This window comes from Saccharicrinis sp. GN24d3 (genome assembly GCF_052400645.1).
In the GTDB taxonomy this organism is placed as follows: Bacteria; Bacteroidota; Bacteroidia; order Bacteroidales; family Marinilabiliaceae; genus Saccharicrinis.
On sequence record NZ_JBQTGI010000024.1, the window covers coordinates 1 to 57,671 of the forward strand.

At 38.9% G+C, this 57,671-nt stretch carries 46 protein-coding genes (1 of these 46 running past the window's edge); 23 read left to right on the plus strand and 23 right to left on the minus strand.

What is annotated here, in order from left to right:
* Positions 1 to 68: 68 nt before the first annotated feature.
* Together ACT29I_RS21390 and ACT29I_RS21395 are read right to left on the minus strand one after the other, a co-directional pair.
* A complete protein-coding gene (locus ACT29I_RS21390; RefSeq protein WP_444794363.1) occupies positions 69 to 323 on the minus strand; it encodes a hypothetical protein in 255 nt (84 codons plus the stop codon).
* A gap of 79 nt (positions 324 to 402) precedes the next feature.
* The gene (locus ACT29I_RS21395) at positions 403 to 891 is read right to left on the minus strand and encodes a hypothetical protein (RefSeq protein ID WP_430935093.1); all 489 of its coding nucleotides are present in this window, start codon (positions 889 to 891) and stop codon (positions 403 to 405) included.
* 398 nt (positions 892 to 1,289) lie between these two features.
* On the opposite strand from ACT29I_RS21395, the gene ACT29I_RS21400 reads away from it, so the two are divergent.
* The 9 genes from ACT29I_RS21400 (at position 1,290) to egtD (ending at position 13,594) form a co-directional block, all read left to right on the plus strand.
* Positions 1,290 to 1,946: a M50 family metallopeptidase gene (locus tag ACT29I_RS21400; protein WP_430935094.1), complete on the plus strand. Its 657-nt coding sequence runs from the start codon at positions 1,290 to 1,292 to the stop codon at positions 1,944 to 1,946.
* A 110-nt stretch (positions 1,947 to 2,056) separates the two neighbouring features.
* Positions 2,057 to 2,713, plus strand: a complete 657-nt coding sequence (locus ACT29I_RS21405) for a hypothetical protein (protein WP_444794364.1) — start codon at positions 2,057 to 2,059, stop codon at positions 2,711 to 2,713.
* A gap of 4 nt (positions 2,714 to 2,717) precedes the next feature.
* A complete protein-coding gene (locus ACT29I_RS21410; RefSeq protein WP_430935096.1) occupies positions 2,718 to 4,844 on the plus strand; it encodes a flotillin family protein in 2,127 nt (708 codons plus the stop codon).
* Between the two features lie 101 nt (positions 4,845 to 4,945).
* Positions 4,946 to 9,859 carry a DNA repair ATPase gene (locus tag ACT29I_RS21415; protein WP_444794365.1) on the plus strand — a complete coding sequence of 1,638 codons (4,914 nt, stop codon included), beginning with the start codon at positions 4,946 to 4,948 and terminating at the stop codon, positions 9,857 to 9,859.
* A gap of 56 nt (positions 9,860 to 9,915) precedes the next feature.
* Positions 9,916 to 10,062, plus strand: a complete 147-nt coding sequence (locus tag ACT29I_RS21420; RefSeq protein ID WP_444794366.1) for a hypothetical protein — start codon at positions 9,916 to 9,918, stop codon at positions 10,060 to 10,062.
* The gene (locus ACT29I_RS21425) at positions 10,059 to 10,247 is read left to right on the plus strand and encodes a four helix bundle protein (protein ID WP_444794391.1); all 189 of its coding nucleotides are present in this window, start codon (positions 10,059 to 10,061) and stop codon (positions 10,245 to 10,247) included. The genes ACT29I_RS21420 and ACT29I_RS21425 overlap by 4 nt, the downstream gene beginning before the upstream one ends.
* 104 nt (positions 10,248 to 10,351) lie before the next feature.
* The gene (locus tag ACT29I_RS21430) at positions 10,352 to 10,765 is read left to right on the plus strand and encodes a hypothetical protein (protein WP_444794367.1); all 414 of its coding nucleotides are present in this window, start codon (positions 10,352 to 10,354) and stop codon (positions 10,763 to 10,765) included.
* A 494-nt stretch (positions 10,766 to 11,259) separates the two neighbouring features.
* Entirely contained in the window at positions 11,260 to 12,561 is a 1,302-nt protein-coding gene (locus ACT29I_RS21435; protein WP_444794368.1) for a rhodanese-like domain-containing protein, read from the plus strand.
* Positions 12,562 to 12,595: 34 nt separating this feature from the next.
* The gene (gene egtD, locus ACT29I_RS21440) at positions 12,596 to 13,594 is read left to right on the plus strand and encodes an L-histidine N(alpha)-methyltransferase (protein WP_430935101.1); all 999 of its coding nucleotides are present in this window, start codon (positions 12,596 to 12,598) and stop codon (positions 13,592 to 13,594) included.
* A 142-nt stretch (positions 13,595 to 13,736) separates the two neighbouring features.
* On the opposite strand, the gene ACT29I_RS21445 is transcribed toward egtD, so the two are convergent.
* The 5 genes from ACT29I_RS21445 to ACT29I_RS21465 form a co-directional block, all read right to left on the minus strand.
* Positions 13,737 to 16,022, minus strand: coding sequence for an NADP-dependent malic enzyme (locus ACT29I_RS21445; protein WP_430935102.1), 2,286 nt, complete (start codon positions 16,020 to 16,022; stop codon positions 13,737 to 13,739).
* A gap of 189 nt (positions 16,023 to 16,211) precedes the next feature.
* Complete coding sequence (locus tag ACT29I_RS21450; RefSeq protein WP_444794369.1) at positions 16,212 to 17,090, minus strand: hypothetical protein; 879 nt, start codon at positions 17,088 to 17,090, stop codon at positions 16,212 to 16,214.
* Positions 17,091 to 17,200: 110 nt separating this feature from the next.
* Positions 17,201 to 18,658, minus strand: a complete 1,458-nt coding sequence (gene hydG, locus ACT29I_RS21455; RefSeq protein ID WP_430935104.1) for a [FeFe] hydrogenase H-cluster radical SAM maturase HydG — start codon at positions 18,656 to 18,658, stop codon at positions 17,201 to 17,203.
* 127 nt (positions 18,659 to 18,785) lie between these two features.
* The gene (locus ACT29I_RS21460) at positions 18,786 to 20,330 is read right to left on the minus strand and encodes a M56 family metallopeptidase (RefSeq protein ID WP_444794370.1); all 1,545 of its coding nucleotides are present in this window, start codon (positions 20,328 to 20,330) and stop codon (positions 18,786 to 18,788) included.
* 70 nt (positions 20,331 to 20,400) lie between these two features.
* Entirely contained in the window at positions 20,401 to 20,817 is a 417-nt protein-coding gene (locus tag ACT29I_RS21465) for a BlaI/MecI/CopY family transcriptional regulator (RefSeq protein ID WP_430935106.1), read from the minus strand.
* A 116-nt stretch (positions 20,818 to 20,933) separates the two neighbouring features.
* Between ACT29I_RS21465 and ACT29I_RS21470 the strand changes: the two genes are divergently transcribed.
* Entirely contained in the window at positions 20,934 to 22,193 is a 1,260-nt protein-coding gene (locus ACT29I_RS21470) for a CDC27 family protein (RefSeq protein WP_444794371.1), read from the plus strand.
* An 80-nt stretch (positions 22,194 to 22,273) separates the two neighbouring features.
* Here ACT29I_RS21470 and ACT29I_RS21475 read toward each other — a convergent pair whose 3' ends face one another.
* Positions 22,274 to 22,630, minus strand: a complete 357-nt coding sequence (locus ACT29I_RS21475) for a DUF6249 domain-containing protein (protein ID WP_444794372.1) — start codon at positions 22,628 to 22,630, stop codon at positions 22,274 to 22,276.
* A 265-nt stretch (positions 22,631 to 22,895) separates the two neighbouring features.
* On the opposite strand from ACT29I_RS21475, the gene ACT29I_RS21480 reads away from it, so the two are divergent.
* Positions 22,896 to 23,381 (plus strand): RNA polymerase sigma factor, encoded by a 486-nt coding sequence (locus ACT29I_RS21480; protein WP_444794392.1) that lies wholly within the window; start codon positions 22,896 to 22,898, stop codon positions 23,379 to 23,381.
* Positions 23,382 to 23,383: 2 nt separating this feature from the next.
* Positions 23,384 to 23,722, plus strand: a complete 339-nt coding sequence (locus ACT29I_RS21485; protein WP_430935110.1) for a hypothetical protein — start codon at positions 23,384 to 23,386, stop codon at positions 23,720 to 23,722.
* Between the two features lie 54 nt (positions 23,723 to 23,776).
* Here the strand turns inward: ACT29I_RS21485 and ACT29I_RS21490 are convergent, their stop codons facing one another.
* Positions 23,777 to 24,493, minus strand: coding sequence for a YebC/PmpR family DNA-binding transcriptional regulator (locus ACT29I_RS21490; protein WP_430935111.1), 717 nt, complete (start codon positions 24,491 to 24,493; stop codon positions 23,777 to 23,779).
* 150 nt (positions 24,494 to 24,643) lie between these two features.
* On the opposite strand from ACT29I_RS21490, the gene ACT29I_RS21495 reads away from it, so the two are divergent.
* Together ACT29I_RS21495 and ACT29I_RS21500 are read left to right on the plus strand one after the other, a co-directional pair.
* On the plus strand, positions 24,644 to 25,879 hold the full coding sequence (locus ACT29I_RS21495) for an MFS transporter (protein ID WP_430935112.1): 1,236 nt from the start codon (positions 24,644 to 24,646) through the stop codon (positions 25,877 to 25,879).
* 245 nt (positions 25,880 to 26,124) lie between these two features.
* Positions 26,125 to 28,806, plus strand: coding sequence for an AMP-binding protein (locus tag ACT29I_RS21500; RefSeq protein WP_444794373.1), 2,682 nt, complete (start codon positions 26,125 to 26,127; stop codon positions 28,804 to 28,806).
* A 112-nt stretch (positions 28,807 to 28,918) separates the two neighbouring features.
* Here ACT29I_RS21500 and ACT29I_RS21505 read toward each other — a convergent pair whose 3' ends face one another.
* Both ACT29I_RS21505 and ung read right to left on the minus strand, forming a co-directional pair.
* The gene (locus tag ACT29I_RS21505) at positions 28,919 to 29,407 is read right to left on the minus strand and encodes an arsinothricin resistance N-acetyltransferase ArsN1 family B (protein WP_444794374.1); all 489 of its coding nucleotides are present in this window, start codon (positions 29,405 to 29,407) and stop codon (positions 28,919 to 28,921) included.
* 258 nt (positions 29,408 to 29,665) lie between these two features.
* Entirely contained in the window at positions 29,666 to 30,328 is a 663-nt protein-coding gene (gene ung / locus ACT29I_RS21510) for a uracil-DNA glycosylase (RefSeq protein WP_430935114.1), read from the minus strand.
* A gap of 172 nt (positions 30,329 to 30,500) precedes the next feature.
* Here ung and ACT29I_RS21515 point away from each other — a divergent pair, with 172 nt between their 5' ends.
* From ACT29I_RS21515 to ACT29I_RS21525, 3 genes are all read left to right on the plus strand, one after another.
* Positions 30,501 to 32,036, plus strand: coding sequence for a DUF6377 domain-containing protein (locus ACT29I_RS21515; RefSeq protein WP_444794375.1), 1,536 nt, complete (start codon positions 30,501 to 30,503; stop codon positions 32,034 to 32,036).
* A gap of 709 nt (positions 32,037 to 32,745) precedes the next feature.
* On the plus strand, positions 32,746 to 35,922 hold the full coding sequence (locus ACT29I_RS21520; RefSeq protein ID WP_444794376.1) for a SusC/RagA family TonB-linked outer membrane protein: 3,177 nt from the start codon (positions 32,746 to 32,748) through the stop codon (positions 35,920 to 35,922).
* A 17-nt stretch (positions 35,923 to 35,939) separates the two neighbouring features.
* Positions 35,940 to 37,469: a SusD/RagB family nutrient-binding outer membrane lipoprotein gene (locus tag ACT29I_RS21525; RefSeq protein WP_444794377.1), complete on the plus strand. Its 1,530-nt coding sequence runs from the start codon at positions 35,940 to 35,942 to the stop codon at positions 37,467 to 37,469.
* A 91-nt stretch (positions 37,470 to 37,560) separates the two neighbouring features.
* Here ACT29I_RS21525 and cobU read toward each other — a convergent pair whose 3' ends face one another.
* From cobU to ACT29I_RS21580, 11 genes are all read right to left on the minus strand, one after another.
* The gene (gene cobU / locus ACT29I_RS21530) at positions 37,561 to 38,070 is read right to left on the minus strand and encodes a bifunctional adenosylcobinamide kinase/adenosylcobinamide-phosphate guanylyltransferase (RefSeq protein WP_430935118.1); all 510 of its coding nucleotides are present in this window, start codon (positions 38,068 to 38,070) and stop codon (positions 37,561 to 37,563) included.
* Between the two features lie 96 nt (positions 38,071 to 38,166).
* Positions 38,167 to 38,736, minus strand: coding sequence for an alpha-ribazole phosphatase (gene cobC, locus ACT29I_RS21535; protein WP_444794378.1), 570 nt, complete (start codon positions 38,734 to 38,736; stop codon positions 38,167 to 38,169).
* 13 nt (positions 38,737 to 38,749) lie between these two features.
* Positions 38,750 to 39,517, minus strand: coding sequence for an adenosylcobinamide-GDP ribazoletransferase (locus ACT29I_RS21540; protein WP_430935120.1), 768 nt, complete (start codon positions 39,515 to 39,517; stop codon positions 38,750 to 38,752).
* 266 nt (positions 39,518 to 39,783) lie between these two features.
* The gene (gene cobT / locus ACT29I_RS21545) at positions 39,784 to 40,815 is read right to left on the minus strand and encodes a nicotinate-nucleotide--dimethylbenzimidazole phosphoribosyltransferase (RefSeq protein WP_430935121.1); all 1,032 of its coding nucleotides are present in this window, start codon (positions 40,813 to 40,815) and stop codon (positions 39,784 to 39,786) included.
* Between the two features lie 96 nt (positions 40,816 to 40,911).
* The gene (locus ACT29I_RS21550; RefSeq protein ID WP_444794379.1) at positions 40,912 to 41,718 is read right to left on the minus strand and encodes a hypothetical protein; all 807 of its coding nucleotides are present in this window, start codon (positions 41,716 to 41,718) and stop codon (positions 40,912 to 40,914) included.
* A gap of 220 nt (positions 41,719 to 41,938) precedes the next feature.
* Positions 41,939 to 43,288, minus strand: coding sequence for an SO_0444 family Cu/Zn efflux transporter (locus ACT29I_RS21555; protein WP_430935123.1), 1,350 nt, complete (start codon positions 43,286 to 43,288; stop codon positions 41,939 to 41,941).
* A gap of 112 nt (positions 43,289 to 43,400) precedes the next feature.
* Complete coding sequence (locus ACT29I_RS21560) at positions 43,401 to 44,039, minus strand: LolA family protein (protein ID WP_444794380.1); 639 nt, start codon at positions 44,037 to 44,039, stop codon at positions 43,401 to 43,403.
* A gap of 212 nt (positions 44,040 to 44,251) precedes the next feature.
* Positions 44,252 to 46,714 carry an FtsK/SpoIIIE family DNA translocase gene (locus ACT29I_RS21565; protein ID WP_430935125.1) on the minus strand — a complete coding sequence of 821 codons (2,463 nt, stop codon included), beginning with the start codon at positions 46,712 to 46,714 and terminating at the stop codon, positions 44,252 to 44,254.
* Positions 46,715 to 46,888: 174 nt separating this feature from the next.
* Positions 46,889 to 47,578 carry a hypothetical protein gene (locus tag ACT29I_RS21570; protein ID WP_430935126.1) on the minus strand — a complete coding sequence of 230 codons (690 nt, stop codon included), beginning with the start codon at positions 47,576 to 47,578 and terminating at the stop codon, positions 46,889 to 46,891.
* Positions 47,579 to 47,674: 96 nt separating this feature from the next.
* Positions 47,675 to 48,595 (minus strand): citrulline utilization hydrolase CtlX, encoded by a 921-nt coding sequence (gene ctlX, locus ACT29I_RS21575; protein WP_430935127.1) that lies wholly within the window; start codon positions 48,593 to 48,595, stop codon positions 47,675 to 47,677.
* A gap of 159 nt (positions 48,596 to 48,754) precedes the next feature.
* The gene (locus tag ACT29I_RS21580) at positions 48,755 to 50,932 is read right to left on the minus strand and encodes a M3 family metallopeptidase (protein WP_444794381.1); all 2,178 of its coding nucleotides are present in this window, start codon (positions 50,930 to 50,932) and stop codon (positions 48,755 to 48,757) included.
* A 342-nt stretch (positions 50,933 to 51,274) separates the two neighbouring features.
* Here ACT29I_RS21580 and mce point away from each other — a divergent pair, with 342 nt between their 5' ends.
* The 5 genes from mce (at position 51,275) to ACT29I_RS21605 (ending at position 55,435) form a co-directional block, all read left to right on the plus strand.
* The gene (gene mce / locus ACT29I_RS21585) at positions 51,275 to 51,685 is read left to right on the plus strand and encodes a methylmalonyl-CoA epimerase (protein ID WP_430935131.1); all 411 of its coding nucleotides are present in this window, start codon (positions 51,275 to 51,277) and stop codon (positions 51,683 to 51,685) included.
* A gap of 68 nt (positions 51,686 to 51,753) precedes the next feature.
* The gene (locus ACT29I_RS21590; RefSeq protein WP_430935133.1) at positions 51,754 to 53,313 is read left to right on the plus strand and encodes an acyl-CoA carboxylase subunit beta; all 1,560 of its coding nucleotides are present in this window, start codon (positions 51,754 to 51,756) and stop codon (positions 53,311 to 53,313) included.
* A gap of 85 nt (positions 53,314 to 53,398) precedes the next feature.
* Positions 53,399 to 53,755, plus strand: a complete 357-nt coding sequence (locus ACT29I_RS21595) for an OadG family protein (RefSeq protein WP_430935135.1) — start codon at positions 53,399 to 53,401, stop codon at positions 53,753 to 53,755.
* A gap of 5 nt (positions 53,756 to 53,760) precedes the next feature.
* Positions 53,761 to 54,183 (plus strand): biotin/lipoyl-containing protein, encoded by a 423-nt coding sequence (locus ACT29I_RS21600; RefSeq protein ID WP_430935137.1) that lies wholly within the window; start codon positions 53,761 to 53,763, stop codon positions 54,181 to 54,183.
* A 1-nt stretch (position 54,184) separates the two neighbouring features.
* Positions 54,185 to 55,435: a sodium ion-translocating decarboxylase subunit beta gene (locus tag ACT29I_RS21605; protein ID WP_430935139.1), complete on the plus strand. Its 1,251-nt coding sequence runs from the start codon at positions 54,185 to 54,187 to the stop codon at positions 55,433 to 55,435.
* Positions 55,436 to 55,529: 94 nt separating this feature from the next.
* Here the strand turns inward: ACT29I_RS21605 and ACT29I_RS21610 are convergent, their stop codons facing one another.
* The gene (locus tag ACT29I_RS21610) at positions 55,530 to 56,237 is read right to left on the minus strand and encodes a hypothetical protein (protein WP_430935141.1); all 708 of its coding nucleotides are present in this window, start codon (positions 56,235 to 56,237) and stop codon (positions 55,530 to 55,532) included.
* A gap of 759 nt (positions 56,238 to 56,996) precedes the next feature.
* On the opposite strand from ACT29I_RS21610, the gene ACT29I_RS21615 reads away from it, so the two are divergent.
* Positions 56,997 to 57,671, plus strand: partial view of a SusC/RagA family TonB-linked outer membrane protein gene (locus ACT29I_RS21615; protein WP_444794382.1) — the 5' end (the start) only. It continues 2,487 nt past the right edge of the window; the window shows 675 of its 3,162 coding nt (coding positions 1-675); its start codon is at positions 56,997 to 56,999; its stop codon lies beyond the right edge, outside the window.

Sequence of the window (57,671 nt, forward strand, 5' to 3'; positions counted from 1 at the left end):
GAGGACTGTCCTTTTTGCGTTAATCGCGTTTTTTCCACCAGTGCCCTGTCAGGCGCTTCACAACGGAGCTATTTCGCTTTAACCAAATCTCTAATCTCGAATTTTAAGGGATGGTCAAAGTCAATTTTAAGCGAATCAAACTCAGCATCTTTTATAAACTTGAATCCGGACACAGTTGCATTGGGTAAAGGCTTTTTTCCTTTGTTCTTCTTAAAAAAAGACTTTACTTTTTTGCATTCCTCTCTTTCAACAGCTATCAAACACTCAAGTTTGCTGTATTCATAGATTTCGTAGTCACTCTTTACTGTTCGTAGAATTCCCATGTTGGTTAACTTATTATGGTGTGTTTTAATTATTATCTGCCAACGGTTGTTCGTTAAAATACAAAGAATCGTCTCTTAACTAAATCCCTTTTTTTACTTCATCCAAACCATCTTCATAATCTATTCTAATATCTTCATGAAGCTTGTTGAGGGCTTTTTCAATATTTTTTATCTGCCTATTGTATAAATTTTTCATAACAGGACTTTCTTTAAAGGAAACACCACAATTTTTCATTGACTGACAAAAGCAGATAAGAAGTTCTATCTCCGTTTCTTTTTTTCCAGAATGTTTAATGTGCTTGGTTGTCATTCTTTGAATTCGACGGATGTTTTTTTTCGTATAATAAAAAGTCAACTTGTCAATTTGGGAAAATTCAGTTTTAATTTCTTCTTTTATTGCAGCTATATAATCCTCTTCGGAATCTTCTTCAAACAATAAATAATTCAACAATTCCTTATTATCCTTTTTATATTTGGCCATTCTCAAACAATGTTCAATGATAAGCTCCTTCGGAAGGTTCTGAAGCTCTTTTTTGATAGTATGAACGGTATTGATTTTTATGGGCATGAATTAGCTTTTATCTGTTGGTTCCGAATGTAGGGTGACGCTGGCCTTATCTGCATTCCATTAGTTAAGGTTAATCGTACTTACATCATTATTATACCCAAATAATAAGTCCACCTTACTGTTTAAAATGGTATAATATGTGGTAAATATACCAAATAGTTTTTGGCTATATGCCAAAAACAAATGGATAATCGTTACTGTCCTGTCAAGCCTGCTCTGAAAGGCCAAGTATTCCTCTTTTAATTTTTACTGGCAAAAAAAACATTACAGAACGCTGCTATGTGCGTATTTTCTGCTGATCAAAAATCAAAATAAATTCAACTTAACCGTCATTACAGAACAGACACGACACTAGCAGCTTTTTACTATCTTGTTTCCAAATTAATCATTGAAAAACGATGCGTTACAAACTACTTTTAATTATTCTGACTGCTGTGGTATATTGGATCTTACAAAACTATGTTCCTTACGGAGCATATATTATCTTACCTATTAATTTGTTTGTTACGTTTTTACATGAATTCGGGCATGCCATCTTTGCGATTATCTCTGGAGGCGATGTTCAAGAAGTTTTTATTCAAACCAATGGAGCCGGTTATGCAGTTACTGCGGGAGGATTTCGACCTTTAATACTGATGGGAGGGTATATTGGCAGTGCTTTATTTGGCAACCTATTGCTGCACATAGGTCTTTGTAAACCCAAAACAAGTGTTATTGCGTTGTATGTAATCATCGCAATTCTGGTGTTTACCGCGGTTTGGTGGTATAGTTCCCCAGTTACTTCCTTTTTGCTCATTATGTTTTCTGCGTTAGCGTTTTGGATGAGCAAGAAGTCGAAATCGAGTGTTGCCAATTTGTTGGTTATTTTAGGTACAGCCAGTATCATTTATATAATTATGGATTACAATTCGGGGCCTTCCTCCGACTTGGCCAGGTTTACAGAGATTATTCCCATATTACCGCAAGCCGCATGGGCGATTGTATGGTTAATTATTGTAGTATGGATAACCTGGTTAACGTTAAAAAACGCATTCAGGAAATCCAAATTAAGTTAATATATTAAAGTATGTGAAATAAATATAATAATTTATTATATTTCGTAAATCATTCTTTTTGACAAGATTCATATTAATTGTCCTGCTACAATTAACTAACCAAACCAGATATGAAGGAAACAATAGATGCTGCCTTTTCGATGATTAACATCATCCCTACTGTATTGCTTATTCTGATTTTAATTTATTGGCTTACCGTAATTGTTGGCGTCTTTAATGTCGATAGTTTCGATATTGATGCGGATGCTGACGTAGATATTGATGTGGATGTTGAGGCCGATGTAGACATGAGTGCGGCGGACTCAATACTTTGGGTGAACTCTGCTTTGGCATTTTTTAACTTGGGTAAGATTCCTTTTATGCTACTTCTAAGTTTTTTCGCATTGTCGCTTTGGGTGATTTCTATGTTAATGAATTACCATTTAAATAATGAGTCTGTTTTACTTTCTCTTGTATACTTAATTCCTAATGTATTTGTCAGTGCATTTATCACAAAATTGATAACAAGTCCGTTTGTTAAGCTATTTGCTAAAGCAGAAAGTGATATAGAAAGCAACAGAAAATTAACAGGTAAGATGTGTTTGGTTACCTTAAGTGCGACACATAATAAAATGGGGCAGGCTGAAATAAAAATTGAAGGTTCGTCATTTATTATCAATGTGATGTCAACCGAAGAAAAGTATTCACTAAGAAAAGGTGATAGTTGCCTTGTTATTGATTATATACCCGAAAAAAAAATTTATTTAATAGAACCTTATAAAAACTAGACAAATGGAAGGATTACCACAATTTGTAGTGATAGCATTAGTAATAATTGCTTTTGGATTTATCATTTTGGTAATAAAAACTTACCGAAAAGCAACCCAAGGACAAGCTTTGGTACGCACGGGACAAGGTGGTGCTAAAGTATCATTCAGTGGAATATTTGTAATTCCGGTATTACACCAGATGGAAATTATGGATATCACTCTAAAAACGGTGACCATCGCCCGTCAGGGTAAAGAAGGGTTGATTTGTAAAGATAACCTGAGAGCTGATATTAAAGTGAACTTCTTTGTTCGTGTGAATAAAACTGCCGAAGATGTAATTCAGGTGGCCCAGGCCATAGGATGTGACAGAGCATCGGATAAAGAATCAATGGTGGATTTATTTGATGCCAAATTTTCAGAAGCCTTAAAAACCGTAGGTAAACAATTCGACTTTGTGGAGCTATATAATTCCCGTGAGAAATTTAAGCTGGAGATTCTGAGAACCATTGGTACCGACCTGAACGGTTATGTGCTGGATGACTGTGCTATCGATTACCTGGAACAAACATCTATTGACGTACTGTCTCCGGATAATATTTTGGATGTAGAGGGGATCAAAAAGATTACCAAGATAACCGCGGAACAGCAAATCTTATCAAACCAGATTCGCAGAGATAAGGAAAAAACGGTGACCAAGCAGGATGTAGAAGCCAAGGAAACTGTACTTCAACTACAGAAACAGTTGGCAGAAACAGAGGAGAAGCAGAAAAGAGAGATTGCCAATATAAAATCCCGTGAGGAAGCAGAAATAGCAAAAGTAGAGCAGGAGCAAAAGCTAATCAGCGAAAATGCCCGTATTGCTACCGAAGAAGAAGTTCAGGTTGCCGAAGAGAATAAAGAGCGCCAGGTGATAGTGGCTCGCAAGAATAAAGAACGTACAGAGGCAATTGAAAACGAGGCCGTATTGAAAGACCAGCAGATAGAGGAGAATGAGCGTGAAAGAGTCGTAAGCATGGCTCGTCTGGAAAAAGAAAAAGCACTTGAAGCTGAGCAGAAAAAAATGCAAGAAGTGATCCGCGAGCGCATCGAAGTTCAGAAATCGGTGGTTGTAGAAGAAGAGAAAATAAAAGATACGCAAGCCCATGCTGAAGCGGAAAGAAATAAACTGGTGGCTATTAAAGCAGCAGAGAAAGAAGCCGAAACAAATTTGGTAACGGAAATCAAGAGCGCCGAGGCTAATCGTAAAGCAGCTGAGTTTAAAACCGAGCAACGTATTATGGAGGCCAAAGCAGCAGAGGAAGCTGCCGGCAAGGAAGCCAATGCAACTAAGATATTAGCTGAGGCAAAAGCGGCTGAAGCTGCAGCACTTGGAATATCGGAAGCACAGGTGATTGAAGCCAAAGCGGAAGCCAAAGAAAAAGAAGGCCAAGCGGAAGCGAAAATTATCTTGGCTACGTCTAAGGCGGAAGCGGAGTCTATCCAACAAAAAGGACTGGCCGAAGCAAATGTGGTTGAAGCCAAAGCAGAAGCAACGGAGAAAGAAGGAATGGCAGTTAACCGTGTGAATAGCGAAAAATTCACCGTTGAAGCAAAAGGTATTGAGGAAAAAGCAGCGGCCATGAAAAAGCTGGACGGCGTTGGAAAAGAACACGAAGAATTCAAATTGAAACTGAGCAAGGAGAAAGAAATCCAGTTGGCTAAAATCAATATTCAAAAAGATATTGCCGAAGCACAAGCTAAGGTTATTAGCGAAGCGCTAAAAGCTGCTAATATTGATATCGTAGGTGGAGAAACGATGTTCTTCAACCAAATAATGGGAGCTATCTCTAACGGCAAGAGTGTGGACAAAGTGGTTGACAACAGTGAAGTGTTGAAACAGATTAAGGATACTTTCTTCTCAAGTGAAGACGGGCAATCTTTTAAGGTGAATATGCGAAACTTCATCGAGCAGTTTGGGGTTTCCTCGGACGACTTAAAGAACCTGACATTATCCAACCTATTATTTAAGTTAGGCAATAAAGCGACTGACGAAGGAGACAAAAACTCCATCTTTAATTTGCTGGACATTGCCAGGAGCATGGGTTTGTCCAATAAATCAGCAGCCGATATAGGTATAGATAAATTCTTAAAGACGAACCGTCACCAATAAGTCAGCGAATTTACACGAATTAATTTGACTAATCTGTGGGCAAAAAAGTAAACTGCGCAAGCAGTTAAAATCTGTCTAATCCTTTAAATCTGTGGATGAATATGGCAACTACTCCTAACGATACCGAAAATACAGTCACCGAACTTCAGTTGGAACAGGGAACCTACGAGATAATCCGGAACAGGCTGAATCTGCATGGTAAAGACCTGCAAAAACGGCTTACCCAGCTAAACGAAGAACGCAAAAGTGTTTTTGGTTCCATCGAAACAACTTTAATAGGTAGCGAAAGGGTTTCCACCTCCCATAATTGTATTCCTTCGGATATGGTTTCGGTGGGCAATTCCTTTGTTTTTGGGTACAATGTGCTTATCGGATTAAAAAGTGAAGTAGAGATTTCTGATGTGTTCAGTGTGTATGGGTACGACGCACAGGAACATAATTTTAAAGAAGAACCGCTCGACCTGATTATTTCCGATGAGTTTATCAAAGACTTCAAAAACCTTTATAAATATTACAAGGAAACCCGTTTTATCAAATTTGGTAGGAGAGGTACTTCCTTATTTTTTGTTTTTAGAACGGGTAAGGGGAAATTCGATATAAAAACTTTTAAGTTTTTGGTAAAGGGCGATGTATTGGAATATGTGGATAATCGTAGCGACCATGAGTTTGTTTTTCCCGACCAGCATGAGTTTACATGGATTAGAACCACGCGTGATATGCATGTGAAGGGGCAGTTTCCGCACATCTCCATCGAAGATCAGATATTTGTGGAAACCACCGATGGCGATCTGACCATCAAAGTAGAGAACAACACGGATACGGGTTTGGGAATCTATTCCGAAGAGGTGGACAACAAAACGCAGACTTTGGACGATGCCGAGTTTTATTATTCGATCATCGACAACCTGATTGTTCTAAAAATAAAACCCTACCAGGAAGAGCAGTTCCGCTATATTGTTTATAACAAAAAAGTACAGGAAGCAGTACGAATCGATTCGCTGGAAGATTCCTGTGTTTTGTTGCCAGATAGTCATGGTGTGATTTTTGCGAATGGTTACTACCTGCAAACAGGCGAGATAAAGATATTTGATAACGATTTGACTGAGATGCTTTTCCTACGTCGCATTCCTTCGCCCAATGGGGAGGATTATCTGTATATCTTCTATAACCAACTAGCAGGTGAGTATGTGATGTTATCTTACAACCTGATTTCTCAACAAGTGGAGACACCTATTATCTGCCATGGGTATTCCTTGTTTGAGAATGGCGAGCTTTGTTATTTTAAAACGGATGGAACACCCAGAAAACACCATGTACTGCAAATATGGAAAACGCCTTATCTCGACAGTAACTATCAATCTGAATTAGAGTCCAACGAAACATCGTTCCTTTATAAAATCGGGAATAAAGATATCGTTCGGGGAATGTCGGAATGTAACGAGGTGTTGAAACTGATTCAAAAGGAAGATAGTTATTCCAATCTGTATTTCGATATTCAAAAAAAAGCGAGCGATATTCTGGATGCCTATTACTGGATTGGAAACCAGGAAACGGCCAATCTTCAGGAGCCACTTCAAAATATTAGAGAGACGGCACATAATGCCATTGATGAATATGAGAAGGTGGTCAGCATAAAAAAGAATTCATCCGAGGAAGTGGCCAGGGTGATGGAACTGATTACAACGATCACCCAAAAAATCAAAAACACATCTTTTACTTCCATCAATGCTTATGTTGGTGTGTTGGCAGAGTTACGCACCCTCCGCGGAGAAACCATCTCGCTTAAAGAATTACGGTATGTGGATATCGCTCAAATCGAAAGTGAGGAAGAAAAACTGGAGATGTTTAACAGGGATATTTCGAATGGCTGTGTTCAGTTTTTGCTAAAACCCGAAGCTTTGGAGCCCTATAATAATAAGGTTGAAGAGCTGAAAACGGATATCCAGAAAGTCAAAAAAGTGGTCAAGGCCAACGAAATGGAGGAAGAGCTCAACAATACTTCGAAAGAGTTGGAGATGCTCATTGAAATTGTAAGCAATCTAAAAATTGAGGATGCCACGGAAACCACGCGAATCATCGATAATATTTCCACTATTTATTCCAGCTTTAATCAGGTGAACGCTGCTTTAAAACGTAAACGCAAGGAGCTGCTGAGTCTGGAAGGTACAGCTGAGTTTAATGCGCAGATTAAACTGATTAGCCAGGGCTTGACCAATTACCTGGAGCTGTCTGATTCTCCCGAAAAATGTGTGGAATTTCAGACTAAGTTAATGGTTCAGATAGAAGAGTTGGAAGGAAAATTTTCGGAGTTCGATGAGTTTATCGATAAAGTAGCCACCAAACGCGATGAAATTTATAATTCCTTCGAATCGAAGAAAATAAGTTTGGTAGAAGCGCGAAATAAAAGGGCCATCACCTTATTTCAATCCTCGGAAAGGATTTTAAGAGCGATACAGAACCGCGTAAGTAAGTTTGGAGAGGTGAGCGAGATAAACGGTTATTATGCTTCGGATTTAATGATTGAAAAACTCCGAAATATTGTAAGCGAATTGATTGAATTGGAGGATTCGGTTAAGGCAGATGCTATTCAAAGCCAGTTGAAAACTATCAAAGAAGAAGCTATCCGTCAGTTAAAGGATAAGACGGAACTGTTTGTCGATGGCGATAATATCATCAAATTTGGGGAGCATCATTTCTCGGTCAACACCCAACCTTGCGAACTGACCATGGTGTATAAAGACGATAAAATGTTCTTCCATTTAACAGGGACCAACTTTTACGAGAGAGTAAAAGACGAACAGTTTTATAATTATAAAGACCTCTGGAACCAGAGTATCCCCTCCGAAAATCAGGAAGTGTATCGTGGCGAATATCTGGCCTACAAAGTATTTGTAAAATGCCAACAGGAATTTAACGGTAATCTGATTTCCTTGAAAGATGAGGATGTCCTGAACTACATCCGCGAGTTTATGGGGCAGCGCTATAACGAGGGATATGTTAAAGGAGTTCACGATATGGATGCGTTCATCATAGTGAAAGAATTAATAGAGCTAATTAAAACGGCCGGATTGCTGAAATATTCGACCCAAGCCCGTGCCTGTGCAGTTTGGTTCTGGAACAAATTTGCATCTGCCGAGATTAAACAAAGCTATTACAAACAGTTGAAAGGTGTCGGTGCTTTGCTACAGATATTTCCCGATGCACAGGAGTTTAAATATATTGTGGATGGATTAAAAGAGCAAATCGGTGAGTTTGTTGAGAATACGAAGCTCTTCAATCCGATTTACGTGGATGAAGCCGCTGAATATTTTTTCCATGAAGTTATTATTGACGAAAACTTTGTGATTGACAGTGAAGCTGCAAATCTGCATCAATCATTTAAGTCATTTTTAAAAGACAAAAGGGCAGTTGACCAGTATCAACAATCGGTGGGAGAGCTTAATAGGGAACCCATCGCCCAATTTAAGTTGATAAAAAAATGGTTACGGGCATATATTGCCACTACGAATAAAAACGAGAAAATACAATATGTAGATGAAGTGGCGGTATTATTGATGCTAAACTGCTTTGATAAGAACAACATTGTCAAGGCTACGCTGCATAAAAACCTGGAAGGCCTGCAAGGGATCCATACTGTTTTGAACGAAGGAAAATATGCTTTTGATTATAATCAGTTTATCGCCAAATTAAAAGCGTACGAAATAAATACGGCCTTGCGCTTTAGTACATTCACCGATGTGAAAAAAGATTTGATTCGGGATTTTGAAGATGCGTTGCGCTTGCAGGAATTCAAACCTAGGGTGCTTTCGTCCTTTGTGCGAAACAAATTGATTGATAAAGTTTATTTGCCTTTGGTGGGTGATAACCTGGCTAAACAGTTGGGAACAGCAGGTGAAGGCAAACGCACCGATCTGATGGGGATGCTTTTGCTGATTTCGCCTCCGGGTTATGGCAAAACCACCTTAATGGAATATATCGCCAGCCGACTGGGAATCATCTTTATGAAGATTAACGGCCCGGCCATCGGCCATGAGGTGACTTCACTCGACCCTGACGAGGCAGGTAATGCCAGTGCCCGTGAGGAACTGAAAAAACTGAACCTTTCCTTTGAGATGGGTGATAATGTGATGATTTATCTAGACGATATACAACACTGTAATCCAGAGTTCCTGCAGAAGTTTATCTCCCTTTGTGATGCCCAGCGTAAGATTGAAGGGGTGCACAAAGGCAGAAGCAAGACCTATGATTTCCGTGGAAGGAAAGTCTGCGTGGTGATGGCGGGAAATCCATACACCGAAAGTGGCGATAAATTCCAGATTCCGGATATGTTGGCTAACCGTGCCGATATTTACAACCTGGGAGATATTCTGGGAGATACTGCCGATATATTTAATATGAGTTATATCGAAAACTCGTTGACATCGAACAAAGTGTTGAACCAGTTGTCCGCCAAAAGCCATAACGATATCTACCCCATGCTTAAACTGGCCGATTCGGGCAGTAAGGACGGCCTGGAGTTTGAAGCCAGCCACACCCAGGGACAAATCAACGATTATGTCAATATACTGAAAAAGCTGACTGTTATCCGTGATGTGATTTCCAAGGTAAACCAGCAATACATCGCTTCTGCGGCGCAGGCTGACGAGTACCGCACCGAACCTCCGTTTAAATTACAGGGCTCATATCGTAATATGAACAAGATTACCGAAAAGGTGGTGACCATCATGAACGATGATGAACTGGAAACTTTGATTATGTCGCATTACGAAGGGGAATCGCAAACGCTGACCGCGGGAGCCGAGGCTAATATGCTGAAGTTTAAAGAAATTTTAGATAAGCTAACCGAAGAGGAAAAACAGCGTTGGAACGATATAAAAGCCACCTTCCGGAAAAACCAAAAACTGAAAGCAGGAGGTAATAGTCAAACCGCTCAGGTTTTGGAAGGAATGGAAAACGTGACAGAAAGCATCAACCAGGTTTCGGAGACACTGAAGAAATGTATATGGAATAGTTGAAGCAGTCAATGGTAATTGGTCAATAATTAATTTGCAAACAGATTAAATAGAAGATTATGGATTTAGAAGATTTAAGAATCTACAATTTAGCTAATGAAATAGCAGATACTATTTGGTGTGAAGCCATTAGATGGGATTTCTTAGAAAAAGATACTGTGGGTAAGCAAATTATTCGGTCTTCGGATTCCATGGATAAAATATAGCTGAAGGGTATGGAAGAAATCACTTTAAAGAGAAGAAAAACTTTGTATTTCACTCACGGGGAAGTGCTTATGGAACCAAGCGTTGGGTCAAACGGGCTTATAAAAGAAAACTAATCTCTAACGAATTATACGAACAATTACTGGTGAACCTGGAATCATTCCTTAAGGTCTCAACGCTTATATAAAGACCATTGGCAAATAACTCTATTGACTAATTTAACTATTTACCATTAACCATAATGACCATTGACTATTGACTGGTGTGACCAACAACCAACAACTAAATACCATGAAACTAAACAATTATTTTGACTCCCCAAACGCCCAACTAGCGGTACTAGCAAAAATGGCAAAGGCCGATGGTAAAGTAACCGGCTCCGAAAAAATGTTCCTGAACCTGATGGCCGGCAAAATGAATATATCCAACTCCGAATTCGAGGAGATATTCGAAAACGCCGAAAAGTTCGAATACATACCCCCAATTGACCGAGAGGGCCGTTTTGTGATGTTCTACCGTGTAATCCAAATGATGAAGATGGATCTGTCGGTTGACCTGGAAGAAATAGAATTCTGCAAACAACTAGGCCGTAAACTGGATATTGACGATACCAAAATAGGTGATATAATTAAGCTATCTATTATGAAGAATAAAGAGGTAGTGGGGTATGATGAGATAAGGGAATTATTGATACCTAATAGATAAGCTGGGTATAGGGTATCGGCTTCCATCGATAATTCACCAGTTTGCCCATTCCAAAAGCCTAAGGAGCGCATCCAAACTCACAAGAAGTCCATCTGGACAGTCAATATGTCGATTCCGGGCGCTAAGGGATTTAGTTGAATGGCCAAGGGCTTATGGAGCGGTGTTAAGGAGCCCATCCGGAACTCATAGGAGTCAGGTTATGAAATATTATTTGTATATGGAATTTAGTTTTCAATTGGAATATTCTAACCCCGTTTATCAGGGGAATGGAATCTATGGCTTGGTAAAACCAAAAGAAAACGAATTTTTAAAATATACTATCGGTTTTTTTGCAGGCATAAACCAAGGACTCCCAGGGGCTAGATATGATCATGGTAATTCCGTATTTGTTTTACCCAATTATTTATTTGACACATAGATGTATTTTTTCTTACCTTTTATACCACTTAATAATTTATCTCTTTTTATAAAAGGAATACAAACCATCATATTATATGAATCCGTTTAATTTTGTTACTACAGCGCAACTTTCCAATAAATTAAGCAACCCCAATATAAAAATAATCGATATCCGACCGATAGATGCCTACAACGGTTGGCGACAAAAAGGAGAAAAGAGAGGAGGACACATTCAGTCCGCCAAATCTTTGCCTTTTAAATGGACCAACTATATGGACTGGATTGAGGTGGTGCGCTCTAAAAACTTACAGACAGATCAGCAAATCATTATTTATGGTTATTCCAATGAAGAAAGCGAAAAAGTAGCTGAGCTATTTCAAAAAGCAGGTTATGAAGATGTGAATATCTATTCCCACTTTCTATCCGAATGGGTCAATAACCCAGATCTCCCCATGCAACATCTCGAAAGATATAAACAACTGGTTTCGGCAGACTGGGTGAAAGAAGTGGTAGATGGCAAAATACCCGAAACCCACCCCGGAGGTAAAACCATACTCTGCCATTCTCATTATCGCAACCGCGATGCATACCTGAGTGGACATATTCCAGGCGCCATTGATATGGATACGCTGGCATTGGAAGCACCTGAAACCTGGAACCGTCGCTCTCCCCAAGAACTGAAAAAAGCTTTGGAGGAACATGGGATAACAGGCGATACCACTGTTGTTGTATATGGTAAATTTATGTGGCCCGATAATGCCGATGAGTTTCCGGGAAGCGCAGCCGGACATATAGGAGCCATCCGAAACGCATTTATCATGCTGTATGCCGGCGTTAAAGATGTGAGGGTATTGAACGGTGGATTTCAGAGCTGGAAAGATGCAGGTTATGAAATAAGCACCGTTGACGAGCCCAAACAAGCTGCAGACGATTTTGGAGCTGATATACCAGTCCGGCCTCAACTGGCGGTTGATGTTCCCGAGGCCAAACATATGATAGAGGCCAATGATGCCGATATTGTTTGCGTTCGTAGTTATCCCGAATATATCGGAGAAGTGAGCGGTTATAATTATATAAAGAAAAAAGGGCGTATCCCTGGCGCTATATTTGGTAATTGTGGTTCCGATGCCTACCATATGGAAAACTATCGCAATGTGGATCATACTACCCGCGAGTATCATGAGATAGAAGAACAATGGAAAGAAATGGGTATAACGCCCGACAAACATTTGGCTTTTTATTGCGGCACAGGATGGCGCGGTAGCGAAGCCTTTTTTAATGCATGGCTGATGGGGTGGCCAAGAGTTTCTGTTTATGATGGAGGCTGGTTCGAATGGAGCAATGACCCATCTAATCCCTATGAAACCGGTGTGCCCAAAGTGGTTTCGGCATTTTAAATTCACTTTAATTTTCATCCATAAAAAAATGGTTATGAGTTTAAATAATGAAGAATTATTAGTCAATGAGCTGAAAGAGGATATTAGAGTTCTGCACAAAAATGGAAAGCAACAAGCAATAGAGGAAATACGAGACGGGCTAAATGCGCCTCAAAAGTATATTTCGCCCAAGTTTTTTTATGATGAAATAGGTTCCGAATTATTTGAGGAGATTACACGATTGAAGGAGTATTATCTAACGTGTACCGAAAAAAAAATTATATCGAAGTTATATCCCAGACTAGGTATAGATTTTCGAGATATAAATGTAATAGAACTGGGGAGTGGGGACCATTCCAAAATAAACTTGTTGTTAAATCAGGTTCCGAGAGATATTCTCTCCACCATCACTTATTTTCCTGTAGATATCAGTAAGTCGGCTATAGCGCGTTCGACCAGCCATTTAAGTTTGCAGCTTCCTGAGTTGAAAGTGTATGGTTTGGTGGCTGATTTTATTCATCAGATACCGCAGCTGTCATTTTCAGGAAGAAATCTATTTATGTTTTTGGGCAGTACGATAGGCAATCTTCTGCCTTCTGAAATTAAGGCTTTTATGGAGGATATATCTTCGATTATGCAACCGGGCGATTATTTGCTGATGGGTATGGATTTGGTGAAAGATATTTCTACGCTTGAAAATGCGTATAACGATTCTAAGCACATAACGGCCAAATTTAATAAGAATGTTTTGCGCGTGTTAAATAAACTCACAGGAAGCGATTTGTGTCCTGACAAATTTAACCATAAGGCTTTTTTCAATAAGGAAATGAGCCGTATTGAAATGCATTTGGAGGCTAAAACAAATATGAGCATGGATTTTCCCGTGTTAAATCAAAGAATCTATTTCAAAGAAGGAGAAACCATTCATACCGAAAATTCGCATAAGTTCAACCCCGAATCCATTAAAATCATCGGTAATTTTGGCCGTCTTCAACTCGATAATATTTTCATGGACGAAAATGAGTGGTTCAGTCTGGCATTATACAATAAGTAGCCTTCGGCCAACAATCATTAGTCAATGATAGATTAGTCATTGACGAGTTTATATATGCTTAGGTCATTAAATCCGTAATTTTTTAAATCATCTGTTTACAAATCAACAATTCTCCTTTGACAATAATTCACCCTTGACTAATCTACTGATGACTGGATTTAATCTGCGCATCAATAGTGGCAATGGTAATCATATTCAATACCTCGCGCACCGAACTACCCATCTGCAGGATATGTACCGGCCGTTTCATGCCAAGGATGATAGGGCCAATGGCTTCTCCGCTCTTCATTACCTGCAATAATTTGTAGGCGATGTTAGCTGAAGTTAGTGTTGGGAACACCAATACGTTTGGCTCGTTGCCCACCAAATCGGAGAATGGATAGTTTTCTTTAAGTTCTTCCTGGTTGAACGCAAAGTTGGCCTGAACTTCTCCATCCGAGATAATTTCAGGATAATTTTGCTTCATCAAGGCGGCAGCCTTTCGTACCAATTTAGGTTCAGCGTCATCTGAAGAACCAAAGTTTGAATATGCCAAAAAAGCTACTTTAGGTTGGATGTTCATCATCTGCTCCACGGCTTTGGCAGCTTGATACGCAATGTCTACAAGCTCCTCGGAGGTTGGGTTTGGTATCATGGTTGTATCTGTAAAGAACAGGGGGCCGCGCTTAGTCAGCATTAGATACATGCTCGAAACTTTTTGGCCCGGGCCATTGGTGCCAATAATCTGGAGGGCAGGTTTTATCGTTTGCGTGTATTTTCTGCTGATACCTGAAATTACGGCATCGGCTTCACCGGTTTCGACCATCATGCACCCAAAGTAGTTTCGTTTCTTCATTTCATTCTCTGCCTCGTAAGGATTGTAGCCCCTACGTTGTCGCTTATCGAAGAATACTTTTCCATAACGCCTCACTATATCTGCAGAGTCCTTACTTTGCGGGTTGATAATTCTGGTATCATGCAACTCTAGCTGATGTTTTTCAATCAAGGCTTTGATCTTCTCTTCATCTCCCAATAAGATAGGAAGGGCAATACCTTCGTCCATGGCAATTTGGGCAGCCTTAAGGACCCTGTAGTCCTCCGCTTCGGCAAAGACAATCCGTTTAGGGTGTTGTTTGGCTTTGTTGGTCAAACGCCGTATGATCATATCGTCATGACCTAATCGTTTAACCAGTTTGGTTTTATATTCATCCCAGTCGGTAATGTGGTTTTGTGCGACCCCACTATCCATGGCCGCTTTGGCTACGGCAGGTGCAACCACGGTCAATAATCTTGGGTCAAGGGGTTTGGGGATAATATAATCTCTGCCAAAAGTTATATTGTCTTTGTTATAGGCTTTAATGACCACTTCGGGTACTTGTTCCTGAGCAAGGTCAGCCAGTGCTTTTACTGCTGCCAGTTTCATGGCCTCATTGATTTCGGTAGCCCTTACATCCAAAGCCCCCCTAAAAATAAACGGAAATCCCAAAACGTTGTTTACCTGATTGGGATGATCGGAACGTCCGGTAGCCATAAGTACATCGTCACGGGATGACATGGCAAGTTCATATGAAATTTCAGGATCGGGGTTGGCCAGAGCAAATACAATTGGATTGGGTGCCATACTTTTGAGCATTTCGGGCGTCATCACATTTCCTTTAGAAAGCCCTAAAAATACATCGGCATCAACAATAGCATCTTCCAGTTGATGTAAATCTTTATCGGTAGCGAATTCTTTTTTTGAGGGTGTCAGATTATCCCTGTCGGAGCGTATAACACCCTTGGAATCGCACACGACAATATTTTTTTTACTGATGCCCAGGACTATAAAAATTTTGATACAAGAAATGGCAGATGCCCCCGCCCCAGAAACAACTACTTTTACTTCGCTGGCTTTTTTATCTAACACCTTTAATGCGTTAATCAATCCTGCCCCCGATATAATTGCGGTACCATGCTGGTCGTCGTGCATAATGGGGATATTGAGTTCAGCCTTAAGCCTGCTTTCAATCTCAAAACAGTCAGGTGCTTTAATGTCTTCCAGGTTAATGCCTCCAAAAGTGGGTTCAAGGGCTTTGACTACCGTGATAAACTCCTCTACGTTGGTAGAATTTATTTCAAGGTCGAATACATCGATCCCTGCAAATATTTTAAAGAGCAGACCTTTTCCTTCCATAACAGGCTTGGAAGCTTCAGGGCCAATATCTCCAAGCCCCAGTACTGCGGTGCCGTTAGATATCACGGCCACCAAATTACCTTTGGCCGTATATTTATACACATCGTCAACATTATCCGCAATTTTCCTACATGGTTCGGCTACACCCGGCGAATAAGCCAATGCTAAATCACGTTGTGTTTTGGTGGCTTTGGTGGGTATAACTTCAATTTTACCGGGAGTTCCTTTGGTGTGATAGTCTAATGCGTCTTGAATTCTGATTTTGGAGTTTGCCATTATCGTTGTTTTAGATACGAGATTAAATGTAAGTAATTTACTCAAGTAATTTAATGAGTAATCTCAACTGTTTCCCATACCAAAACAATAGACTTAAATAAAGGTTTAGTGTAATGTATTGCCAGAAAATAAAACTACCCTGCCAAAGAATGGTCTCGGCTAGGGTGATTTTATAAATAACTAAATTATCTACTGCTGGATTTCTCCGTTTCCAATTCGATATTCAATATTATTTACCTTTAAGGTAACTGAGGAAGAACAATCTGCAATACCGTCCTTATCTTCGTCCACGAAATAATCGATACTCATCTCTGGGGCATTGTCAATAACAACATCCAAAATACCACTTTTTATGTAAGGACAAACTAGCTCGACTTCCAATGGGTTATTTTCGCGTATGGTCAATTCGTAATTAACACCGCTGGAACATTTACCTGATTGCAATCCTTCAATCCAATACGAATCATCCCAAATGTTCAGAGGTGTATTGTCGCCTTTTATCCAGGTACGTGTTGTCTCTTGCGAAAATGTTGTTACTTGTCCCTGCGCGTTGGTTACTTTACCGTTTGATACTTCTATGCTAAAAACCAAATTACCATCGTTATTTTCTCCCAGGTTCTCAACAAGGTGTGTTCCTTCGATCTGATAATCGTTTTGAAAGTAGTTTTCGAAAGTAGTAATGTGTCTCGAGCCCGTTTGGCTGTACCATCCATTTTCAAGTTCAATATATAATTTACCCTTTCGGATTCTGCCATCTAGACCTAAAGTACCATTGGTTCCATAATCCACAACAATAGATTTGGGAAAGGTAAATAAATCAGATGGCGTGATCGATATATTGGGACCAACAGATGATTTAAGATTTATGTTCTCTGTGTTTTCGGAATTTAAAACCGCATTATCGCTGGCATTGTTAACTCCCTGGAAATGCCATGCAGCCTGAGCGTAATCCTCCATAGCATCAACTGCTTGAACCGCACTCAATGAATCATTTACTGTTTCAATCTGATCGCAATTACACAGGCAAAAACCTATTAAAATTGTACTCAAAAATAACTTTGTATTCATGGTATACTAAAATTAATTTTAATGGAAAGGTGTACGAAGAATGTACCAATAGGTTTCTTGACCAAATTTTAATTGGTGATTAAATTTGAATGTATACACCTAACAAAACACTAAAAATACAAATCGCGTTTCCCTTTCTTTACTTTTGCCAAACGTTTCAACAGTTTTTCTTTAAAATGAGGGTCTTCGTAATTTTTAAGTTCTTCTTCGATAAGCTGATATCCCTTAGTTTTGGTTTTTTCAGGAGCGTAGTCTTCAAGGTACTCTGCTAAAGTTAATATAGCGTTGGGTTGACAGAATCTTTTAATGAACCCGGGGACCGAGAACTCCATAAAATGCTCTCCGGTTCGGTTCAGCCGGTAGCAAGCAGTGCAAAAAGAAGGGATAAAACCGTTCTCCACTAATTCTTCCATGACTTCGTTAAGTGAGCGGTCGTCTTTTATTTCGAATTGCTCTTTGTCAATGTCTTGCTCATCTTCGTCTTGAGAATACCCCTTCATTTCGATGTTGGTACCTCCGTCAATCTGAGACACGCCATACTGAAGTACCTCGTTACGAATTTCGGCAGGTTCGCGAGCGGTCAGAATGAGGCCTGTGTAGGGAACAGCTAAACGAAGTATGGCAACCAGTTTGGTGAAATCGGCATCTGAGACTGCCCACTTTTTATCCACTTCAATGCCCGAGGCTTCCTGGATGCGAGGGAAAGAGATGGTATGTGGCCCGACATTGAATACGGCTTCAAAGTGATTGACATGGCGCAGCAAACCAAGTACTTCGTATCGCCAATCGTAAAGCCCAAGTAAGGCGCCGATTCCCAAATCATCAATACCACCTTCCATGGCACGGTCCAGTCCCGTTATACGCCAATCGTAATCTCTTTTCAATCCGCTTTTGTGTACTTTTAAATAAGTTTCGCGGTGATAGGTTTCCTGGAATATCTGGTAGGTTCCGATGCCGGCTTCTTTAACTACCTTAAAGCCTTCCACGTCCAATGGGGCCGCATTGATGTTTACCCGTCTTATTTCGCCGTTTTTGTGCTTTACGGAATAAACGGTTTTTACCGATTCAGCAATAAACCGAGCGTTATATTTAGGGTGTTCTCCATAAACAAGAATCAATCGTTTATGTCCGGCATCTTCCAGTGCCTTCACCTCTTCTTTTAAGTCGTCAGCTGTAAGGGTAGTTCTTTTCTGAGCCGTGTTCTCCGCCTTAAAGCCGCAATAGGAACAATTGTTAATACATAAATTGCCAATATAAAGCGGCGCAAAAAGAACGATTCTCTTACCATAAACTCTTTGCTTTAAACTTTTGGCCGCTTCCTTAATTTCCGTAATTAATTCCGGATCGTTGGCATTCACCAAGATGGCCGTTTCCTGAAGAGAAAGTCGGTTCTTATCCAAAGACTTTTGAATAATAGCTCTCACTTGTTCTTGGGTAGGATTTTTTGTTGATTCCAGTATTTCATTGATTTCATCATTATCAATAAAATTCTTCATCGACTCATCCTTCATCTTATATTCCTGTGGATGGTAAATTATTGACATGTCTTTCTCCCAGTTTATCTTCACAAAATTAAGTTCTTTTATGGATAAAAAGCTAAAACATGTGTTATTTGTTTGATGATTATTAGGATTTTATTAAAAGAGGAGGCGTTTCTCACCGAAACTGAAGAATTTCGGTGAGAAGTATATATGATTATTTATAACTTACAACATGCACTTCATTATCATCTTTTGATTCACTTTTAGGAACTTTTTCTTTTAAAGTAACTTCAAAAATTCCACTTGAGTCTAATAGTTTTTTCTCTCCATTTTTGTCAACACTTTTTCCATTCCATTTCGATTTAATCCCTTTAATTGATTCGTTAGGTATTTTTTTGAATTCACTTAGTGAGACTGTCTTACCATCAACATAGATTGTTGTTGTTTCAAGTTTATTGATTTGTTTTAGCGTTTTTTGTTTTAAATTCTCACCCCTATTTTGTAACACAAAATTAATTGGAACTGTATAGGAGACTTTAACCGGTTTGCCTTCGTGAATTCCTGCTCTCCATCTTGGCATAGAGCTCACAACTCTTATGGCTTCTTCGTCTAAGGAACTGTGAACTCCCCTGGCTGTGTCCACTTCGGTAACATAACCTGCTTCGTCAACAACAAAACGGATGTATACCCTGCCTTGAATCCCTTTTTCCTGGGCATATTGTGGGTATTTTACTTTTTGCGCAATAAATTTTCTTAATGCCTTGTCTCCACCAGGGAATTTAGGCATAGAGTCTACCACAAAGTATACCCTGGAAGAATCGCCTAACAGAAATCCATTATTGTCGGTTGCTGATTTTAAGCTAAGTGTTTCGTCTTGACCTTCAATGTCGGAGGGTAGTTCGTTGTCGCATGCAAAAAAGAATCCCACACCAACTATCATCAGTGTAGCTGCCAATGTTTTTACAAATGCTTTATTTTTAAGTGTTTTATTCGTCATCATTTTAAATCGTTTTTTAGTAATGGATTGATTAAAGTTATTGACCGGCAGCAGTCGGGCGCCTGTGGCCTGAAACAATAACAGATTTTTGTACGAACCGATGGAAGTTCCCTTTTGCAATACGGAACGGTCGGCCTGAAACTCGTGCAACTCTTTCAGCAAGTATTTTATCATCCATGCAAAAGGGTTGAACCATTGAACAATTAGCAGAATCTCGAACAGAAGCACATCCAACGAATGTCTGTACTTGACATGCGCGGTTTCATGAACCAGAATTTTATCCAGATCGTCATCGGAATAGAGCGAGCGGTTAATGAAAATGACATGAAAGAACGAAAACGGGTTGAATTTGCCTGGCAAGTCGGCAATTCGAATACCGTTATATTTTACCCAGGTTGCTTTTTTCGACAATCCGCCCAATCGAACTATGCCCAAAAGTAATCTGACCAATAAGCCTATTGCACCCATCCCATAAATCCATGTAAAAGATTTGTTTTCTTTAATTACCGGAACCACAGTTTCGCGCACATCGCCGGAAAAAACATTTACCGTTTCAAGTAAAACAAAACCAGTAGTTTCAGAATCTCCGGAAGATAGGGATATATGAATAAAAGGGGCTACCGTTGCCAGCAGAAGTGAAAACAACAGGTAAAACCTATTAAACTTAAAAAGAGGTTCGTGATGTAAAACAAAACGATAAAATAAGGTGAGTATACCTAAGATTATCGAAGACTCCATGAGGTAATTGATAAAAATTTCCATTGATTAAAAATTTATTAAATTGATCTTTTTCAATTGGATGTGACTCGGTTGATTGCCCGGGTCGCACCGGTTATTTGTTCCGGCCATTCCGGTCAAGTTCATCTTTTACATCATTCATCAGTTCCTCAAATTCGTTGATATCCATCTTGCCTTCTTTGGCAAAAAAGGATACCATCTCTTTAAAAGAACCTTGGAAATAGTTAGAGATCACCCGTTTCATAAACTTCTTTTTATACCTCTCTTTTGATACAACAGGGAAATACACATATCCCTTGCCTTCCTTTTTGTGGTCTACAAAACCTTTGTTTTCCAGAATTCGCACAATGGTAGATACGGTATTATATGCCGGTTTGGGTTCCGGCAGTTTTTCTATAATGCTTTTAACCTTGGTCTCGCCCAAATCCCAAAGCTGTTGCATCACTTGTTCTTCTGCTTTTGTTAGTTCTTTCATTCCTTCCGCTTTACTCATCGGATAACTTATCATCATCCGATGAGGTTTCAACTAAATTGTTAGTTCAAATTTATAACTAATATTTTAGTTGAACAAATTTTTTAACTAAATTTGTAGTTGAAAGTTTGTTAATAACCTAAACGTTTGACATTATGATATATGTAAAATCAAAGCTGATGCTGATTTCGGCTATTCTATTCGCAGTTTTCACATTAGTTTCAGGTAAGCCACATATCAACCATTACACAAATGTGAAAGATAGCCTGAATGTTGAAAATGATTCGCTACAGCTAATTAGAGTCAATGCGTTATCTAAAAATTTCAGGTATGATGATGCCATCGCTGTTTTAGAGAAGCTATTTGATAGGGATTCGTTGAATGTTCCTGCAGCAACCGGATTAGAAAATTTGTATTTTAAACAATCGCAATATAATAGGGCAATCTACATGCAAGATTATTTGCAAAGGCTTAAAGTGGATACTACTTATTATACGATAAGAAAAGCTATGTGCCTTAAAAAGATGGGGCAGTACCAAAAGTCGTTGGATATTTTCCGAAGTGCTTTTGATAACGACACATTGAATTCTTTTTTAACTCATCAGATGGGAGATTTATATAAATCGTTGCATAAGCCAGATAGTGCAATCGTATTTTATAATAAAACATGTGAAATCAAACCAAGTTCTGCTGTGATGATTAAAGCAATGGACTTATATCTTAAAACAAAAAAGGAAGAAGAGGCATTGCAGTTTTTTAACAAGTATTTTAAAATTGAATTTGCGGCTAATCATTTATTGCATCGTTTATATGGCAAAGCTTTATACCTGAACGACAAAGTGGGGGCGGCACGCTTAACTTTTAATACATTGTATTCCTCGGGCGATTCTTCGTTGGTAACCACAAAGTACTTGGGCATGTGCGAGTGGAAATTAGAAAACTACGCTGCCTCTATTGCGCCTTTTGAGCATTACTTAAAAAAAGATTCAACGGATTTTCAGGTGTATTTTATGTTGGGAAGTAGTTTGGTAAATGACGAATTTATCTTTAATCCAGAAAAAAGTATTAGTTGTTTAAAACGATCCTTAGCGTTGATTCAAGCCGATGGTAATACGCTGAACTTGATTTATAATGATTTGGCCTTGAATTATCAGCGCACACAACAACACGAAAAAGAACTTGAGGTATATTTACTAATGAAGGAAAATGTTCCCGACAGTAGATATGTAGATTACAAGTTAGCTACTTTGTATGATTACGGATTCAAAAATAAAAAGGAAGCCCTGCACAGGTATACCGATTTGCTGGCTTTGTACCAGGCTGATTCGTTAAGCGAAAAATCGGATGTGCAAAAATTTTGTGAGAATAGGATTCAGGAGTTGAAGGAGGAGGAGTTTTGGGAAGACAGCAAGTGAATTATTCTCCGGATACGACTTCAAGTCGTACCCGGAATATATTTGAAAGCTGTAAATTATAACCCGCTGTCATCGCATGACTATTGTTTTTGCTTGCTGGCAATCAAAAAATAGAACAGGAATCCCAGGCCGATAAACATCAGTTCGATCCCAAAACCTATCAGGGATTCGTTAATACGCCAGGTATCCATGCCAAAAGTCTTTCCAACTATGAAAGAAACAATCATTCCCAATCCGACCATTGAAGCTACCATGGCCCATTTTAGGCTTTTCATGCGTTGAGGCTCTTCATCTGCAGAGGTAACAGGGGTTAATATTTCAGCCTTTTCAATATGACCGCTTTTAACAATCCTTCTTTTTAAAAGGTAATCGGTAAACATTTTAATGATGTAAAAAAAACCGGCAAATACTATTGCCACCATAAAAATCTCTTGCATAATATTTTAATTTTATCAGTTAATACTAAGTTTGAGGTTGACCTATTGGGGTTAACCACTACTCATATGTCGAAACGATATTAAAAAAGGTTGCAGTATATTTATAAAATATTTTCTATTCTGTTGCAACTTTTGGGTAGTGAGTAACGACATATAATATATATGAACGATATTGAGCTGATAAACCAGGTTAAAAAAGGAAATCCAAATGCCTATCGCTTCCTGGTATCCAAATATCAACGCTTGGTGTTCAGTATAGTATAGTATTGCGTATAAGATGGCCAATCAGAACCAGGCCGATATTGAGGATATTGCCCAGGATGTATTTGTAAAAGTTTATAAAAACATAAAAAGTTACCGGAAAGAATCAAAGCTATCTACGTGGATAGCCTCAATAGCATGGAAAACATCCATCGATTTTACAAGAAAAAAGAAGAGGAGCAGGGTTGAATTTACAGAGGAACCTGAGTTATTTGATGAAATAGACTATGTGAATAGTTTTGAGCAGTTGAAGCAAAAGGAATTAAAACAATTGGTTCAAGAAGTTGTGTCGAGTTTACCGGTTCATTATCAAACTGTATTGTCACTATTTTATTTGGAGGAGTTTTCGTTGGCCGAGATTCATGAAATAACAGAAATGCCCTTGGGCACCATTAAAAGTTATTTGAGCAGGGCCAGAGCTTTGTTTAAAACGGAACAGGAACGAGTACATGGAAGTGATGCCATTAATTTATTGTACAAAGAGACATGATGATGGAGAATAAAAATATAGATGAGTTGTTAAGCAATACTTACAAGGAATTTGAAGAACCGCAAATACCCCTTGGGTTTATAGATAAGCTTACCCGAAAATTTGAGCTGCGGAACATGCGGCGAAGGCTTTGGGAAGAGTGGTTGTTTAAGATGTTGGTGGTGCTTGCAATTTTAGCAGGTTTGGTTGGGGCTTTTATTTATCTTGGCGAAGATTTAACAATGTACTTCAGTTACCAATATATTTTACCATTGTTGGGAATATTAATGCTGGCTTTTGTTTTCTTTTTTAATGATGTGGTTTTAAAATGGATGTTTTTTACAAAAAAAATGAAGAAATAAAAAAAACCGCACTCGATGGAGATGCGGTTTTGGCATATTTTTTAATTGAAGTCTCTACAGGCCTGTAGCAGTGTGATAAACGTTGGTAACGTCATCGTCTTCCTCGAACTTGCCCAGCATCTTTTCAAATACCACAACTTCCTCTTCGCTAAGCTCCTTGGTAGTTGTTGGAAGACGTTCAAATTCGGAACTAATAATTTCAAAGTCATTTTCTTCCAGAAAACTCTGAATAGAACCGTAGCTTTCAAACTCGCCATAGATAATTATTTTGCCATCTTCCTCAAAAATTTCATTGGCTCCGGCGTCGATCATCTCAAGCTCTAATTCTTCTAAATCCAATCCTTCTTTGGATTCAACTTTAAAATGGCACTTATGCTCAAACATATAATCTACGCTTCCGGTTGTTCCTAACGAACCACCTGCTTTATTAAAGTAGCTACGCACAGCACCAACAGTTCGGGTGTTATTATTGGTAGTGGTTTCAACTAAAACAGCAATACCAAAAGGCCCATATCCTTCATAAATAATTTCCTTCCAATCATCCGTATTCTTCTCGGTGGCTTTTTTAATGGCCCTTTCCACGTTGTCCTTAGGCATGTTGGCAGCCTTAGCATTCTGAATGAGCATTCTTAAGCGCGGATTAGCTTCCGGATCGGGTCCACTCTCCTTTGCTGCCATTGTAATTTGTCTTCCTAACTTGGTAAAAGTTTTCGCCATGCCAGCCCATCTTTTCATCTTGGTGGCTTTGCGGTATTCAAATGCGCGTCCCATTATTTATGTTTTTATTCTAGTTACAATTTTTGAACCCACAAAGCTATAATTCCTAAGCTAGAAAATCAAACTTAATATATCTATTTCGGCAGAGATAAAAATAAAATTGTATGTTAGTGCCTAGAATTTTTAATCATTCATCACTTAAGTATGAAAAAAAGATTAAAATGGTTTCCTTTATTTAGTACCAACTTTGCAGGTGTTTTAAACGATAATTTGTTAAAAACGCTGATCGGTTTTGTATGCGTTTCCTGGCTTGGGCCTGACAGCAAGGCAGCACTGGTTTCGGCTGCTGCCGCATTATTGGTTCTACCCTATCTCTTCTTGTCTCCCTGGGCAGGTAAATTGGCCAAAGAACACCCTAAAGCTAAAATAATTCAATGGGCAAAAATGGCTGAAATACCCATAATGGCTCTAGCGGTTCTGGGGTTTATTTTTAGCAGTATTTATGTTGTAATGACCAGTATGTTTTTAATGGGATTACAAAGCTGCCTTTATTCGCCCAGTAAATATGGAATTATTCGGGATATAGGAGGCAAAGAGGGTATTTCGTTTGGAACGGGAGCTATGGAGATGATTACTTTTGTGGCTGTTTTAATGGGTACATTTTTGGGTGGTTTTATTTCTGATTTAGATCAGTTTTTTACGGAGTCAATTTATAGCCTGGTTATACTGTGCGCAACGCTTATGGTATTGGCAGTTGTTGGTTGGTTGGCAAGTTTGGGAATCCATCCACATGAAACTAACCCTGAGGATGATTCGGATGATACTTTAAATCCTTTTCTGTTTCCATTTAAATGGTTTAAATGGTGCAAACAGATAACCGGATTGAATTATACCGTACTGGGATTATCCATGTTTTGGTTGGTTGGTTCCATGGTTCAGATGAACCTTTATATTTATTGCGAAGAGTTCTTAAACTTATCCAATACATCAACCGGAACCATAATGGCATTGGTAGCCATTGGCATTGGGGCGGGATGCTATGCGGCAGGGGTAATATCCAGCCATAAAGTAAACACAAAATTGGTGCCTATAGGAGGTGTAGGTATGGTAGCTACTATGTTTACCATTTTTTTGCTTAAACCAGATGTTACCATTTTTACTATTCTAATAATCATATTTGCATTCTTTGCGGGATTGTTTAAAATTCCGTTAAATGCGTTTATGCAGGATCGGGTAAAGGGAAGGGAATTAGGGCCGGTGATCGCCTATAATAATCAGATGGTTTTTGTGGCCATTCTTCTATCCGCAGGAATCTTCTCGTTAATTGAAGGAGCGTTTGGTACTAGAATCGTATTTCTGACTGTATTAATCATTACCTTGCTAACCACAATAATTGCCTTTTTAAAGATTCCGGGAGCTGGAAGAAGAATAGATTTATAGGCTGAATTCTATTGATTTATGGATGTTAGCTTGTTTTTTAGTAAATTAAGCTTTCATGTAAATGTGAATGGCTAACGTTAAATCGAAACCTGGCGCCCCAGAGCCTTCCGAATTAAGTTCGGAATGTGTCGCCCTGACGTATCCGGATGGATGATTTAAGACTCGGCACTTTGTGTCCCTGCCTGCAACAGCAGGTCTGTGTTCGTCAGTCTTGGTACTTGTATCTTGAAATTAAATTTTAAAAGATGAAAGAGAAGCATCCTATAGTTAAGGCTATAGCTCAATTTATATTTTTTGTCGGCCGATTTATGCTGTCGTTGCGATACAAAGTCAAGTTATCGAATTTAGACGTTATCGATAAAGGCAGGCCGGTATTATTTTTGCCCAACCATCAGGCTGTAGTTGATCCTATGCTATTGGTCAGTTTTATTTATCCGCATAAAAATGTGGTTCCTGTTGTTACTTCAACCTACTACGATTTACCCGTTCTGAACAAGTTTTTCAAAAACTGGGGTGCCGTACGTGTGAGCGATTTAGAGGCAGGAAGCAGGAATGTGAATGTGTTAAATGAGATAATCCAGTCAGCAACCCGTGCATTCGAACATAAGCGCAGCATTGTAATTTATCCTTCGGGTCAGATCGCGGGGCAAGGATTAGAAAGAATTCTCAATAAAAAATCGGCATTCGAGATTGTTAAGAACCTACCGGATGATGTTCAGATCGTTGGTGTCAGAATCAGTGGCTTATGGGGAAGCATGTGGTCTAAGGCATGGACGGGGAAGTCGCCGGAATTCGTTTCTTCGGTTTTTAAAGGAATAGGATATATACTGGTTAACCTGGTGTTTTTTAGCCCCAGAAGAAAAGTATCTATCGCTTTCGAGGATATTACCGCAGAATGCAGGCAAAAAGCAATCGGTGCAGACAGGAAGGAGTTCAATAGTTATTTAGAAGGTTTCTATAATGAGAAAGGGGTGGAAGAACCGTCGTTTGTCAAGCATTATTTTTTTCAACAATCAGGAAGGGGGGTGCCCCAAAAAAATGTGGGTGTAGATCCTGCTTCTTCGATGATTTCTACGCAAAAAATATCCTTTCCTTTCGCTATTGAAAAAGGGGTTGATAAAATTGTGGCCCAAAAATTAGAGGTAAACATCAGCACATTTTCAGCAGAATCAAAACTGGTAAATGATCTGGGTGCGGATTCGCTGGGCATCGTTGAAATTATTGAAGAGATAGAAAAAAAATTCAAGGTTGATACGGTTACTGAAATTGCCGGCTTTAATCGGGTTGGGGATTTGTACCTGTTGGCAAACGGTGATTTACAAAAACAGGTTGAATTACCACCTTGTAGCTTTGGCAAGCAATCGCCTTTTTCGAATTATATTAAAGTAAAAAGCCTCAACAATATACCTGCTCAATTTATAGAAAGGTTCTCGTCCAACAAGTATTTGCCTTTTGCCTATGATGCGATGCTGGGGGAATCAACACGAAAGGATTTTCTGTTAAAGGCGTGCGTAGTTGCCGAAATCATAAAAAAGAAGTGCAGGACAGAACGAATTGGCATTATGTTACCGGCACTTCAGAGCACTTCTTTGCTCGTAATGGCCTGTTACCTGGCGGGTAAGGTTCCTGTTATGCTAAACTGGACGGTCGGCAAAAAGATATTGGGTTATTGTGTGAAGGAGGCTGACATAAAACAAATATTTACAGCAACAGCCTTTGTAGATAAAATAAAGGATAAATTGCCCACGTCTGTCATTGAAAAATTGGTGATGATGGAAAAAGAAGTGAAGAATGCGGGGTTCGGAGTTAAACTTACAGGATTGATTAAGAGCAAGCTTCCAAAGATTTTAATTGATCCGGAAGACTGTAGTGACATTGCGGTAATATTGTTTACATCGGGAAGTGAGAGCTTGCCAAAGGCGGTTCCTTTAACACATGGCAATATCGTAAATGATTTAAAGAGTACTATGGATAGCGTTAATATTAGTATGAACGCTGTATTGATGGGCATTCTTCCTCCATTTCATAGTTTTGGTTTTTCTGTGCTGTCCATTCTTCCGTTAATTACGGGTGTGCGCATTGCCTATTATCCGGACCCTACCGATGGAAAGGGAGTTGTCAGGTCTATCCATCATACAAAAGCCTCTCTTTTGGTCACTGCTCCAAGTTTCTTGAAAATTATATTGTCGCATGCACATCGTCACGAATTGGACTCCATCGAATATGTGGTTTCAGGTTCCGAAGCCCTAAGTAAAGATATAAGGGAGCATTTTGAGCATATGCTGCCTAAAGCAACCATGATTGAGGGGTATGGAATTACAGAATGCTCACCCGTTTTATCGCTCAACCCTTTGGAAAAACAGAAAGAAGGAAGTGTTGGTAAGGTTATAAAGAATGTAGAATGTAGGATAACTGATCTTGAAACGGAACAGGTGGTAGAGAATAACATGGAAGGGATGATCTGTTTTAAGGGAAAGAATGTTTTTAACGGGTACCTAAATGTCGATTTAGAGACACCATTTGTCGAAATAGAGGACGAGGTATATTATAAAACGGGAGATTTAGGATATTTGGACGATGAGGGTTATTTGTTTATCACGGGCCGATTAAAAAGGTTTATAAAAAGTGCAGGCGAGATGATAAGTTTACCTTTTATCGAAAATATTCTTTTGAGTAGGTTTGGCGAGGAGGAAGAAAAAGTGTTAGCGGTTGAAGGTAGCGATGAAGGTAAAGTCCCGCAAATAGTATTGTACACAACAAAACCCATCGGAATTAAGGAAGCCAACGAGTGCTTACGGGAGAACAATGCACCACCCATCGCAAAAATTACCAGGGTGGAATTGCTGGAAAGCATCCCGTTGCTGGGCACAGGCAAGGTGGATTATAAGGTGTTGAAAGAGATGGTAGTGGACAACGGTAATAAGTAAACAGGGAACAGTCAATAGTAAATTGGTCAGGTTATTGATGACTTTTACAAATCCCATCGGATTGTGGTTGCTAATGTACAATCGATGATGACCGTTGGCTACTGACGATTGACTAATCAGCTAATATTAACTCCCAATATCCAACATCGATATAGCTGTCGAATTTATAACCAACCTCTTTGAACTGGGCAATTTTCTCGAAACCAAATTTTTCGTGCAAGGCAACACTTGCGTCGTTGGGTAATGAAATGCCCCCAATTAGCACATGATATCCCTTACCTCTGAGTCTTGAAATCAATTCTTGATATAACGCACTCCCAATTCCCTGCCCGTTTTTTCCGTGTTTAAGATAAACCGTGGTTTCTAATGAATACCGGTAAGAGCATCTCGATTTCCACTCGCTGGCATAAGCATATCCAACTACGATTCCGTCTTTTTCATAGACGATCCATGGTAGCTTCCCGGTGGTTGATTTAATACGTGCTGCCATTTCGCTCGTATCCAACGGCGTTTCTTCAAACGTTACAATGGTGTTTTCAATGTAATAATTATATATAGTTGTAATGGCCGGTGCATCTTGCTGATTAACTTCTCTTATCATATTAAAACGTATTACCAAATGACTGTTGACGAATGGTTTTATGAACATACAAGTTAGGGTATAATAATTAACGGCGATCTGATATTAAGGAATTTCCCAAATTCCTTATGTCAGCAGTCAATAGCCATACCGAGCTAATGCCGGTTTAAATATCTTACATGGCTGCGTTTAAGTAAAGTGGCGGTTTGGTGAATGGAATTGGCATTTAAATAAAGTCTAATGACAATGTTGGGATTAAATTACACATCGCCAAACCAACTACCATTCAATCTCTTTAAGTCCCTTACTTTTTAAAAACGCATTGGTCTTACTAAAATGTTTGTTTCCTAAAAAACCACGATGTGCGGACAGAGGCGATGGGTGAGGAGATTTAAGGATGTAATGTTTGTTGGGATCAATATATATCGATTTTTTGCCCGCATAGGCTCCCCAAAGCAAAAACACGATATTTTCTTTTTCTTTGGCAAGATGCTTAATCACGCTATCTGTAAACTCTTCCCAGCCCTTCTTTTGGTGCGAACCTGCCTGGTGTGCTCTAACGGTTAGGGTTGCGTTTAATAGCAGCACACCCTGTTTGGCCCAACGTTCCAGGTTGCCGCTTTCGGGCCGTTGTATTCCACAATCACTCTCTATTTCTTTAAAAATATTTACCAACGAAGGAGGTATTTTAACATTGTCGTTCACGGAGAAGCAAAGTCCATGGGCCTGGTTGTCGTCATGATAAGGATCCTGCCCCAGGATGACAACCCTGGTTTCTGCAAGAGGACAAAGGTCGAAAGCATTAAATATTTTAGCAGCTGGCGGGAAAACGGTACCTTGGCCATATTCATCTCTGACAAATTTAGTAAGTTTCTCAAAGTAAGGCTTCTCAAACTCGCGCGCTAACAGTTGTTTCCAACCTGGCTCAATTTTTATATCCATAGGAATAGTTTTTAGCAAAAAAAATAAAAATAGCCGAAAAAAACATAAGGAATTGATTACTTTACCATATTCATCTACATTAATTGCAGGCTGTTTATTCGTTAACTACATGAAAAGACCTCTTAAACTTTTATTTGTATTGTTACTCAGCACAATTTCCTATGCACAAAATATGGGTTTATATAAGGAGTTGGATTCGCAGATTTTGAAAGAGAAACACCATGACCAAACAAAAGAGTTCCGGTTAGATTCTTTAAAATTTACATTGCTTGACCTCCGCACCAAAGGAAAGGAATGGGATAAATATCTATTATATGAAGAGATCGCCAATGAATATTCTACCTATGTTTTTGATTCAGCAATGCATTATTATCGAAAGGCGATTGATTTGGCCTATCGCATGAATCACCCTAAAGCCATTGCTCAATGTCAGTCCGGTTTTGGTCATTTGTTGGTTTCGGTAGGTTACTATAAGGAAGCCATCGATACGTTAAACAAGGTCAATATTCTCAAGTTGCAAAAAGAGGACCTTCAGGATCATTTTAGCTACAAAGTCAGAGCGTATTACGATTTGGCAGATTATGTTAATGATGGTTATTATTCGCCTGTGTATCGGGTTCAAGCTGAGGCTTATGTCGATTCTGTCTTAAAACATCAGGTTCCCAATACAGTGCAGCCGCTAATCACAAAGGGTTTGCGCTTTTTGGCAAGATGGCAACCAGACTCTGCCGCTCATTATTACGCTAAGGCGGGTAAGATGCCAATTACCTTGCACGAGCAGGCTGTGATTCACTCTTGTCTTGGGTATATCGACATAACAGAGAATAAAATTATATCCGGAAAGGAACATCTAATAAGATCTGCGATCGTTGATATTAAAACTTCAACCAAGGAAGCTATGTCATTGATGGTGTTGGCTCGTTTCTTATTCGAACAAGGGGAGGTTGATCGTGCCTACAAATATATTCTAAAGGCTAAAGATGATGCGGCGTTTTTTGGTTCGATGCAACGAAAGCTGCAGGTGGCAGAAATATTTCCGGCTATTGAAGGAGCTAAGTTGCTGCTGGAAGAAAGAAAAAAAGAGAAGGCGGTACGTTACATTTGGGTTGTTTCTGCCCTTGTGCTGGTTGTGTTCGTATTCCTGTTGTTGGTGTATCGTCAACTTTTTAATCTCCGAAAAATTTGGATGATAATTAAGCAAAACAATCACGAGCTGAAACTTTTGAATAACCAACTGAACGAGGCCAATAAAATTAAGGAAAGATACATTGGCCATTTTTTCAATACGGGTTCTCTGTTTATTCACAAGCTCCATGATATTTCCGTGGCTTTAAACAAAGTATTAGTGGCAAACAACCCGCAAAAATTAAAAACTGTCCTCAGGAACATTAACCCCAAAAAGGAAAGAGATCAATTGTTCCATGATTTTGACGAGGTGTTCCTAAAACTATTTCCAACTTTTATAAATGAAGTAGATAATTTAGTGGAGCCTGATCGAAAGTATGTATTAAAACCAGGTCAGCTATTGAATACTGAACTTAGAATTCTGGCATTGATTCGCCTAGGGGTAGAGGACAACGAAACCATGTCCCAGGCTCTTGGGGTATCCATTAACACTATTTATACCTATAAAACCAAAGCTAAAAATAAGTCGGCACTTTCTACAGATGAATTTTTTAAACGACTGAAAGGTGTTAAATCGGTTTAACCCTTTCTGTGTTGTACTTTCCCCCAAAATATAAGTCTCCTAAAGCTTGTCATTCCGAACGAAGTGAGGAATCTTTTCAATTTTAACCGACAATAATGATTTCGAAATGTGCCAACCGTGTTTTTAAATTTGTGACATATGTCACAATCGCGTTATGGGACTAGGTAATGTTAAAAAAGTATGGCTATTAAAAAATAGATATAAAAATAGGTTGTAGGGGGTTCGAAAACAAGGGCTGTGGGATGAAAAATATGTCGCAAATAAATTTTAACCGCTCAATTGTGAGTGGTTGTTTGTAGTTATAAAAAAAATATATATTTTTGACCCATGTTTTTGAATTGAAAGACCGAATCGGATTAATGTTCAAAAATGAAATTTAAAAACAATACAAAGCTGATAGTTTGATTAAGCTTACAATTAGAAAGTTGAATGTTACTAACGTTAATTGCTCGTAAAAGTGTTCCCCCGCTTGAGTAGTTGACTAGCTCACATAAATAACTATAGTATTAACAAAAACCTTTAGTCTAATGAAATATCAAAAAATTATAATTAAAATATCAAGTTGATTTGTGTCTACAAAACTTGACAAACTCGTTAATTATATCTGAAACGAATCATTAATAGTAATTAAATACCCGATTACCGTTAATTGAAAAATCGCATTGTCTTTTTATTAAATACACATTTATTAATTTAAACCTTTTGTTTTATGCGGAAATTAGCATTATTTCTGTCTATGGTTCTATTTGTAGGATCACAGGCTTTGATGGCCCAAACAAAAGCTATTTCAGGAAAAGTTGTCGATAATTTTGGCGATCCTATTCCTGGAGTATCTATTATTGTTAAGGGTACAACTTTAGGGACGGTATCTCGTCCGGATGGATCATATTTGCTTAATGTACCAGAAGATGCAGAAACCTTGGTGTTTACCTTTGTTGGAATGGAAACCAAGGAAATTATTATTGGTGCTCGCACAAATATCAACGTTATGCTTGCTTCAAGTGCCATAGACGTTGATGAAGTAGTAGTTACTGCACTTGGAATCTCGAGAGAGAAAAAATCGCTTGGATATGCTGCACAAGGTGTTTCGGAAGAAGATTTAATGGCTGCGAATGACGTAAATGCTATTGCATCTTTATCAGGAAAAGTTGCTGGATTAAGCGTTTCAGGCCAAAATTTTGCTGGATCACAGAACATCCTTATTAGGGGAGCAAGTTCGTTCAGCGGAAATAACCAACCCTTGTTTGTTGTGGATGGAGTGCCTATTAGTAATGAGGGATTCAATGACGAAAACACCCAAATCGGGGGTGGTGGTTATGACTATGGTTCAATGGTTTCTGACCTTAACTCATATGATATTGCCAGCGTTGAAGTACTAAAAGGATCGGCTGCATCAGCGCTTTACGGAAGTAGGGGACAGAACGGTGTAATCATGATTACAACCAAATCCGGTAAAGCCGGGAAAAAAACATTCTCAGTAGACATTAACTCGGGTATTACCTTTGACAAGGTAAGTATCCTGCCTGAACTACAAGATAAGTATGGTGGTGGTTATGGTGATTTTGGAACAACAACAATTGATGGTGTTGAGTACAAAACAGTAGGTTATGCTATTGATGAGAGTTGGGGTCCAAAATACGAAGGACAGGACGTATTACATTGGTGGGGCATCACCGATTACGAACAAGGAATTACGTCTACTCCGGTTACCGGTAAATGGGTTGCTCCACAAAGTGATGTTGAGGACTTTTATGAGACAGGTGTTACCTATCAAAACAGTGTTAACGTTGTAACCACGTCTGAGACTTCAGCTTTAAGGATTGGATATACCAATGTTACTATGGAAGGTATAGTTCCAAATTCTGAGCAGAACAAGAATACATTTAACATCAATGGTAATACTTCTTTATTGGATGGTTTAGTTGAGCTTAACTCAAATGTTACTTTTGTTCATACAGATACTAAGGGACGCCCACAGTTCGGTTATGGCGATAATTCTCAATCTCAAAAATTCTTCCAATGGGGGCAGCGTCAGTTAGACATGGACAAACTGAAGAACTACGAGAATCCTGACGGAACCAATAGAACCTGGAACAGAACATCTGTTACCGACCCTACTCCGAAGTATTCTGACAATCCTTACTGGACGGCCTATAAAAACTATCAGGATGACGATAGGACACGTATATTTGGTACTGTTGGAGGTAAAATAAATATTACAGACTATTTATTTGCATCCGGTAATATTTATCTTGATACATATACGTTTAATGCTCGAGAAAGAGTCGCTATTGGTTCTCAAGCGCAGTCAATGTATAAACAAGTACAGCGTCAGGCAATCGAGACCAATTATGAAGGAAAATTAAACTTCAAAAAGAGATTTGGTGAATTTGACGTGCTTGGATTCGTAGGTGGTAATATTCGAAAAGAAGACTATTCAAGGTTTGAAGGTGAAACGAATGGCGGATTGGTTATTGATGGATTATACAATCTAAATAACTCAGCTAACCAACCTACGTTGGATGATTTTGACCGATCAAAACGAGTAAATAGTTGGTTTGGAATGGCAAGTGTAGGCTATAAGAGTTTCGCATATTTAGATGCGACCTACCGTACGGATTATGATTCATCTTTACCTGAAGGGGATAATGATTATAGTTATGCGTCTGTTTCTGCAAGTTTAATAGTTTCTCAATTGTTAGATTATTCCTGGTTGAACAACCTGAAAGTTAGATTGAACTACGGAGAGACGGGTAATGGTACAAGCGCGTATAATATATTTAATACGTATACAATCAGTGATCCATTTAATGGTAGTCCACAGTTTACCAACGATGTTAGATTAAAAAATCAGAATTTAAAACCGGAAATGACTGAAGAAGTCGAATTTGGTCTTGAAGGAGCTTTCTTAAATAACAGAGCTGGTTTTGATTTCTCATACTATAACAGGGATACCAAGAACCAGATTGTTCCGGTTGAAGTATCTGGATCTACTGGTTATGTTGAGCAAATGATTAATGCTGGTTTAATCAATAACAAGGGTATTGAATTAATGGTATATGGTACGCCAATAAAAAAAGGTGACTTTACCTGGGAATTAAGCCTTAACTATGCAAAAAATACTAATGAAGTTAAAGAGTTACCTGCTTCTTTAGGAGGTAAACTTCAGCTAGCCCGTGCTCCTTTTGGTGGCGCGTACCTAAATTCGGTTGAAGGAAAAACTTTCCAGGAATTATATGCCTACGATTTTGTTTATGATGATAATGGAAATAAGGTAATTAATCCAGAAACAGGATTTTATGCTATGGGTGATTTGCAATCCATGGGATCTGTATTGCCTGATTATACTGCCGGTTTAAAAAGTACATTCAGGTATAAGAATATTGATCTGGGTGTTTTGATTGATATGTCAAAAGGTGGAAAGTATTACTCACTGACTAACATGTGGTCAATGTACTCAGGTATGGCTGAGGCAACTGCCGTTTCTACTTCAAATGGTAATACTATCCGTGAAGATGGAATCGTACTTGATGGAGTTGTGGACAAAGGAAGTGGTTATGTGGAAAATGACATGAATATTAGCGCGATCGACTATGGAGAACTTCACTACCATGGATATGATACACCAAGTGCGACTAGCGTATTTGACGCAGACTATGTGAAATTACGCGAAGTTACTATTGGATATACCTTGCCTCAGTTTGTGGACGTAATCAAAACCATTAGGGTATCTGCCTATGGAAGAAACCTAGCTATCTGGGGATTGGATAACAAAGGTATTGATCCGGAAACCATTGTTGGAGGTAATGGAAACATTCAAGGGCTTGAGGGAGGTATCGTTCCTGGAACTAAGTCATATGGATTCAATGTTCAAATTAAATTTTAATTAAAAAAGCAACAACTATGAATAAAATAAAATATATCATTGTTATTCTGGTGGCTATAGTAACATTTTCATGTGATGTAGATTACTATAGCGATCCAAACGAGCCAGAAATAGCACCTACCTATGGATTGATGAACAGGGTGCAGAAAAGATTGATGGATGATACTCGTGATGAGTGGTTTTCCGGGAGAATGTCGTTATTGTGGGTGCAATATTGGAATCAGACTGCTTATACTGAAGAAGATAGGTTTCAGTACAGAGAAACTACAAACCAGAACGGTTGGGATGATTTATACAAAAATGCACAGGACCTAATTGATATTATTGGTTTTAATACCGATGAGGCAACTAAAGGTTCGATGGAAGCTTATGGTCCCAATGAAAACCAAATAGCAGCAGCCAGAATTATGTTGGTTTACATTTACCAGATAGCCACCGAAATGTGGGGTGATGTACCTTATTATTCTTATGGTAGTGATGATGCAAGCTTTCAGGCAAACGCTATTAAGTCGGATGGAATTACTACCCCTGCTTATGCAAAGCAATCAGATATCTATGCAGACATGCTTAATGAACTTGATGAGGCGCAAGCAATGATCATTGAAACTGAAAACATGATTGATGGTGATAACTTTTTCGGGGGTGATGCAACGATGTGGAAAAAGTTTGCTAACTCATTAAGATTGAGAATTGCTAACCGTGTTAAAGATGTATATCCAGCCGCTTCAAGCCATATTACTGATGCTATAACTGCAGGTGTAATGGAAAGTAATGATGACAATGCAGGAGTAACCTACGAGGCTAATGCTTTAAATGGTGCACCTATGTATCGCGCGTTTTATGTTGAGAATAGGATTGATTTTGCTCCTTCCTGGTCATTTGTGGAGTTATTGCAAGGAAAAAGAGGACCGTTTGCTGCCGATCCACGATTGGATGTATTTGTAGACGATAATGAAGACGGATTCAAAGTGGGTATTCCTTTGACGAGTGATAATGGGGAAGTAGCAGGATTTGTAAAAGAGTCACTTCCTGGTGAGGCTATCCTTGCTTCCAATTATACCGAGATTTACATGGAGTATGCCGAAGTTTGCTTTATTTTAAGTGAAACCAATTCTTGGGATCAGACCTGGTACGAGAAAGGAGTTAGAGCTTCAATGGAGAGATGGGGCATTGATGCAGCTACTATAGATGCCTATATTGCCGCATTACCTGCAGCAACTGAGGAAACCGTTATAACACAAAAGTATATTGCGCTATATATGCAACCGATGGAGGCATGGAGTGAGTACCGAAGAACAGGTTATCCTAACACCCTGATAAAGCCTAACGAGACTTACGATTACACCTATTCTGTTAAAGATGCAGATGGTAATGTAAGTGAAGTCACCGAAACATATACGTATGCAGTAGGTAGTCTTTCTTCTGATGTTCCATCAAGAGTTAGTTACCTGTTAAATGAATATAGTGTGAATGAGGCCAACGTTGAAGCAGCAAAAACTTCAATGGGCGGTGATGAAATAACTACCCAATTGTGGTGGCAACCATGATAAACGATAAAACAACTAAGCTGTGGTGGGACACATTAGATTAAAGGTTTAGTTGTGTGAGTGGGGGCAGATCCGTAGGGTCTGCCCTTTTTTATTTTACTTTCATGGGAATACCGCTTACCATCAGGATCACCTCGCCAGCTTTTTGTGCGATATGCTGATTCATCCAGCCTTGAAGGTCTGTAAATTTGCGCTGGATCTCATTTTCGGGCATGCCACCTAAACCAATTTCATTGGAGACAATAATAAAATGGGCATCTTGCTGAATCAACTTTTCAAACTCGCGTTTTGCTTCGGTGAGCGATTTGTCTATATCGCTTTGGTTATCGAAAAAAAAGTTGGTCAACCAAAGAGTAATGCAGTCAATCAGAACGACTTTCCCGGAAAGATCATGTTGCGATAAGTATTTTTCTTCTTCGACATTCTCCCATCTATCATCACGATCCTCCTGATGACGTTCAATTCGTTTTTGATGCTCTGCATCCCAAATGCGAGATGTTGCCAAATACACCGGGTTACTGCTCGCTTCTAGGGCAACTTTTTGTGCATATGCACTTTTCCCGGAACGCTGTCCGCCTGTAATAAAGGTTAATCTTTTCATTGGGCAATGGTCATTTGTTACTAGTCAATGGTCATTTGTTATTAATACTAAGTTACGTTTTTCACTATTGACTAATGACCAATTAGCTATCAACTATTATTTAATAAATTCTACTTCTTCGAAATCAGAGTGCAAAGTTAATTTAATGACTGCTCCATAATTCAGTTTGAGGCGAAATACTTTGCTTAACGGAATGTGAAGGTAGCGAGAGCATAAACATCGCATTATACCAGAATGTGTCACCAAAGCCACTTTGAGTGAATCACTTTTCCGTATAAGTTCATCCATAAAACCTGAGGCTCTTTGGTATAAATCATTAAAACACTCACCATTTGGAGTTGGAATATTCACAAAGTCGGCACTCCAGGTTTTCATTGTTGATCTATCAATATCGGCCCAAAGTTTCATCTCCCAATCACCAAAGTTCATCTCCATTAACCTATTGTCAGTATTAATATCTAAATCAGAAAACAAACTTACAGCTAACTTTTGACACCTAATTAGCGGGCTTGCAGCAACTAGCTCAGGAGAAAATCCATTGAGTAAATGTTTAATATCATCAACTTCTTCATTAAAACTTTCAACTACATCAACATCTGAAATACCATAACAAACCCCAGGTTTCACTTTAGGCGTGGTATGACGTATTAGGTAAACTTCTTGCATAAAACGTGTAGTATTAAATAAAAGAAACAATAGAACTTAAAGCAACGATACTTAAATAAAAAACAACTTCTGTAACCTGTTGCATGGTTCCCAGGCAATCGCCCACATATCCTCCAATCCATTTTTTAAAATATCTTTCGAGCCATACTTTGGCAATCAGTAGCGGAATAACAGTTAAAAAAATAGTCCAGTTCACAAATATAAGAAACGTGCATAACCCTATTAAAACGGCAATCCAAAGATCACCAATATGCAAGTTTTTGGTCACCGGTTTCGATTTGCTGAGCTCATCCTCACGAACATAGGGAAGGTTGTACATGGTAGACACCGCAAATGTTCGGCTAATGCTATGGCCTGCAATTAATGAAGGAATTACAAAAGCAACGGGCAGGGAGCTCAGTGCTAAAAACTTAAGCATCAAAATCAATATCATACCAATCATTCCGTAAGCACCCACTCTGGAATCTTTCATTATTTCCAGAATTTTTTCTTTGGTCCACCCCCCTCCAAAACCGTCGCAAACATCGGCAAAACCATCCTCGTGAAAAGCTCCGGTCAATAGAATTGTTGAAACCATCGATAAAATGATTGAAATGCTTTGCGGGAAAATGAAGCTTCCTAACCAAAATACCAAAGCACCAAAGCCACCAACTATAATTCCTACCAACGGAAAATATCGGTTGCATTTATTCAGGTTTTTTTCTGAATATCCAACCCACTTAGGAACAGGAATGCGAGTGATGAACATTAGGGCGGTAAAGAATAGTTTAATTTGTTTCATGTTATTGGTTTATTGGTCAATGGTCACTTGTCATTAGTTGGTTCATCAATAGTTAATAGCCGGAGAAAGTTTAATGCATGTGATATAATCCTTTGTGTTTTAATAGTTTTCTGAATATATGGCTAGTGCGTTTACAATGCCATTCTCAATATTTATAGCTTATTATGCTCCACTCTTGTGCTTTAACCACTTTGTTACAGGTCTACTCCTGGCCACTGACCAGTTATGAATGCCCAGTGACTACTGACTAATCTAGCATTGACTAATTATCTATTACTCACTCCTGCGTTCTCAAAACTGCTCATCTCATTAAAAAAATTAATCGCGCTTTCAATAATAGGATAAGCTACTGCACTGCCAGTACCTTCTCCCAATCGCATATGAATATCCAGAATAGGCTCTGCCTTTAAGTAATCGAGCATTAAGGCATGTCCTTTTTCGTGCGATTTATGAGAGAATATGCAGTAATCTAAAATATTGTTGTTGATTTCGTATGCGGCAAGCAAGGCGGAAGTAATAATAAAGCCATCTACCATAACAACCATTTTTAGTTCTGCAGCTTTTAACATGGCCCCGGTTATGGTTGCGATTTCAAAACCGCCAAGATTTGCAAGGGTTTTATACGGATCGGTATGGGCGTTATGAAGCTTGACCGCTTTGTCTATAACTGAAGCTTTATGTTTAATGCCGTTTTCGTCTAATCCAGTTCCGGCTCCGGCAGCATCTTGGGAGGAGCACTTTGTATAAGCGCACAAAAGAGCAGCTGCCGAAGTTGTATTTCCTATTCCCATTTCGCCAAAACCGACTATGTTGGTACCTTCATGATGTAATTTTTGAACCATGTCGGCCCCGTTAGTCATGGCCCTCTTACACTGTTCCATGGTCATGGCCGGTTCTTTGGCAAAGTTTTTAGTGCCGTGTGCAATTTTTGCATTTATTAGTTTTGGTGAAGCTTCAAAGTCAAAGTTTACACCCGTGTCAGCTAAAATAAGTTTAATATTATTCTGGCGTGTAAACACGTTAATGGCTGCACCTTCACTTAAAAAGTTCATGACCATCTGAAAGGTTACTTCTTGCGGGAAGGGACTAATTCCTTCCTCGGTAACGCCGTGATCGCCAGCGCATACTAATATGGCAGGATGGTTGAGTTTTGGGGAAAGCGTTTCTTGCACCTGGCTGATTTTGCGAGCTATACTCTCCAGTTTTCCCAATGATCCCAAAGGTTTGGTCTTGGTATCAATTTTATGATTGATTTTGTCGGTAAGTTCTGATTGAACTGGTTTAATGTTGAAATCCATATTCGAAATTTGGTAGAATAAAAAAGCGCCCTGAGTTTTCAAAGCGCCAGTAAAAATATAGTATTTATCGGTTTATCAATAATAGTCATCCCACTTTTAAAAATTCCAACCAACCCTTAATCCCATGCTAATGGCTAACGGGAATTCTTCCACTCCACCAATAAATGCCTTGTGTAAACCAAAGTCCTTATCATCTTGCCCAAAACCATAACCAACACCTACAAACCAATCCATCAGAAACCCATTTTCAAATATCCATTGCTTGCCAACATTTAATAATACAGCAAACATAACATTGATATCTGTGTATCGTTCATCTTCTCCAATAAAGCTATAGTTTTTGTATGCAGAGTACTCATAATACGAAAATGCAATTTCGGGGCGTATATAGCTACCTTTTAAAATATGGGCAAACTTCTGACCGCGGATATAATAATCGGGGCTTTTTATGAATTTATAACCCATTTTTATAAAAGCTCCTGATTCGTTGTTGTTGCCAAGGTCCCAACCTGCCCCAATAACACCTAACGTTGTTTCAAAGCTTCGGCCTGGTTTTATGCTTTTTTCGTAGCAAATATTTACGCTGTTAAAAAGAGGCGAGAGGAAATTAAGTTTTATATTGTTCTTTTGGTCCGTAATATAGTTGCTCGGATCATATAAAAACTCAGAAAACTCCAGTTCTTTTCCATTAGCAAATATTACTTTGTTTACTTTGTCTTTGTTGATACCAAATAATATTGTTTCGCTAATTTCGGGAGTCAGGTATTTTATCTCTTCATCACCGATTTCTTTGATGACACAATTGATAGTGTCATTGTTTGTTTTGATGAGAATATCTTGTGCACATAGCTTGCTGAGAGCAATGAGTGTTAAAAAAGCAATAGTTAGGCTAAGTCTTTCCATTTTGTAATAATTTATAGTTATAAGCAAATGTAATATATTTACTTAAATACGTGTACCATGTGCGGTAATGTAAATTGTCGCGGAATATTGTTTCTCTGGTTTTGCGACTTTAGACGTCGATCGGCTTTTTACAATGCAGCATTCTTTTATCATCCAGGTATAAGATGATAAAAAATACAAATGGTTGCTTGATAAAAAATGAAAGTCCTTTAAGTGGGGGTTATTTAAATTTTCCCTTGAATAGATACCCCAGGTCGTTGATCATTTCTTCCACTTTGGTTGAATTGATACTGGTGCCGTTCACTTCTACCTTATTGAGTGCCGGAGTGGCGGTAACCGAGGATATGCCCTCGATGTTTCTAACGTTTTTCTCTACACTGGCTTTGCAGTGGCTGCAGGTCATCCCTTCCACCTTAAAAATTTGGGTTTTTATATTTCCGGCAAAGGAGAATTGGTTTGCAGAGAACTTTGGTGGAGAAACTTGATTTGAGCTCACCTGAGTATTAAGCAACAATGGTTGTGCTTCTGCAGTAGCGATAGGTCTTTTCAATTCAATATATTTCTGAATATATCCGTAAATAATTAAGCTCACTAATATAACTGAAGATGATATTTTAAACCATAAAGGTAACATTTCGTGTTGATGGTGCAGGTGCGAGCTTCCAGTCATTATAAACCATTCAGCAGGTAAAAAGTGATTTATCAGAAGACCAAAGACTAAGGCTCCCCCAATGATAGATCCTAAATAACTGAACAATGTTTTGTTGCCAAATACTTTTTTAATGATGGTGATGGTAGCGGCATTGGTGGCCGGACCTGCCATTAACAAGATGAGTGCCGCCCCGGGCGATAAGCCTTTCATCATTAAAACAGCAGCAATAGGCACCGATGCCGTGGCGCAAAGATAAAGGGGTACCGAAGCCAATAAAACAGTGAGCATACTTAGGGCTTCGTTTTGCATATAACGGATAAAGAAATCATCGGGAATAACAGTGGATAATACAGCCGCTATCAATATGCCAATTATTAACCATTTGGCAATGTCCATCAAAAACTCATTGAAGCCGTATTTAAACATTTTAATAATGCGATTGCTTTTAACCGTATTTGTTGCGCAGCTCGCAGTTGAAATTTCATTTGTTGGTGTATGCTTACCTTTCCCAAATATATTGGTAACTACTCCACCTATTACGCCTGTAATTAAAGCGACAATAACTCTTATTATAGCAAAAGGCAAGCCCAATAACGAGTAGGTGACCAGTACGCTGTCTACCCCTGTTTGTGGTGTTGATATTAAAAATGAAACACTTGAGCCTTTTGATGCCCCATTCTTGTAAAACGATATTCCTGTTGGTATTACACCGCATGAACATAGCGGTAGCGGAATGCCAATTAAAGCAGTGTTGATCACCGATTTCAAATTATTATTACCCATAAACCGGTCAATCCAATGCTGAGGAAACCACACTTTTAGTACACCTGCAAATAAAAACCCAAGTAGCAGATATGGAGACATGGCGTTAAGCAGATCAATAAGCTCCCAAAAAAAATGATGTAAGAATGTTAGCATTACTTTGAAATTTAGGTGTTATTATAAAAACAAAACACAAAGAAATTAGTTTTTAGCACAAAAAAAATCCCCATAATTGGGGATTTATATAAAAATATAGATATATAGTTAATTATCTCATGTCGATAATGTCTACATTGGGGTTGGCACTTTCGTTGTATACAAACATGCTGTCGTCCATTGGTGTGTTGCTTTCTAACTTGTTGATTAATATTGTGTAGTTGTTGCCATCTTTACTGATTTGTTGAATCTTGTTGATTTGCATATTATCTTTTGTAATCTCCAATTTAATGCGTGAATACGGTTTGTCACGGTTAATCGGATACAGGTCTATGGAATATACTGCAGTGCCGTTGCTGTCTTTTTCGCCCAGGTAGGCGTACTTAAACCCGGTTTGGTAAATCGTGAAGATGGAAGCAGGGTTTAACGTTTCTTCGTCATCCGGATCAGGCTCGTCGATATTCACTTCGTCTGCATCAATCATATGCGTCCAGAGAGTCTTGCCGTCAAAATAAGTGTCTACATCCATTAAGTTGGCCTTGTATTTATCCCCTTTAATAAAAATAGTACCTGTGTACTCTTCTTGAATATCTTCTTGCAGATTTTCCAGGCTAAACGAAAAGCTGGCTTTAATCGTTTTGTATGTTTTGGTTTTTGCTGTTACTTGATCCAGGATTTCTTTTGCTTTTTCCGCGTTCTGCGCAAACATGAACCCTGGAATCAAAGCGAGTAGTAAAAGTAATTTCTTCATATTGTATAAATTATTTGATCTTATTTACGGTGTAATGGGTGTAAGCTTTTCAAAAACGATACCAAAACTCACTTTGACAAGCCAAACTCATAAAAAATCGGCTTGTCAAAGTGAGGTGGCAAATTTTTAATTCAATTTAAAAACTAATCTGTCATCACAATATTTCCTTTTATATTCTTGTTCAACAATGAATTAAAATTTTTCTTGCTTATTTAAAGCCCCTTCAACAGATGCTCTAGCGATAAATCATCGGGGATTAAAACTTGCCGTGCCTTACTTCCTTCAAAAGGCCCAACAACGCCGGCTGCTTCCAGCTGGTCAATGATTCTACCGGCACGGTTATAACCTATTGAAAACCTTCGTTGAATCAAAGATGTGGAACCCGATTGGTTGGCAACCACCACCCTGGCTGCTTCTTCAAAAAAGGCGTCCTTGTTGCTCATGTCAATTTCCCCCGCTTCAGTGGAAGATGTATCGCCAATATATTCGGGCAATAACAAGGCACTGGGATATCCTTTCTGAGAACCGATGAAATCGTTTATTTTTTCAACTTCGGGTGTGTCTACAAAAGCACATTGAACACGCACCAAATCGCTTCCTTGGGAGATAAGCATGTCTCCTCTACCAATTAGTTGGTTGGCACCGGGCGAATCAAGAATCGTTCTGGAGTCGATCATAGAGGCTACCTTAAAAGCTACCCTGGTTGGGAAATTGGCTTTAATAACCCCTGTAATAATATTGGTGGATGGGCGCTGTGTGGCTACAATCATATGTATTCCTACGGCACGGGCAAGCTGGGCTATACGTGCAATGGGCATCTCTACTTCCTTGCCAGCCGTCATTATTAAGTCGGCAAACTCATCAATTACAACCACAATATATGGCATAAAGCGGTGACCGTTCTCAGGGTTAAGCGAGCGTTTTACAAACTTGTGGTTGTATTCCTTGATATTACGGGCGTGTGCTTTTTTCAACAGATCATACCTCGCATCCATTTCAATGGTCAGCGAATTTAAAGTAGTCACCACTTTTTGCACATCGGTAATAATGGCTTCATCCTCGTCGTCGGGTAATTTGGCCAGGAAATGTCGCTCAATCTTGCTATAGATATTAAGCTCCACCTTTTTGGGGTCGACCAAAACAAACTTTAACTGAGATGGATGTTTTTTATATAAAAGAGAGGTAATGATAGCATTCAATCCCACGGATTTACCCTGGCCGGTAGCCCCTGCTACCAACATATGCGGTGCTTTGGCCAAATCGATAACGAAAGTTTCGTTGGAAATGGTTTTTCCCAGTGCAATAGGTAGCTCATATTTTGTAGTCTGGAATTTTTTGGCAGCTATAATGGTTTTCATCGAAACCACCTCAGGTTCACTGTTGGGAACCTCAATACCAATGGTGCCTTTACCCGGTATTGGGGCAATAATACGTATGCCCAATGCAGCCAGCGACAGGGCAATATCATCCTCCAGGTTCTTGATTTTGGATATTCGAACACCCGGAGCAGGAACGATCTCGTACAACGTAACCGTAGGACCAACCGTTGCTTTAATACTCTTAATCTCAATTTTATAATCGATTAAGGTGTTAACAATCTTATCTTTATTGGAGTTTAGTTCTTCGTCGGTAACGGGTTCGTTGCCAAAGTGGTGGTCTTCCAGTAAATCGATGGTAGGCAGTTGATATGAAGAAAGGTCCAAGGTGGGATCGTAATCTCCCAATGGAATATTTGCTTTTACTTCAAAATCCTTTTCCTCTTCAATTTTTTCTATGGTGAAATTACCATCATGGTTAACGTCTTCCGAACCCTCGTTATCAGAAATGTCCAGCTCAATGGGTTCATCTGCAATATCCGTATTTTCCAGTGGTTCGGGCGTTAGCTTTTTGACCTCAAATTCTTGCTCAGGCGCTAATTCGGGTGTATCCGTAGGTGTGGGTGCTTCTTCAGGGGCGGGATCTTCCTCTATGTCATCCGCTTCAACAGAAGTCAGTAACGAAGCATCTTCCGTCTCGGTTTTGTCGTTTTTAACCGGGACTTTAATCTTCGTGCCACTGGTAACAAATACTTTTTTAACAAAAGGAACGAATCCGTCAAATGTAAAGGTTAAATAGATAATGAGTGTGAAAAATAAGAAAAGGATGACTCCGACATTACCAATGGCCGAGACTAACCATTTGCTCATAAAGTACCCCATTTCTCCACCCAGTAAAATATAATGGTCGTTCACCGAATTCATAAATAAGTAGCCCAGCAGGATAGAAAGCCATGCCCCGGTATAAAAGCAGTGCCAAATAGTTTTTCTGACAGGGGCAAGCTTAATATTTATAAGTTTAAAAGCGATTACGGTAAGCGCTATTACAATTACCAATGCAGGCACGCCAATTCCGGAGTTGATAAATAAATCGGCAAAATAAGCGCCTAGTTTCCCCGTGCGATTCTGAACGTTAATGTCCGGGTTGAAAATAAACTCAAAGAAGTTGATGTTGAATTTGCTGTGATCGGCTCCACCGGTAAAAACAAATGAAACAAATGCGATCAGTAAAAATAAGGAATAGACCATTAAAAACAGTCCAATAAAAAATCGTACCCTGAAGTCACTGATTTTATTTTTTAAATCAGTGATAAAATTATTTTTAGTCTTGGATTTAGGTCGTTTAGTTTTTACTCCCATTTTAAAATTATGTTAATTGTAGGTGTTGATTCGCAGACAAAATTAATAAATGTAGTTTCTAATTTATTAATTAAATTGAATTCTTTTACAACGATTTTAAGCGATAATTATTTTAATGCCTTAGTATAATCAGGTAGACGATTTGAAATAATTGCTGAATCGGAAGCGAACGACTTATTGGAAATTGTTAATCATGGTTAAAATTAATGCTTCAATTTCTTTTTCGGGTGTACGTTTAAAGCCACTTGGGATTTTAAATGCAGCGTTGTCGGGAATAGTGTAATCGACATCACATGCTTTAAAATAAAATCGTACTCCGTTGAAATCAATATGAAATTCCATCAATATTCCCGGTATCTCTTTGAATGGGGTATGTCTGTTGGGGTTGTCGATATTAATATCCCCGGTGTAATATATGGCGAATGGTTCATCCTTGTCAAACTGTACCATTGCCTTGCTACAGCTTATCCCGGCCACATTTTTGGTTTCGTTTTTCAAGTAAGTAATGGAAGGGGTTGAACCGTTGTTGAAGAAAAAAAAGTTGGAGCTTATTGGGCCGATATGCAACAAGTTGTTGTCCATAAAGCGGAAGAGTGTAGCACAGGAATCTTTAGCGGATGGGGAATAAAAATCTAATGAGAAGATATTGAAACTGCCTTTGAAACTGAAACGCGTTCGGTTATCCTTAAAAATCAGTTTTAATTCTCGAGGCATAAGGCTGCCGGTAGGGGAATCGGTAATTTCTTTAGGGTATGCAATGTTATAGGTAATTACACCGGCATTGGGGAACTCGGGTTTATTGGATTTATTTATACATCCCTGTATCAATACAGAAAGCAATACTATATAAGCAGTGTATTTCATGAAGGCTTAATTGAAACAGGCTACCGAACTGATTCCCTATTAAATTACCGGCAACAAAATAGGGATAATAAATGAACCTGCCATTTCTATTTGTAATTATTTTGCAGGAAGAAATATCTCGGAGATCATGCACCTGGCACTGCCTCCGCCAATCGTCTCAATGGTTTTTGTGTTCATTGGAAAAGGTTCGCAGTAGTTTCCGATAGCTTCTTTTTGTTGGTCGGTCAAAACCTCGAAAGCACTCAGCGACATCACCAAAATTTCCTCACCGCTTTGCGTTAACAAAGAAATCATATTGCCAGCAAAATAATTTACTTGTTCCAGTGTAATGCTAATTATCTCGTGACCCGTTTGTTCCAAAGAATCAATCACCAAATTTCTTTCACGTTCATCCTTGATGCTTTCTAAACAAATAACCGAAAACATTTTACTCACGCTCATCATCACATTGGTGTGATATATTTCCTGGCCGGATTTGTCGGTAGCTGTAAAATAAACCGGTTTGTAATTGATGATATCACATAACTCAATAAAGACATCTCTGTCGGTTCGTGGAGACAAACATGCGTAAGCAATTTTATGCATATGGTCGAAAACAATACTGCCGGTACCCTCTAAAAATTTACATTCGGCTTCGTGATTCGACAGGTCAATCAGTTTCTCAATCTTAAACCTGGCTTTTATTTGGCCGATAATCTCAGGTCTTTTTTCCACTTGACGGTTGGGTGTAGCAATGGGATATAAAATAGCGGTTCCGTCCGCATGGAATGAACCCCAATTATTCGGAAAAACAGCATCTGGTTTTATGGGAGTATGCGTGTCCTGAACCACCATCACATTCACGCCCTTGTTTATAAGGCGCTCGGCAAATGTGTCAAATTCCTCTATAACCCGGGCTTTTATCTCTTCCGGACTAAGATCAACCGTATTCTGGAATGCATTGGATATAGCAGTTTGCTGGTTAAAGGTAAAGTTGGCCGGGCGCACCAAAAGGATATTTGAAGTGGATTGGTTCATGACGGTTATAATTTTAAAATTAAATGAAACTTAAAAATACGACTCAAAATGAAAAAATAGATGATAAATTGAACCCAAGTTAGAGAATGAAGAAAGGCTATCAGATTTAATCCAACAGCCTTTCTTGTGAATTTGTCTACACTTCTGGCGGTCTTGATGTTAAATTAAACCTCTGTCATTTAAAAGCGCTTTTTCATCAGGCTCAGCACCTCTAAACCTTTTATATAATTCCATTGGGTCTTCGGTACCACCCTTCTCTAACACGTTTTTTCTAAACTTATTCGCAGTCTCCCTATCGAATATACCGTTCTCCCTAAATGCCTGGAAAGCATCAGAATCCAAAATGGCAGACCAAATGTAAGCATAATAACCGGCGGAATAGCCGCCCGAGAATATATGATTAAAATAGGTGCTTCTGTAACGACTTACAATTTCAGGTATCAAATTCATTTTAGCAAGAGATTCTTTCTCAAAATGATTAGGGTCTGCATCTAATGTCTCTGTTAAAGTATGGTAATCCATATCTAAAATAGCGGCAGCCAAATATTCGGTTGTCATAAATCCCTGGTTGAACTTGGAGCTCTTCTGAATTTTTGAAATGAGTTCATCAGAAATCACTTCGCCTGTTTTATAATGCTTTCCATACACTTTTAACAGTTCCGGTTGAGCAGCCCAGTGCTCCATTACCTGCGAAGGAAGTTCAACAAAATCTCTGGGCACCGATGTTCCCGATAAACTATAATACTGACATTTTGAGAGTAAGCCGTGCAATGCATGTCCAAACTCATGAAACAAGGTAGAAACCTCGTCGAAGCTTAAAAGTGCGGGGGTATCATCCGTTGGGCTGGTGAAATTGCATACCATGGTGATGATAGGTGTAATGTTTTTTCCGTTATTAACTTCTTGTTTGCGGTACGAACCCATCCAGGCACCGCCCCTTTTGCTTTCGCGAGGGTGGAAATCCATAAATAAAATACCTACATGGCTATCGTCTGCTTCCTTTACTTCAAACGAAAGAGCATCAGGATGAGGGGTGGGCAGGTCAGTTCTTTTTTCAAATTTTAAACCATATAGGTTGTTGGCAGTATAAAAAATGCCCTCAACCACATTGTTTAGTTCAAAATATGGTCTAATCTCGTTTTCGTCCAAATCGTACTTTTGCTTCTTTACTTTCTCGGCATAGTACCACCAGTCCCAAGGTTCCAATTTAAAGTTGCCTCCTTCGGCATCGATCATCTTTTGCATGTCGGCCACCTCTTGTTTGGCTACTTTAAGCGATTTCTCCATTAAAAAAGCGAGTTTGTCGTTAACTGTTTCAGGGGTTTTGGCCATGTTCTGTTCTAAAATAAAAGCAGCATGGTTTTCGTACCCAAGTAATTTGGCCCTTTTAACACGAAGTGAAACTATTTTTTTGATGTTCTCTTTGTTGTCGAATTTGTTATTGTTGTCACCTCTATTAATGTAGGCTTTGAACAGTTTTTCTCTCAAAGACCTGTTTGTAGAATATTGCAGGAACGGTGTAATGCTTGGGCGTTGGGTGGTAAATACCCATTTGCCTTCGAGGCCGTTATCCTGGGCTGTTTTTGCTGCTGCGTCAATTTGTCCTTTGCCCAATCCGGCTAAGTCCTCTTGCTTATCAACAATCATCATATAATCGTTGGTTTCGTTTAGCACGTTGTCGCCAAACTGTAGGGTAAGTAACGAAAGTTCCTCGTTAATTTTCCTGAACTCGTCTTTTGATTCTGCAGGAAGGTTGGCTCCACCACGTGTAAAAGCCTGGTATTTTTTCTCCAATAACATGCCTTTTTCCCCCGTTAATCCCAGCTTTTCCCTCTGGTCGTATAGTGTTTTGATGCGCTTAAACAATGTCTCGTTTAAAAATACATCGTCGTTTAGCTTAGACAGTAACGGGGCTATTTCTTTTGCAATAGCATTTAACGAATCGTTGGTGTTAGCACTTTTAATGTTATAAAACACGTTACTTACCCTGGTCAATAGAGGATTGCTATACTCTAGTGCCTCAACGGTATTGGCAAAAGTAGGTTCTTCCGTGTTTTCCGTAATGGCCTTGATGTTCTCTTGTTGCTCCTTGATAGCTGCGTTATACGCAGGCATAAAGTGCGCTGGTTTTATTTGCTCAAATGGCGCAATCTCAAACGGCGTATCATATGCTACCAGCAATGGGTTTGTGTTCATGGCGGTCTCTGTTTTACAGGCACCCATAATTATAAGTGCGAGTATTAGAAAAAAGGTGATTTTTTGCATAACGGTTAATTTATTTCTGTTTTGATGGCGAAAATAGGCAATTTCTGTATTAATAATAATGATGTTTTTCATAATAATTAAAACAGGAAGGAACGGTGCGTTTTGAGTATCAGGTTAAAAGTAAATATATGGAGAATGTTTTAAATCACAAGCCCTAATTGATTGTTGGTATTCGTATAAAACCCGTGTTGGATTATGCAGGTATAAATAAAGAAAAAATTCTGCAATTGTTTGGACAACAACAAGTTTAATGAGTTGGTGTGTGTTAAAATGTTGATAGTTAACTGGTCACAAGCTTAATTTATGTTGTAAAACAATCTTTTTTTAGGCACTTATTGTGTATTAGGTCATTTTTTAGTTTTATTTTTGAGGCTCAAAATTTTAGTATACAATAAATTTTAAATATAAATAGATATGAAACCATCGCACATTGAGCACATTGGAATCGCGGTTAAGAGTTTAGATGAGGCTATTCCTTTTTACGAGAAAGTATTTGGTTTGGAGTGTTATGCTGTTGAAGAAGTAGCAGAACAAAAAGTGAAGACTGCCTTTTTTATGGTTGGACAAACAAAGATTGAGTTGTTGGAGTCTACGGATCCGGAAGGTCCTGTTGGCAAATTCATCGAGAAAAAAGGAGAGGGTGTTCATCATGTTGCCTTTGCAGTTGAGAACCTGGCGGAAAAGCTAGTATCTATTCAGGATGCAGGAGTAAGGGTAATTGACAAAACTCCACGTCAAGGTGCCGAAGGGTTGAATATAGGTTTCTTGCACCCAAAATCTACTTTTGGTGTATTAACTGAATTGTGCGAAGATCCTTCTAAATAAAACTGCTATTAATAATAGAATTTAAATGTTTTATACCGATTGGTATAAGAATTTACAAACAATATTTCATGTCAAGTCAGGATAAAGTAAAAAAACTAATAGACCTCAGAACTGAGGCTAAATTAGGTGGTGGTCAGAAAAGAATTGACAGCCAGCATGCAAAAGGAAAGATGACCGCCCGTGAGCGTATCGAAGCGCTTGTGGACGATGGTAGTTTCGAAGAGTTCGATATGTTTGTGACACACCGATGTGTGAATTTTGGAATGGAAAAAAACAAAATTCTTGGGGATGGCGTGGTAACAGGTCATGGTACTATCGATGGTAGGGTAGTTTATTTGTTTGCCCAGGATTTTACCGTATTGGGCGGTTCTCTCTCGGAGACATTTGCACAGAAAATATGTAAAGTCATGGATATGGCCATGAAGGTCGGAGCTCCTCTTATTGGAATTAACGATAGTGGTGGTGCCCGTATCCAGGAAGGGGTAACCTCATTGGCGGGCTATGCCGAGATTTTCCAGCGTAACATCGAAGCTTCGGGTGTTATTCCGCAAATCTCAGCTATTTTTGGTCCTTGCGCAGGTGGTGCCGTGTATTCTCCTGCCCTGACCGATTTTATCATGATGACCGAGGATTCCAGTTACATGTTCGTGACAGGGCCCAAGGTGGTTAAGACTGTAACCGGTGAGGACATAACCACCGAAGATTTAGGAGGAGCCGCGGTTCATGCTTCTAAATCAGGTGTTTCTCACTTCCAGTTAGAAAATGAGGAAGAAGGTATTTTGTTAATCAGAAAGCTTCTTTCGTATATGCCTCAAAATAACCTTGAGGAACCACCAATGGTAGAGACTAAAGATTCAATCGATCGTATGGTGGACTCATTAAACGAGATTATTCCGGATAACCCGAATCAACCATATGACATGAAAGATGTTATTTATGCCATGTCGGATGATTCTGAGTTTTTAGAGGTACACCGTAACTATGCAAAAAATATTATAGTAGGGTTTTGTCGCATGGGGGGCATGTCGGTTGGTGTTGTGGCTAACCAACCAAGTTTCCTTGCGGGAGTGCTTGATTGCGATGCGTCACGTAAAGCCGCTCGTTTTGTTCGTTTTTGCGATGCCTTTAATATTCCAATTTTAACTTTGGTTGATGTTCCCGGATTTTTACCAGGTAGTGGGCAAGAGTATGCAGGTATCATAACACACGGTGCTAAACTAATGTTTGCTTATGGTGAGGCCACTGTACCTAAAATTACGGTTACTTTGCGTAAATCCTATGGTGGGGCGCACGATGTGATGAGCTGTAAGCAATTACGCGGTGACCTGAACTATGCCTGGCCAACTGCCGAAATTGCGGTAATGGGTGCTAAAGGTGCGATTGAGGTTCTGGAAGGCAGGGCAATGTCAAAAATCAAAGACCCAGCAGAAAAGGCAAAGTATGCTGCGGAAAAAGAAGCGGAGTATACTGAGAAGTTTGCTAACCCATATCAGGCGGCTGCCTATGGTTATATCGATGATGTTATTGAGCCGAGAAACTCTCGTTTCCGTATCATCAGGGGTTTACAAAGTTTGCAAACCAAAAAGCTAAACTTGCCTCCTAAAAAGCACGGTAATATTCCATTGTAACAGTTAATCGTATAAGGAACCGGTAACCTTTGGTTATAGGTTCCTTTGATGACCGGACACTTTACAATCACAAAAAAATATGGAGATGAATTTTTTACAAGTAACCAGCGATACCTGGACCATTACTCTTTTGGGATGGGTGATCGTATTTGCCGCCTTATTGTTTTTGGTAGGTATCTTTTTGTTGGTTCCAAAAATAATTAGGTGGAGCGTAAAAAGAAGCCTGCGGATTAAAGGTAAGGCTGAGTTAGCAGCAGGGCACCAGGATATTACTGGTGAAACAAATGCCGCTATTGCTACAGCCCTGCATCTATTTTTTAACGAGATGCATGATGAGGAGAGTAATGTAATTACTATTAAGCAAGTGCGAAGACGTTATTCGCCATGGAACTCGAAGTTGTATGGAATGAATAATGTGACATATGAAAAAAATAGAAGATAAAAGCAATGAAAAAATTCGAATTTACTATAGCAGGTAACCGTTATAATGTGCACATTCAGGATTTCGAAGATTCTGTAGCTACCATTAATGTGAACGGAACTACTTATGAAGTAGAAGTTCATCAGGAAGTTAAAAAGAGTAAGACGCCTAAGTTGGTTCGGAAACCAGTGGAACGCAAACCGGGCGAAGGAGCAGTTCCGCAAAAAGCTACTGGTGCAGGTGCTGTCAAAGCGCCTCTTCCCGGTAATATCTTTAAAATCGAAGTGGCCGTGGGCGACATTGTCAAAAGAGGAGATGTGCTGATTGTGATGGAAGCCATGAAAATGGAAAATAACGTGTTGGCAGAAAAAGATGGAGTTGTAAAATCAATCAAGGTGGGGCTGGGAGATGCTGTTCTTCAAAATGACATTTTAATTGAATTTGAATAACATGAGAAAAGCGGCGACTATTTTTACCATACTGGCTTTGGTTTTCTGTCTTCAAATGGTATTTGGGACAGATGCTTTTGCTCAATTAAATACTGTTTCTGCGGAAACGGAAGGGTCCACTCTTCAGGGACTTCAAACCATGTGGGAATTCACTGGTTTTGCCAATGTTCAATTGGGTAATATTATCATGATAGTTGTGGGATTGTTTTTTATCTTCCTCGCAATTAAATTTGATTACGAACCTCTTTTGCTTATCCCTATCGGTACTGGAATTTTGTTGGGTAACATACCTTTTGTAGAGGGGTATAAAATCGGACTGTATGAGGAAGGTTCCGTGCTGAACTATCTGTACTTCGGTGTTAAACAGGGTGTTTATCCCCCCTTAATTTTTCTGGGAATTGGTGCAATGACAGACTTCTCGTCGCTGATTTCCAATCCGAAATTGATGATTTTGGGTGCTGCTGCACAAATTGGTATTTTTGCTACCTTTCTGGGTGCGTCCGCATTGGGTTTTACGCCTCAGGAAGCGGGAGCTATTGGTATAATTGGAGGGGCTGATGGTCCTACTGCGATCTTTTTGTCTTCTAAATTAGCTCCAGAGTTAATGGGGGCCATTGCGATAGCGGCGTATTCATATATGGCGTTGGTACCTGTAATTCAACCGCCAATCATGCGATTGATGATCCCGAAAAAGGAACGAGCAATTAAGATGAAACCGCCTCGCGCTGTTTCAAAAACAGAAAAAGTACTGTTCCCTTTAATTGGATTGCTGTTAACCACTTTTATTTCTCCTTCGGCATTGCCTCTTTTAGGTATGTTGTTCTTCGGAAATCTTTTGAAAGAATCCGGTGTGACGGAAAGATTGGCAGATACAGCCCGTAATTCTATGATTAATATTGTAACCATTTTGTTAGGTTTGACTGTAGGTGCCTCAACGCAAGCGGATTATTTCCTGACCACCGATTCGTTAAAAATATTCGGATTAGGGGCTTTGTCGTTTATGGTTGCCACCGCTGGCGGTTTGCTGTTTGCCAGACTGTTAAATGTCTTCCTGAAGACAGATAATAAGATCAATCCGCTTATTGGTGCGGCAGGAGTTTCTGCAGTGCCCGATTCGGCTCGTGTGGTTCAGCACGAAGGTTTAAAAACCGACCCGAACAACCACTTGTTAATGCATGCCATGGCGCCAAACGTATCCGGTGTGATTGGTTCTGCGGTAGCAGCGGGTATTATGCTCAGCTTTTTGTTGTAGTAAAGCATCTAGATTAACTAGACAGATATATCAATAAAAAAGACTGCTTCTTTGAGGCAGTCTTTTTTATTTGCTTGTGGTTTGTTGCTGAACCTTAATTGACAAGGCTGTTGTAATAATTTAATATCTTGGTAAGATCTTTTGGATTGTTGGCTTTAACCTTGTTTTCTTTCATATACTTTTTGATTTCTGTTTGTTTATCGGAGAATAAACTTAAGAGTCTTTTTTTGTTGCTCACTTCAATCAATATATTGCTTTTTGTATTGTTTGCATAATATCGAACTTTTTTCTCCCTAAAACTGGGGAGTTTGGCTTCCTGATATGCTTTGGCAACTTTGGCTTCCTGAAGCACCACCACTTTTTTTTGATATAGACCAACATTTTTATCAGATAAGACAACAAAGAATCCTTCCCGAATAACATTATCTTTCATCCATTGCTTTCTTTTGTATTTAAAGCCGTTGATAGTTACGGAATTAATAGGGAAGGATTTGGATAGTTCAAATTCGCCACTGTCAATTTTAATCTCCATAATATCTTTGTAGTTGTTATAGCGTAGAAGTAGGTCTGTAAATGTGCTGCCGTCTTCCATGGTTAGTGAACCCCGTCTAAACGATTTAGTTATGTAGGGACTACCTGAATAAAGTGCGTTCTGCTCTCCGTTGATCATCTTAGAATAACGAACCTTATTGTTGAAGTCAAAAAAACTCATTGAATTGTATACAGACCGGGACTCACCTTGCCCATAAGATATGATGGGGGTAAAAATGAGTATAAGTAGGGTGACGTAAATTGTTTTCATATGTTTTGTATTTATGGATTGAATAGCAAATGTATTAAAAATGATTATTCATAGTGAACGAATAAGTTAATAATTCGAAAAAAGCGATTACAAAAATTAACAAATAAAAATATAAATTTGCATAATTTAAAAATATTTTTAAATTTGTAGGTGGTTTAGATTGGTGCGTTCTGGTTGACATACTGAAAAAAAATAGTAAAAATTAAAACATTTTTGAAGTGCGCTTTGTTTTGGAGGTAAGCAGAGGTAATATATTAAAAAATATGAATCGGTTTATCTCAAAATAAGGGGGTGTTAGGGAGATAATTATAAAAGATGTAAGTTTGACCAATGAAACTAATGCAATTTAAATTCAAAAGTTTGATAAGTGAAATCATTTGCGAATTATGGAATTAATCAGAGGAATAATCAATTTCTAATTCGCGGCGTTTTTTAAGTGTTCATGAAATATTATATTTAAATTATATATTTGCCGATATATTTACAAATTATAAGTGTTCCCCCGCTTTTGTAGATAATTTAACTCACATAATGAAATACTAATTACAAAAACCTTTAATCGTATGGAAGTCGAAAATAAAATCTCAAAAAACTTATGAACAAATAGGCAACTTTTAGTTGTCTCTGGAAAATAATCTGACATAATGAAAGTGTCGGATTATGCAATATCGTGTGCTTTATATTTAGCATACTGTAGTTCATAAAAATTGCATTGTCTTTTTAATAAATACACAATTATTAATTTAAACCTTTTGTTTTATGCGGAAATTAGCATTATTTCTGTCACTGGTTCTATTTATAGGACTAGAGACTTTGACAGCCCAAACAAAAGCTGTTTCAGGAAAAGTGGTCGATAATTTTGGTGAATCGATTCCTGGAGTATCTATTGTCGTGAAGGGCACAACAATCGGGACTATTTCCCGTCCGGACGGTACATATACATTAAATGTACCAGAAGATGCAGCAGCCATCGTGTTTACTTTCGTTGGCATGAAAATGCAGGAAGTTCCTTTTACAGGACAATCTACTATTAATGTAACCATGGAATTGGATACCGAGGATATCGATGAGGTAGTAGTCACAGCTTTGGGAATTAAAAGAAGCCAAAAATCAATTGGTTATGCATCCACTTCGGTAGATTCGGAGGAATTAACCAAAACCAGAAGTTCAAGTATTATGGAAGGTATTGCCGGTAAAGTAGCCGGTGTGCAGATTACATCCAGTTCAAGTGATCCGGGAGCTTCTAATTCAGTTATCATTAGGGGTATTTCCTCTTTAGGGGGAAGTAACCAACCATTATATGTTATTAACGGTGTTCCAATGACCAATAACTCGAGTTCTAGTTCTTCGCTGGATGGAGGTTACGACTTTGGTAACGCAGCTAACTTGGTTAACCCTGATGATGTGGATGAAGTAACCATTCTGAAGGGTGCA

Coding starts and splice junctions, on each gene's coding strand:
- ACT29I_RS21490 (WP_430935111.1), bottom strand. CDS start 24,493: ATGGGACGCGCATTTGAATACCGCAAAGCCACCAAGATGAAAAGATGG.
- ACT29I_RS21400 (WP_430935094.1), top strand. CDS start 1,290: ATGCGTTACAAACTACTTTTAATTATTCTGACTGCTGTGGTATATTGG.
- ACT29I_RS21395 (WP_430935093.1), bottom strand. CDS start 891: ATGCCCATAAAAATCAATACCGTTCATACTATCAAAAAAGAGCTTCAG.
- ACT29I_RS21475 (WP_444794372.1), bottom strand. CDS start 22,630: ATGCAAGAGATTTTTATGGTGGCAATAGTATTTGCCGGTTTTTTTTAC.
- ACT29I_RS21420 (WP_444794366.1), top strand. CDS start 9,916: ATGGATTTAGAAGATTTAAGAATCTACAATTTAGCTAATGAAATAGCA.
- ACT29I_RS21555 (WP_430935123.1), bottom strand. CDS start 43,288: ATGCTAACATTCTTACATCATTTTTTTTGGGAGCTTATTGATCTGCTT.
- ACT29I_RS21430 (WP_444794367.1), top strand. CDS start 10,352: ATGAAACTAAACAATTATTTTGACTCCCCAAACGCCCAACTAGCGGTA.
- ACT29I_RS21520 (WP_444794376.1), top strand. CDS start 32,746: ATGCGGAAATTAGCATTATTTCTGTCTATGGTTCTATTTGTAGGATCA.
- ACT29I_RS21495 (WP_430935112.1), top strand. CDS start 24,644: ATGAAAAAAAGATTAAAATGGTTTCCTTTATTTAGTACCAACTTTGCA.
- ACT29I_RS21515 (WP_444794375.1), top strand. CDS start 30,501: ATGGGTTTATATAAGGAGTTGGATTCGCAGATTTTGAAAGAGAAACAC.
- cobT (WP_430935121.1), bottom strand. CDS start 40,815: ATGGATTTCAACATTAAACCAGTTCAATCAGAACTTACCGACAAAATC.
- ACT29I_RS21565 (WP_430935125.1), bottom strand. CDS start 46,714: ATGGGAGTAAAAACTAAACGACCTAAATCCAAGACTAAAAATAATTTT.
- cobC (WP_444794378.1), bottom strand. CDS start 38,736: ATGCAAGAAGTTTACCTAATACGTCATACCACGCCTAAAGTGAAACCT.
- ACT29I_RS21485 (WP_430935110.1), top strand. CDS start 23,384: ATGGAGAATAAAAATATAGATGAGTTGTTAAGCAATACTTACAAGGAA.
- mce (WP_430935131.1), top strand. CDS start 51,275: ATGAAACCATCGCACATTGAGCACATTGGAATCGCGGTTAAGAGTTTA.
- ACT29I_RS21470 (WP_444794371.1), top strand. CDS start 20,934: ATGATATATGTAAAATCAAAGCTGATGCTGATTTCGGCTATTCTATTC.
- ACT29I_RS21500 (WP_444794373.1), top strand. CDS start 26,125: ATGAAAGAGAAGCATCCTATAGTTAAGGCTATAGCTCAATTTATATTT.
- ACT29I_RS21415 (WP_444794365.1), top strand. CDS start 4,946: ATGGCAACTACTCCTAACGATACCGAAAATACAGTCACCGAACTTCAG.
- ACT29I_RS21560 (WP_444794380.1), bottom strand. CDS start 44,039: ATGAAGAAATTACTTTTACTACTCGCTTTGATTCCAGGGTTCATGTTT.
- ACT29I_RS21505 (WP_444794374.1), bottom strand. CDS start 29,407: ATGATAAGAGAAGTTAATCAGCAAGATGCACCGGCCATTACAACTATA.
- ACT29I_RS21550 (WP_444794379.1), bottom strand. CDS start 41,718: ATGGAAAGACTTAGCCTAACTATTGCTTTTTTAACACTCATTGCTCTC.
- ACT29I_RS21605 (WP_430935139.1), top strand. CDS start 54,185: ATGAGAAAAGCGGCGACTATTTTTACCATACTGGCTTTGGTTTTCTGT.
- ACT29I_RS21595 (WP_430935135.1), top strand. CDS start 53,399: ATGAATTTTTTACAAGTAACCAGCGATACCTGGACCATTACTCTTTTG.
- ACT29I_RS21600 (WP_430935137.1), top strand. CDS start 53,761: ATGAAAAAATTCGAATTTACTATAGCAGGTAACCGTTATAATGTGCAC.
- ACT29I_RS21570 (WP_430935126.1), bottom strand. CDS start 47,578: ATGAAATACACTGCTTATATAGTATTGCTTTCTGTATTGATACAGGGA.
- ACT29I_RS21445 (WP_430935102.1), bottom strand. CDS start 16,022: ATGGCAAACTCCAAAATCAGAATTCAAGACGCATTAGACTATCACACC.
- ung (WP_430935114.1), bottom strand. CDS start 30,328: ATGGATATAAAAATTGAGCCAGGTTGGAAACAACTGTTAGCGCGCGAG.
- ACT29I_RS21540 (WP_430935120.1), bottom strand. CDS start 39,517: ATGAAACAAATTAAACTATTCTTTACCGCCCTAATGTTCATCACTCGC.
- ACT29I_RS21410 (WP_430935096.1), top strand. CDS start 2,718: ATGGAAGGATTACCACAATTTGTAGTGATAGCATTAGTAATAATTGCT.
- egtD (WP_430935101.1), top strand. CDS start 12,596: ATGAGTTTAAATAATGAAGAATTATTAGTCAATGAGCTGAAAGAGGAT.
- ctlX (WP_430935127.1), bottom strand. CDS start 48,595: ATGAACCAATCCACTTCAAATATCCTTTTGGTGCGCCCGGCCAACTTT.
- ACT29I_RS21435 (WP_444794368.1), top strand. CDS start 11,260: ATGAATCCGTTTAATTTTGTTACTACAGCGCAACTTTCCAATAAATTA.
- ACT29I_RS21610 (WP_430935141.1), bottom strand. CDS start 56,237: ATGAAAACAATTTACGTCACCCTACTTATACTCATTTTTACCCCCATC.
- ACT29I_RS21450 (WP_444794369.1), bottom strand. CDS start 17,090: ATGAATACAAAGTTATTTTTGAGTACAATTTTAATAGGTTTTTGCCTG.
- ACT29I_RS21465 (WP_430935106.1), bottom strand. CDS start 20,817: ATGATGATAAGTTATCCGATGAGTAAAGCGGAAGGAATGAAAGAACTA.
- ACT29I_RS21390 (WP_444794363.1), bottom strand. CDS start 323: ATGGGAATTCTACGAACAGTAAAGAGTGACTACGAAATCTATGAATAC.
- ACT29I_RS21460 (WP_444794370.1), bottom strand. CDS start 20,330: ATGGAAATTTTTATCAATTACCTCATGGAGTCTTCGATAATCTTAGGT.
- cobU (WP_430935118.1), bottom strand. CDS start 38,070: ATGAAAAGATTAACCTTTATTACAGGCGGACAGCGTTCCGGGAAAAGT.
- ACT29I_RS21580 (WP_444794381.1), bottom strand. CDS start 50,932: ATGAAAAACATCATTATTATTAATACAGAAATTGCCTATTTTCGCCAT.
- ACT29I_RS21590 (WP_430935133.1), top strand. CDS start 51,754: ATGTCAAGTCAGGATAAAGTAAAAAAACTAATAGACCTCAGAACTGAG.
- ACT29I_RS21405 (WP_444794364.1), top strand. CDS start 2,057: ATGAAGGAAACAATAGATGCTGCCTTTTCGATGATTAACATCATCCCT.
- ACT29I_RS21525 (WP_444794377.1), top strand. CDS start 35,940: ATGAATAAAATAAAATATATCATTGTTATTCTGGTGGCTATAGTAACA.